The organism is Parasphingorhabdus sp. JC815 (assembly GCF_040717415.1).
Classification (GTDB): domain Bacteria; phylum Pseudomonadota; class Alphaproteobacteria; order Sphingomonadales; family Sphingomonadaceae; genus Parasphingorhabdus.
This window is the reverse complement of sequence record NZ_JBFEFM010000001.1, coordinates 285,943-342,774: the sequence shown is the minus strand read 5'-3', so window position 1 is coordinate 342,774 and position 56,832 is coordinate 285,943. Positions and strand designations below refer to the sequence as shown.

59 protein-coding genes and 1 other RNA gene (2 of these 60 cut by a window edge) are annotated in these 56,832 nt (G+C 51.7%); 22 read left to right on the top strand and 38 right to left on the bottom strand.

The window, feature by feature from the left end:
- Positions 1-505 carry the 5' portion of an alpha/beta hydrolase gene (locus tag AB1K62_RS01660; protein ID WP_367000721.1) on the bottom strand. 389 nt of this gene lie to the left of the window's left edge, so the window shows 505 of its 894 coding nt (coding positions 1-505); it begins with the start codon at positions 503-505; its stop codon lies beyond the left edge, outside the window.
- Complete coding sequence (gene aspS / locus AB1K62_RS01655) at positions 502-2,286, bottom strand: aspartate--tRNA ligase (protein WP_367000719.1); 1,785 nt, start codon at positions 2,284-2,286, stop codon at positions 502-504. The genes AB1K62_RS01660 and aspS overlap by 4 nt, the downstream gene beginning before the upstream one ends.
- Positions 2,287-2,497: 211 nt before the next feature.
- Here aspS and rnd point away from each other — a divergent pair, with 211 nt between their 5' ends.
- Positions 2,498-3,685 carry a ribonuclease D gene (gene rnd, locus AB1K62_RS01650; RefSeq protein WP_367000718.1) on the top strand — a complete coding sequence of 396 codons (1,188 nt, stop codon included), beginning with the start codon at positions 2,498-2,500 and terminating at the stop codon, positions 3,683-3,685.
- A complete protein-coding gene (locus AB1K62_RS01645) occupies positions 3,682-3,987 on the top strand; it encodes an I78 family peptidase inhibitor (RefSeq protein WP_367000717.1) in 306 nt (101 codons plus the stop codon). Before rnd ends, AB1K62_RS01645 begins: the two co-directional genes overlap by 4 nt.
- A 45-nt stretch (positions 3,988-4,032) precedes the next feature.
- Here the strand turns inward: AB1K62_RS01645 and AB1K62_RS01640 are convergent, their stop codons facing one another.
- From AB1K62_RS01640 to AB1K62_RS01625, 4 genes are read right to left on the bottom strand one after another with little or no spacing between them, the layout of a single operon-like run.
- The gene (locus AB1K62_RS01640) at positions 4,033-5,523 is read right to left on the bottom strand and encodes a Ppx/GppA family phosphatase (RefSeq protein ID WP_367000715.1); all 1,491 of its coding nucleotides are present in this window, start codon (positions 5,521-5,523) and stop codon (positions 4,033-4,035) included.
- 26 nt (positions 5,524-5,549) lie between these two features.
- Positions 5,550-7,724, bottom strand: coding sequence for an RNA degradosome polyphosphate kinase (locus AB1K62_RS01635; RefSeq protein ID WP_367000713.1), 2,175 nt, complete (start codon positions 7,722-7,724; stop codon positions 5,550-5,552).
- Positions 7,725-8,375 (bottom strand): DnaA/Hda family protein, encoded by a 651-nt coding sequence (locus tag AB1K62_RS01630; RefSeq protein ID WP_367000712.1) that lies wholly within the window; start codon positions 8,373-8,375, stop codon positions 7,725-7,727.
- 4 nt (positions 8,376-8,379) lie between these two features.
- Complete coding sequence (locus AB1K62_RS01625; protein WP_367000711.1) at positions 8,380-9,681, bottom strand: heavy-metal-associated domain-containing protein; 1,302 nt, start codon at positions 9,679-9,681, stop codon at positions 8,380-8,382.
- Positions 9,682-9,752: 71 nt separating this feature from the next.
- Between AB1K62_RS01625 and purM the strand changes: the two genes are divergently transcribed.
- Positions 9,753-10,871, top strand: a complete 1,119-nt coding sequence (gene purM / locus AB1K62_RS01620) for a phosphoribosylformylglycinamidine cyclo-ligase (RefSeq protein ID WP_367000710.1) — start codon at positions 9,753-9,755, stop codon at positions 10,869-10,871.
- A gap of 6 nt (positions 10,872-10,877) precedes the next feature.
- The gene (purN, locus tag AB1K62_RS01615; protein WP_367002016.1) at positions 10,878-11,843 is read left to right on the top strand and encodes a phosphoribosylglycinamide formyltransferase; all 966 of its coding nucleotides are present in this window, start codon (positions 10,878-10,880) and stop codon (positions 11,841-11,843) included.
- A gap of 17 nt (positions 11,844-11,860) precedes the next feature.
- Here purN and AB1K62_RS01610 read toward each other — a convergent pair whose 3' ends face one another.
- Positions 11,861-12,634, bottom strand: coding sequence for an SDR family oxidoreductase (locus AB1K62_RS01610; RefSeq protein ID WP_367000709.1), 774 nt, complete (start codon positions 12,632-12,634; stop codon positions 11,861-11,863).
- An 80-nt stretch (positions 12,635-12,714) separates the two neighbouring features.
- On the opposite strand from AB1K62_RS01610, the gene AB1K62_RS01605 reads away from it, so the two are divergent.
- A complete protein-coding gene (locus AB1K62_RS01605) occupies positions 12,715-13,185 on the top strand; it encodes a nuclear transport factor 2 family protein (RefSeq protein WP_367000707.1) in 471 nt (156 codons plus the stop codon).
- Between the two features lie 139 nt (positions 13,186-13,324).
- Here AB1K62_RS01605 and ndk read toward each other — a convergent pair whose 3' ends face one another.
- The 3 genes from ndk to AB1K62_RS01590 form a co-directional block, all read right to left on the bottom strand.
- Positions 13,325-13,747 carry a nucleoside-diphosphate kinase gene (gene ndk / locus AB1K62_RS01600; protein WP_367000705.1) on the bottom strand — a complete coding sequence of 141 codons (423 nt, stop codon included), beginning with the start codon at positions 13,745-13,747 and terminating at the stop codon, positions 13,325-13,327.
- Between the two features lie 111 nt (positions 13,748-13,858).
- On the bottom strand, positions 13,859-14,296 hold the full coding sequence (locus AB1K62_RS01595; RefSeq protein ID WP_367000703.1) for a DNA polymerase III subunit chi: 438 nt from the start codon (positions 14,294-14,296) through the stop codon (positions 13,859-13,861).
- A 25-nt stretch (positions 14,297-14,321) separates the two neighbouring features.
- Positions 14,322-15,776 carry a leucyl aminopeptidase gene (locus AB1K62_RS01590; protein WP_367000701.1) on the bottom strand — a complete coding sequence of 485 codons (1,455 nt, stop codon included), beginning with the start codon at positions 15,774-15,776 and terminating at the stop codon, positions 14,322-14,324.
- A 371-nt stretch (positions 15,777-16,147) separates the two neighbouring features.
- Here AB1K62_RS01590 and lptD point away from each other — a divergent pair, with 371 nt between their 5' ends.
- From lptD to rsmA, 4 genes are all read left to right on the top strand, one after another.
- Positions 16,148-18,400 (top strand): LPS assembly protein LptD, encoded by a 2,253-nt coding sequence (lptD, locus tag AB1K62_RS01585; RefSeq protein ID WP_367000700.1) that lies wholly within the window; start codon positions 16,148-16,150, stop codon positions 18,398-18,400.
- A 108-nt stretch (positions 18,401-18,508) separates the two neighbouring features.
- Positions 18,509-19,864, top strand: coding sequence for a peptidylprolyl isomerase (locus tag AB1K62_RS01580; RefSeq protein WP_367000698.1), 1,356 nt, complete (start codon positions 18,509-18,511; stop codon positions 19,862-19,864).
- A gap of 12 nt (positions 19,865-19,876) precedes the next feature.
- Positions 19,877-20,887, top strand: a complete 1,011-nt coding sequence (gene pdxA / locus AB1K62_RS01575) for a 4-hydroxythreonine-4-phosphate dehydrogenase PdxA (protein WP_367000696.1) — start codon at positions 19,877-19,879, stop codon at positions 20,885-20,887.
- A gap of 50 nt (positions 20,888-20,937) precedes the next feature.
- Entirely contained in the window at positions 20,938-21,720 is a 783-nt protein-coding gene (gene rsmA, locus AB1K62_RS01570) for a 16S rRNA (adenine(1518)-N(6)/adenine(1519)-N(6))-dimethyltransferase RsmA (protein ID WP_367000694.1), read from the top strand.
- 376 nt (positions 21,721-22,096) lie between these two features.
- On the opposite strand, the gene AB1K62_RS01565 is transcribed toward rsmA, so the two are convergent.
- Positions 22,097-24,202 carry a malate synthase G gene (locus tag AB1K62_RS01565; RefSeq protein WP_367000692.1) on the bottom strand — a complete coding sequence of 702 codons (2,106 nt, stop codon included), beginning with the start codon at positions 24,200-24,202 and terminating at the stop codon, positions 22,097-22,099.
- A 173-nt stretch (positions 24,203-24,375) separates the two neighbouring features.
- Between AB1K62_RS01565 and AB1K62_RS01560 the strand changes: the two genes are divergently transcribed.
- From AB1K62_RS01560 to AB1K62_RS01540, 5 genes are all read left to right on the top strand, one after another.
- Complete coding sequence (locus AB1K62_RS01560) at positions 24,376-24,798, top strand: hypothetical protein (protein ID WP_367000690.1); 423 nt, start codon at positions 24,376-24,378, stop codon at positions 24,796-24,798.
- A gap of 95 nt (positions 24,799-24,893) precedes the next feature.
- On the top strand, positions 24,894-26,102 hold the full coding sequence (locus AB1K62_RS01555) for a hydrolase (RefSeq protein WP_367002015.1): 1,209 nt from the start codon (positions 24,894-24,896) through the stop codon (positions 26,100-26,102).
- Positions 26,099-27,118, top strand: coding sequence for an arginine N-succinyltransferase (locus AB1K62_RS01550; RefSeq protein ID WP_367000689.1), 1,020 nt, complete (start codon positions 26,099-26,101; stop codon positions 27,116-27,118). The genes AB1K62_RS01555 and AB1K62_RS01550 overlap by 4 nt, the downstream gene beginning before the upstream one ends.
- 12 nt (positions 27,119-27,130) lie before the next feature.
- Positions 27,131-28,387 (top strand): N-succinylarginine dihydrolase, encoded by a 1,257-nt coding sequence (locus AB1K62_RS01545; protein ID WP_367000687.1) that lies wholly within the window; start codon positions 27,131-27,133, stop codon positions 28,385-28,387.
- A 39-nt stretch (positions 28,388-28,426) separates the two neighbouring features.
- Positions 28,427-28,720 carry a hypothetical protein gene (locus AB1K62_RS01540; protein ID WP_367000686.1) on the top strand — a complete coding sequence of 98 codons (294 nt, stop codon included), beginning with the start codon at positions 28,427-28,429 and terminating at the stop codon, positions 28,718-28,720.
- A 136-nt stretch (positions 28,721-28,856) separates the two neighbouring features.
- Here AB1K62_RS01540 and ssrA read toward each other — a convergent pair.
- The 3 genes from ssrA to mscL form a co-directional block, all read right to left on the bottom strand.
- Positions 28,857-29,197: a transfer-messenger RNA gene (ssrA, locus tag AB1K62_RS01535) on the bottom strand.
- Positions 29,198-29,285: 88 nt separating this feature from the next.
- The gene (locus tag AB1K62_RS01530) at positions 29,286-29,543 is read right to left on the bottom strand and encodes a hypothetical protein (RefSeq protein ID WP_367000685.1); all 258 of its coding nucleotides are present in this window, start codon (positions 29,541-29,543) and stop codon (positions 29,286-29,288) included.
- Positions 29,544-29,697: 154 nt separating this feature from the next.
- Positions 29,698-30,117, bottom strand: a complete 420-nt coding sequence (gene mscL, locus AB1K62_RS01525) for a large conductance mechanosensitive channel protein MscL (RefSeq protein WP_367000684.1) — start codon at positions 30,115-30,117, stop codon at positions 29,698-29,700.
- A gap of 167 nt (positions 30,118-30,284) precedes the next feature.
- Here mscL and AB1K62_RS01520 point away from each other — a divergent pair, with 167 nt between their 5' ends.
- The 4 genes from AB1K62_RS01520 to AB1K62_RS01505 all read left to right on the top strand — a co-directional run bounded on the left by AB1K62_RS01520 (position 30,285) and on the right by AB1K62_RS01505 (position 33,002).
- Complete coding sequence (locus AB1K62_RS01520) at positions 30,285-30,875, top strand: LemA family protein (protein WP_367000683.1); 591 nt, start codon at positions 30,285-30,287, stop codon at positions 30,873-30,875.
- A 116-nt stretch (positions 30,876-30,991) separates the two neighbouring features.
- The gene (locus tag AB1K62_RS01515) at positions 30,992-31,804 is read left to right on the top strand and encodes a TPM domain-containing protein (protein ID WP_367000682.1); all 813 of its coding nucleotides are present in this window, start codon (positions 30,992-30,994) and stop codon (positions 31,802-31,804) included.
- Positions 31,804-32,490: a hypothetical protein gene (locus AB1K62_RS01510; RefSeq protein ID WP_367000680.1), complete on the top strand. Its 687-nt coding sequence runs from the start codon at positions 31,804-31,806 to the stop codon at positions 32,488-32,490. Before AB1K62_RS01515 ends, AB1K62_RS01510 begins: the two co-directional genes overlap by 1 nt.
- Before the next feature lie 26 nt (positions 32,491-32,516).
- Positions 32,517-33,002, top strand: coding sequence for an NUDIX hydrolase (locus AB1K62_RS01505; protein ID WP_367002014.1), 486 nt, complete (start codon positions 32,517-32,519; stop codon positions 33,000-33,002).
- A gap of 23 nt (positions 33,003-33,025) precedes the next feature.
- Here the strand turns inward: AB1K62_RS01505 and AB1K62_RS01500 are convergent, their stop codons facing one another.
- Together AB1K62_RS01500 and AB1K62_RS01495 are read right to left on the bottom strand one after the other, a co-directional pair.
- Entirely contained in the window at positions 33,026-33,304 is a 279-nt protein-coding gene (locus AB1K62_RS01500; RefSeq protein WP_367000678.1) for an ETC complex I subunit, read from the bottom strand.
- 35 nt (positions 33,305-33,339) lie between these two features.
- A complete protein-coding gene (locus tag AB1K62_RS01495; RefSeq protein WP_367000676.1) occupies positions 33,340-34,353 on the bottom strand; it encodes a polyprenyl synthetase family protein in 1,014 nt (337 codons plus the stop codon).
- Between the two features lie 128 nt (positions 34,354-34,481).
- Between AB1K62_RS01495 and AB1K62_RS01490 the strand changes: the two genes are divergently transcribed.
- The gene (locus AB1K62_RS01490; RefSeq protein ID WP_367000675.1) at positions 34,482-34,766 is read left to right on the top strand and encodes a chorismate mutase; all 285 of its coding nucleotides are present in this window, start codon (positions 34,482-34,484) and stop codon (positions 34,764-34,766) included.
- Here the strand turns inward: AB1K62_RS01490 and AB1K62_RS01485 are convergent.
- From AB1K62_RS01485 to AB1K62_RS01470, 4 genes are all read right to left on the bottom strand, one after another.
- Positions 34,759-36,081, bottom strand: coding sequence for a HAMP domain-containing sensor histidine kinase (locus AB1K62_RS01485; protein WP_367000673.1), 1,323 nt, complete (start codon positions 36,079-36,081; stop codon positions 34,759-34,761). The two genes, AB1K62_RS01490 and AB1K62_RS01485, sit on opposite strands and share 8 nt — an antisense overlap.
- Positions 36,082-36,176: 95 nt before the next feature.
- On the bottom strand, positions 36,177-36,842 hold the full coding sequence (locus tag AB1K62_RS01480) for a response regulator transcription factor (RefSeq protein ID WP_367000671.1): 666 nt from the start codon (positions 36,840-36,842) through the stop codon (positions 36,177-36,179).
- Between the two features lie 100 nt (positions 36,843-36,942).
- Positions 36,943-37,251 (bottom strand): PepSY domain-containing protein, encoded by a 309-nt coding sequence (locus AB1K62_RS01475; protein ID WP_367000669.1) that lies wholly within the window; start codon positions 37,249-37,251, stop codon positions 36,943-36,945.
- A 62-nt stretch (positions 37,252-37,313) separates the two neighbouring features.
- On the bottom strand, positions 37,314-38,033 hold the full coding sequence (locus AB1K62_RS01470) for an SIMPL domain-containing protein (protein WP_367000668.1): 720 nt from the start codon (positions 38,031-38,033) through the stop codon (positions 37,314-37,316).
- 146 nt (positions 38,034-38,179) lie between these two features.
- On the opposite strand from AB1K62_RS01470, the gene AB1K62_RS01465 reads away from it, so the two are divergent.
- From AB1K62_RS01465 to AB1K62_RS01455, 3 genes are all read left to right on the top strand, one after another.
- Positions 38,180-39,991: an ABC-F family ATP-binding cassette domain-containing protein gene (locus AB1K62_RS01465; RefSeq protein WP_367000666.1), complete on the top strand. Its 1,812-nt coding sequence runs from the start codon at positions 38,180-38,182 to the stop codon at positions 39,989-39,991.
- A 239-nt stretch (positions 39,992-40,230) separates the two neighbouring features.
- A complete protein-coding gene (locus tag AB1K62_RS01460) occupies positions 40,231-40,710 on the top strand; it encodes a helix-turn-helix domain-containing protein (RefSeq protein ID WP_367000664.1) in 480 nt (159 codons plus the stop codon).
- 171 nt (positions 40,711-40,881) lie between these two features.
- A complete protein-coding gene (locus tag AB1K62_RS01455) occupies positions 40,882-41,955 on the top strand; it encodes a sigma-54 dependent transcriptional regulator (protein ID WP_367000662.1) in 1,074 nt (357 codons plus the stop codon).
- A 32-nt stretch (positions 41,956-41,987) separates the two neighbouring features.
- On the opposite strand, the gene AB1K62_RS01450 is transcribed toward AB1K62_RS01455, so the two are convergent.
- From AB1K62_RS01450 to AB1K62_RS01365, 18 genes are all read right to left on the bottom strand, one after another.
- A complete protein-coding gene (locus AB1K62_RS01450) occupies positions 41,988-42,383 on the bottom strand; it encodes a flagellar export chaperone FliS (RefSeq protein ID WP_367000660.1) in 396 nt (131 codons plus the stop codon).
- A gap of 16 nt (positions 42,384-42,399) precedes the next feature.
- A complete protein-coding gene (gene fliD / locus AB1K62_RS01445) occupies positions 42,400-43,752 on the bottom strand; it encodes a flagellar filament capping protein FliD (RefSeq protein ID WP_367000659.1) in 1,353 nt (450 codons plus the stop codon).
- A gap of 70 nt (positions 43,753-43,822) precedes the next feature.
- Positions 43,823-44,965 carry a flagellar type III secretion system protein FlhB gene (locus AB1K62_RS01440; RefSeq protein WP_367000658.1) on the bottom strand — a complete coding sequence of 381 codons (1,143 nt, stop codon included), beginning with the start codon at positions 44,963-44,965 and terminating at the stop codon, positions 43,823-43,825.
- Positions 44,965-45,747: a flagellar biosynthetic protein FliR gene (fliR, locus tag AB1K62_RS01435; RefSeq protein ID WP_367000656.1), complete on the bottom strand. Its 783-nt coding sequence runs from the start codon at positions 45,745-45,747 to the stop codon at positions 44,965-44,967. Before fliR ends, AB1K62_RS01440 begins: the two co-directional genes overlap by 1 nt.
- Positions 45,744-46,019 (bottom strand): flagellar biosynthesis protein FliQ, encoded by a 276-nt coding sequence (gene fliQ / locus AB1K62_RS01430; protein ID WP_367000654.1) that lies wholly within the window; start codon positions 46,017-46,019, stop codon positions 45,744-45,746. The genes fliR and fliQ overlap by 4 nt, the downstream gene beginning before the upstream one ends.
- Positions 46,020-46,022: 3 nt before the next feature.
- Complete coding sequence (fliP, locus tag AB1K62_RS01425) at positions 46,023-46,811, bottom strand: flagellar type III secretion system pore protein FliP (protein ID WP_367000653.1); 789 nt, start codon at positions 46,809-46,811, stop codon at positions 46,023-46,025.
- Positions 46,801-47,055, bottom strand: coding sequence for a flagellar biosynthetic protein FliO (locus AB1K62_RS01420; RefSeq protein ID WP_367000651.1), 255 nt, complete (start codon positions 47,053-47,055; stop codon positions 46,801-46,803). The genes fliP and AB1K62_RS01420 overlap by 11 nt, the downstream gene beginning before the upstream one ends.
- Positions 47,055-47,396: a flagellar motor switch protein FliN gene (gene fliN / locus AB1K62_RS01415; RefSeq protein WP_367000649.1), complete on the bottom strand. Its 342-nt coding sequence runs from the start codon at positions 47,394-47,396 to the stop codon at positions 47,055-47,057. The genes AB1K62_RS01420 and fliN overlap by 1 nt, the downstream gene beginning before the upstream one ends.
- Before the next feature lie 9 nt (positions 47,397-47,405).
- Entirely contained in the window at positions 47,406-48,377 is a 972-nt protein-coding gene (locus AB1K62_RS01410; RefSeq protein ID WP_367000647.1) for a FliM/FliN family flagellar motor switch protein, read from the bottom strand.
- 22 nt (positions 48,378-48,399) lie between these two features.
- Positions 48,400-48,969: a flagellar basal body-associated FliL family protein gene (locus tag AB1K62_RS01405; protein WP_367000645.1), complete on the bottom strand. Its 570-nt coding sequence runs from the start codon at positions 48,967-48,969 to the stop codon at positions 48,400-48,402.
- A 46-nt stretch (positions 48,970-49,015) separates the two neighbouring features.
- Positions 49,016-50,458, bottom strand: a complete 1,443-nt coding sequence (locus AB1K62_RS01400; RefSeq protein ID WP_367000643.1) for a hypothetical protein — start codon at positions 50,456-50,458, stop codon at positions 49,016-49,018.
- Positions 50,448-50,894, bottom strand: a complete 447-nt coding sequence (locus AB1K62_RS01395; protein ID WP_367000641.1) for a hypothetical protein — start codon at positions 50,892-50,894, stop codon at positions 50,448-50,450. The genes AB1K62_RS01400 and AB1K62_RS01395 overlap by 11 nt, the downstream gene beginning before the upstream one ends.
- Entirely contained in the window at positions 50,891-52,249 is a 1,359-nt protein-coding gene (locus AB1K62_RS01390; protein ID WP_367000639.1) for a FliI/YscN family ATPase, read from the bottom strand. The genes AB1K62_RS01395 and AB1K62_RS01390 overlap by 4 nt, the downstream gene beginning before the upstream one ends.
- Positions 52,242-52,931: a hypothetical protein gene (locus tag AB1K62_RS01385; protein ID WP_367000637.1), complete on the bottom strand. Its 690-nt coding sequence runs from the start codon at positions 52,929-52,931 to the stop codon at positions 52,242-52,244. Before AB1K62_RS01385 ends, AB1K62_RS01390 begins: the two co-directional genes overlap by 8 nt.
- Positions 52,924-53,973 (bottom strand): FliG C-terminal domain-containing protein, encoded by a 1,050-nt coding sequence (locus AB1K62_RS01380; protein ID WP_367000635.1) that lies wholly within the window; start codon positions 53,971-53,973, stop codon positions 52,924-52,926. The genes AB1K62_RS01385 and AB1K62_RS01380 overlap by 8 nt, the downstream gene beginning before the upstream one ends.
- Positions 53,966-55,705 carry a flagellar basal-body MS-ring/collar protein FliF gene (gene fliF / locus AB1K62_RS01375; RefSeq protein WP_367000633.1) on the bottom strand — a complete coding sequence of 580 codons (1,740 nt, stop codon included), beginning with the start codon at positions 55,703-55,705 and terminating at the stop codon, positions 53,966-53,968. The genes AB1K62_RS01380 and fliF overlap by 8 nt, the downstream gene beginning before the upstream one ends.
- A gap of 1 nt (position 55,706) precedes the next feature.
- Entirely contained in the window at positions 55,707-56,099 is a 393-nt protein-coding gene (gene fliE / locus AB1K62_RS01370) for a flagellar hook-basal body complex protein FliE (protein ID WP_367000631.1), read from the bottom strand.
- A 14-nt stretch (positions 56,100-56,113) separates the two neighbouring features.
- Positions 56,114-56,832: the 3' portion of a sigma-54 dependent transcriptional regulator gene (locus tag AB1K62_RS01365; protein ID WP_367000629.1), read on the bottom strand. 442 nt of this gene lie beyond the right edge of the window; 719 of the gene's 1,161 nt are visible here — the last part of the coding sequence; its start codon lies off the right edge, out of view; the stop codon is at positions 56,114-56,116.

Genomic DNA, 56,832 nt, shown 5'->3' with positions numbered 1-56,832 from the left:
ATGCAGTGAACATGGCTTGCGGAGAATCCCAATGGTTCCGCCGCCGCGATACAGGGTTTTGTCCGGGATCAATATCTGCGAATCCGGGTGGGTTTTTATAAATTTTCGGATCGGCAATCGTGGGATCTATCAGCACCAGCCGTTCAAACCGTTCCGGCAAAGCGCTGGCAATTTGCACCAGCACATGAGCGCCCATGCTGTGGCCGACACCGATCAGGTTGTTCAGGTCCAACCCGTTTACAAGCGCTGCCAAATCCCGTGCTGCCAGGCTCCAGTCACTCAAGTTATCGGGCTTTGCGCTGCGACCATGGCCGCGCTGGTCCACTGCGACAATATGATATCCGGTCGGCAGCGCAGCGATAGTCTTGTCCCAACAACGCGCATGGAATCCGGTGGCATGAACCATCAATATCGTCTGGTCGCCGGGATTTCCCCACTCAAAATAACAGAGGTCGGTATCGCCCCGCTGAAAGCGTTGTTCTATTGGTTGCCCCGCTTCGTTCATCCTTCTTTCGGTGGCTCCACGACACGGATATGAAGCTCGCGCAATTGCTTGGCGGAGACACCGCTTGGCGCGCTCATCATCAAATCTTCCGCTTTCTGGTTCATCGGGAAAAGCACAACTTCACGGATATTGGGTTCATCCGCCAACAGCATCACAATCCGGTCAACGCCCGGCGCAGAACCACCATGGGGCGGCGCGCCATATTTCAGCGCGTTTATCATGCCGGAAAATTCGCTATCCACAGCAGCCTTGTCATAACCGGCAATTTCAAATGCTTTATACATGATGTCTGGGCGGTGGTTCCGGATCGCGCCCGATGATAGCTCTATGCCGTTACAGACAATATCATATTGCCATGCCAATATGTCCAGCGGGTCTTTATTCTCAAGTGCTTCCATCTCGCCCTGAGGCATCGAGAACGGGTTGTGCGAGAAATCGAGCTTTTTCAATTCCTCGTCATATTCATACATGGGATAATCAACGACCCAACAGAATTTAAATTCATTTTCGTTGATAAGGCCAAGCTGTTCGGCGGCGCGGGTGCGTGCGACACCGGCAAGTTTGGCCGCTTCCGCTTCTTTGCCAGCGGCAAAAAATACACCGTCATCCGGACCACAGCCAAGGTCAGCGAGCAGCTTCGCCGTGCCCTCTTCACCATGGTTTTTGGCAATCGGACCACCAGCAGCGCCTTCTTTCATGTTGATATAGCCAAGCCCCGCATAGCCTTCGCCGCGTGCCCAGTTGTTCATATCGTCAAAGAATTTGCGGCTGTTCTTACCGGCTTCCGGCGCAACAAAAGCGCGCACAGTTCCGCCCGAAGACGTGATTTTGTCAAACAGGCCGAAACCAGAGCCTTTGAAATGATCCGACACATCCTGAATGATGATCGGATTTCTAAGGTCCGGCTTGTCCGAACCATATTTCAACATGGCTTCTTTATAGGGGATACGCGGGAATTCACCGGCGGGCGTGACGCTTTTGCCATTGGCGAATTCCTCGAACACACCGGCCAGAACCGGCTCCAGCGCCCGAAACACATCTTCTTGTGTCACAAAGCTCATCTCAAGGTCGAGCTGGTAAAATTCGCCGGGGGAACGGTCCGCCCGCGCATCTTCATCACGGAAGCAGGGTGCAATCTGGAAATAGCGGTCAAAACCCGCCACCATCAGCATCTGTTTGAACATTTGCGGCGCTTGTGGCAGCGCATAGAATTTACCCGGATGAACACGGCTAGGGACCAGATAGTCACGCGCACCTTCGGGGGAAGAAGCCGTTAGAATCGGTGTCTGAAATTCGGTAAACCCTTGCTCGATCATGCGGTTGCGTAGTGAGGCGATCACTTTTGACCGCAACATCATGTTAGCGTGAACCTTTTCGCGCCTGAGATCGAGGAAACGGTAACGCAGGCGAATATCTTCGGGATATTCCTGCTCGCCAAATACCGGCATGGGCAATTCTTCAGCCGGGCCCTGCATTTCAACAGTTTCTGCAACCAGCTCTACTTCGCCGGTAGGCAAATTCGGATTTATGGTGTCAGAGGAACGCGCAGCAACCTTGCCAGTGACGGTAATAACCGATTCTTTGCGCGCTGCATCCAAAACCTTGAACGCATCGCTACCTTCTTCACTGACAATCTGGGTCAGACCGAAATGGTCACGCAGATCGACAAACATCAGGTTTCCGTGATCGCGAATATTATGAATCCAGCCGGATAAGCGGACTTCTTCGCCAACATTTTCGGTGCGAAGCTGTGAACAATTATGAGAGCGATATGCGTGCATGATGAACCTTTGATATCTGGAATGTTTCAGATCAAGAAACTTATGATGGCGTAACACAGGCACAAGGGGCTTTTGTCAAGGATGAAGCCTATAAACCGACGATCTTATTCCCTGCCTGTTTCCTGATCCAAGGTGGGACACAGACCTGTAATTATAGAATTTGTCTATCGGAAATGTTTGCGAGACTGAACTCAGCTTGTATAGAACCGGCATGAAAATTCATCCCTTGCTGACTGATAATCAGGACATTGCCGATATTTGCGAGCGTTTTTCGACGGCTGAATTTGTCGCGGTGGACACTGAATTTATGCGGGAAAACACCTATTGGCCGATCCTCTGTCTGATTCAAATATCCGATGGCAAAGAAGCCGCTGCAATAGATCCGCTCGCCAAGGGTGTCGACCTGCAACCGTTGCTTGATCTGCTTGTCGATAATGAAAATGTCCTGAAAATCTTTCATGCCGGCGGGCAGGATGTGGAAATCATCCACAATATGACCGGCAAAACCCCTCACCCGATTTTTGACACACAGGTCGCCGCCATGGCTTTGGGGCCAAGCGAGCAAATCGGCTATGCGAACCTGGTGAATAGCTGGCTTGGCATCACACTCGACAAAGGCGCGCGCTTTACGGATTGGTCGCGGCGTCCATTGAACGACCGGCAAATCGAATATGCGATTGGTGATGTCACGCATCTCGCGTCCATTTTTTCGAATATGCTCGAAAAGCTGATCGAAACGGGCCGCGGAATGTGGATCAATGCGGAGATGGAGAAGCTCGCTGATCCGGATAACTATGTAAATGATCCGGAAGAATCCTGGCGACGCGTCAAATTCCAAAGCCGTAATCCAGAAGCATTGGGCCGTTTGAAAGCATTGGCTGCATGGCGTGAAAATGAAGCCCAGACCAAAGACATGCCGCGTGGCCGGATCATGCGGGATGAAACTCTGGCCGACATCGCCGCCCACCCCCCGAAAGATCAGGCCAAATTATCACAGGTGCGCGGCCTGTCATCCAGCTGGAAGAATAATGATATTGGCGAGCGGTTAATGAACGCCCTGGCCAATGCAAAGCCGCTTTCCAAAGACGAGATGCCGGACCGCAGTGGCCGCCGTGCGAAATTCAGCAAAGAGAACGCATTGGTCGTCGATCTGTTGAAATTGCTGTTAAAAATCCGCTCATCGGAAATGAATGTTGCTTCTAGGTTATTGGCCCGCGCCGATGATCTGGAGCGTATCGTTGCCGGGGAAAGAGAAGGAATCGGCCTTTTGGAAGGCTGGCGCTACGAAGAATTTGGACGCGATGCCATCGACCTGATAGAAGGCCGCATGAGTTTCACTGTCAAAGATGGCAAATTGAAAATGACTCATAATACGGATTCCAGAAGCGAGGACACATGAAAAAGACACGGCTTATGTTTGCAGCAATAAGCTGCTCTGCAATAATGGCTTGTTCGACTATGGAGGCACAGGTTGCTGAACGCCCATTACCGTCCGGTGAAAGCTGCCAGTCGGCAAGCCTTGAACAACTGGTTGGAATACGGGCAAACGCCGAAATTGGGGCCAATGCGTTGATACAATCGGGTGCAGAAACCCTGCGCTGGATCCCGCCCCGCAGTGCCGTGACAATGGATTATCGTCATGACCGTCTGAATATCGAATATGATGACGATCTGGTCATCACCCGTATCCACTGCGGATGAGCCGATAAATTCAACAAAATAGTTTAGCCGGGCGATATAAGGGATTTATTCCGTTACGAACCGCGGCTCCAGATCCAACATTCGTGCCAGTTGCACATGCCGTTTTGCGACGGCATCTCCGTAAAGATCGCGTAAATCACTGGCCATGATGATTTCCAGCCGACCGTCGGTCTTGCGAAGCCGCGTTTGTTCCAGCGGGTTGCGCGTGCCACCACTGATCCGCTGCCCCAATCGCATCGCAAGGCCCCAGCAAATTGCGCGCTGTGTCGCCTCATCACTAGCCAGATTTCCGCCACCGGGGAAAATATTATTTCCGCCCCCAAAACTGGTATATAGCGCCTGCCCCAATTGCTCCCGTTCCGCACCGGTGATGCCGACCCAATTGCCATGCAGACCCATAACAAGTCCGCGCTCCGCACGAAAATTGGGGTTGGCACGCCATGCCACATCCCCAAGGTTACATGCAGCTTGCCGAATACGCACCCATTCCGGTGGATCTTCGGCAAAAATTGGTGCGATCCATTCGCCCAGCAACTTGCTATTGGCCGGGAAACGAGCTTGTGCTGCGCCCGATACTTCGGTCGCCAATAATAATGGATCGCGCTTGCTTTCCGCCTTGCTGACATTTTGAAACAAAAAGCCTTCACGTACACCATAAGCCGACACAATCATTGTGCTGCTGTCCAGATAGCGGATGAGATAGGACAAAAGCCAAGCCGCGTCATTCAGGGTCGGTATGCGTGATTTTGAAAGCCCCGGAACCGCTTTCAGCTTGGTTCTGTCCATCCGGGCCAACTGGCTGACCAGTCTGCGTGCGCGCTGAGGCTGCATTTCATAATGGTGGATCACCGGCAGCGGATAACCGCTATCAAACATGTCCAGCCGTGCCAGCGAACGCCAAGACCCGCCCACTAGATAGAATGGCAAGCCTTGGCCGTTTTTATCCCATTCAGTTTGTTTAAGCATTTTGGCGACTTGACGCTTCAGCTTATCCTTGTCTTTCCGGCGTAATTCGGCGACGCGCAGAACCCCGAATGGAAAGCTGTGTCGTTCCAGAATTTTTCCACGTTTGACCCGTGCCAGCTCAAGACTGCCTCCACCAAGATCACCGACAATCCCGTCTGCTTCGGGAATGGCTGATATTACGCCTAATCCGGCAAGTTCCGCTTCTTCCTCTCCGTTCAAGACCCGCGTATCAAAACCGATTTTAGCAGCAGCCTTTAACAATTCCGCCGCATTACTTGCTTCGCGCACCGCAGCAGTGGCGAAACATTTGATCAAATCGACTTCCATCTCGATACAAAGCCGGTGGAACCGTTGCAAAGCCCGTAGCGCTGTACCCATTGAATCTGCTGCAATTGCACCTGTGGTCGCCAGCTCTTTACCAAGCCCGGCCATAACTTTTTCGTTAAATAATATCGCTGGCACACGCGCCGCGCCCTGATATACGACCAGTCGTATCGAATTGGATCCGATATCGACAATCGCTGTCCGGCGGTTCGAGCGCAGAAGTTGTTTATCCTTGGTTATTTGCAATCCCCCAACCGGTACATAGCAGTCGCTCAGCTCTTGTTTTTGCGGCGGCGCAACGATAACCGCGGAACCGTATTATTTTTGCTCAAAGCCTTGCCGCGACCGGATAATGATGGATTAGTCATAAAATAATGATGCAGGTTAAACGGCTTATCTGACGGCGTGACTCTTGTGTACGTACCATCACTATTCAATTCCCAGCTTTGCTCATCGTCAATCAGATTAGCAACCATGACCTGATCAAGAATCTGGTCATGCACAGTCGCGTTGGTGATCGGAATCATATATTCAACTCGTCGATCAAGGTTTCGCGGCATCCAGTCAGCTGAACTGATATAAACCGATGCAGAATTATTAGGTAATTCCTGACCATTTCCAAAGGCCCAGATCCGGCTATGCTCCAGAAAACGGCCAACAACCGACTTTACCCGGATATGCTCCGACATGCCCGGAACGCCGGGGCGCAAACAACAAATCCCGCGAATAACCAGATCAATTTCCACTCCGGCGTTACTCGCGCAATAGAGTTTCTCGATCACCGCAGGGTCAACAAGCGAATTCATCTTTGCCCAGATCATAGCCGGTTTTCCGGCGCGCTCATTAGCGATTTCCCGGTCAATCAAATCCATCAAGTCCTGCCGCATATAACGCGGCGACATGGATATCATTTCCAACTTTTCCGGTTCGACATAGCCGGTGATATAATTGAACAATTGTGCCGCATCGCGGGCGGCTTTTGGATCGGCGGTAAAGAAGCTGAGATCAGTGTATATTTTAGCGGTTACAGGGTGATAATTGCCGGTACCAAAGTGGCAATAGGTCCGATACCCTTCCTGTTCCTTACGAACCACCATTGATATTTTGGCGTGGGTTTTCCATTCGATAAAGCCATATACCACCTGCACTCCGGCGCGTTCCAGAGCGCTGGCCCAATAAAGGTTTTGCTCCTCGTCAAAGCGGGCTTTTAATTCGACAATGGCGGTAACGGATTTACCGGCTTCTGCCGCGTCGATCAGCGCACGGATGACCGCCGACTGTTTGCCTGCACGGTAAAGCGTTTGTTTGATGGCTACTACATCAGGATCAGCCGCCGCCTGCCGCAAAAACTCGATAACCACTTCAAACGATTCATACGGGTGGTGGACAAGAATATCCTTGTCACGGATCGCCGCAAAACAGTCTCCTCCATGCTCGCGAATCCGTTCCGGAAAGCGCGGGCTATAAGGTGTAAATTTAAGATCAGGCCGGTCTTCCTCAACCAGCAGGTCCAGATCACTTATACCGACCAGCCCCTCAACCCGGTTTTCCGTAGCACCTTCGGAAAGCAGGTTTTCGCGCAATAATGTCACTACATTATCAGAAACACCCGGGCCCATTTCGAGTCGAATAACATCACCGCGACGGCGGCGTTTAATCGCGCTACGGAAATAGCGGACAAGATCTTCGGCTTCTTCCTCTACCTCAATATCGCTGTCACGAATGATCCGGAACAGACCCGTGTTCGTCACATCATAACCAGGAAATAGTTGGTCGGAATAGCATTGGATTACAGATTCTACGGCAATGTAAGTTGCTATCTTACCGGGTATCCGGATGAAACGGGGCAATCCGGACGGGATCATGACCAGTTCTCTTATGGATTGACCATCCGATTGCCGAACCAGATCAAATACCAGGCTCAACCCCTTGTTGGGGATGAACGGAAACGGATGCGCCGGATCTAAAGCCTGCGGCGTCAAAACCGGGAATATCTGATCCAGAAAATGTTGCTTGAGCCACGCCTGGCGCTCTCCATCAAGATCGGTCGCAAGCAGAACATGAATATCTTCTTTCGCCAAGGCCGATACAAGATTGCTCCATACTTTCTGCTGTTTTGACATCAGCTCTTCACTGCTATCGCCTATCGCCAGCAATTGCTGTTTCGGGGTTAATCCATCTGCGGATTGCTCCTCAATATTCTGACGGAACTGCCCAACCAGTCCGGCAAAACGAACCATGAAAAATTCGTCAAGATTGCTTCCGGAAATGGAGAGAAAACGAAGCTGCTCAAGCAACGGATGCGAGCTATTTTCCGCTTCTTCAATAACCCGGGTGTTAAACGCTAGCCAGCTTAACTCACGGTTAAAATATCGGTCGGACCGGGTTTCATAGACCATGTCCTCATTTTGGCTGGAAACAGGTGCCTGGGGATCAAGACTTTCCATTTAACTTTTCTCGCCATTTCCGGCTGTATATATTTCAATACCGGGTTTGTGGTTCGCCGCCTGATGCTGTTCTAATGCCGCTTTGGCAATGGCGCGTGTAATGGGGCGCTTCCTCTCTATAGCCAATCTATCCATATTTTGTGACAAAAGCTGAACATTATAATATGTGCGCTCCATTCTTTTGCCGAGATAGGATAGCGCCTCTTGGGAAACCGAAAGCCCGCGCGCTGTAAAATATTTCTGGAACAAACCTGTAATCATCGCCTCATCTGGTGGACCGATTTCGATGAGCAAAGACGCCGCCAAACGGGATTTTAAATCCGGAAGCTCCACTCCCCAACTGGCTACCGGCTTGGACGAGACAAGCAATAAAGGCTTTTTTTCTTGCCTGGCATGGTTCCAGAGATGAAAAAGATCATCATCATGGCTCGCCATGGCATCATCGACAATATACCCACCGCTATCACGCTCAAACTGCTGTGCCATGACCGTTTTCCCCGATGCCGGCTCACCGATCAGGATGGCGGTAAGATTGGGCCAGTCTTGCCAATTTTGCAGATGATCATGCGCCTCAGCATTGGAGTGCGTTATGATATAGCGTTCATCTTGCCCGGCCAAGGCAGTATCCAGAGGGAGGGCAATCTGGCTCACGATTCTATTCGCCGCTCCCCGGATTAGGCAGATCAGTAGATGTCCCGCCCCGAGTGATTCTAAGTGCACCAGCTCCTTGCTGGACTTGCCACCCCTTGGCACGAAGTGCCGATGCCAGCGTCGCCAGATCGCCGTTATAGGAAACCTGCATTACCGACACTCCGCCCAATGCCAAGCTGGCAGTAGAGGCAGAGGATACACCCGGTACAGACCGGACCGATGCTTCACCACGGCTGACCGCGCCGACATCGGGAGTATCAAACTGGACCGCGACGGATATAGCCGTAACTGAAGGAGCAGTTACCGCGTTTTCCTCGCTCGCTGTTACAGAAGAGCCGGAGCCCGCAGTCACACTGTCCGTGCCATAGCCCTCAGCAGCCAATTCAGCCTCTATCTCTTTCTCCAAGGCCTCCAGATCAATTGGATCCTCGATAGTAAGGGACTTGTCAGTTTTCAGAACACCGCGAGACAAGGCATTGGAATATATCTTGTCCAATCGGACAATCGCCTGATCCAGCATCGCCGGAATACCATCGGTCGATTTGGTTTTAAGTGAGAAACTGTCAATAAACCTATTATCCGGACCATAGCGCGCGCTAAAATATGCTGTCACCGGGCCACCGGGATATTCCCGTTCCATGCGAGCAATTGGAATGATAACATCGGCAGCACTAAATTGGTCCAATATTGTACGCCACCAGCGCCGGTCATTACGTTCTGCCTGTCCTGCGGTCAGAACCAGTGACTCACTACCCGAACCATAAGGGCGAACATAATCTATCGCACTATTGCCAGAGCGGAAGCGCGCCCATGCTTTTTGCCATTCGGTTCGATTTTCAAACACTTGTGGCGAGCCACCGCTCCACATGACGGGCAGAACAAGCAATGGCGGTGATCGCAGACGTTGTCCGCTAACTCCCAAGATTTGACCTGCGCGTGCGCGGTCGAACATCACACCCAATGTAGCGATATAGCGTGTTGGCCCAATCTGTTCCTTTTCGACAACAATGGCAGATACAATATTATTCAGCGCACTATCAGACAGCCCGCTTGTTTTACCGCCCTGCTTCCGTGCAAAAAGTACTTTCCATGCCTTGCGTTGTGCCTCTTCCCATCCCTTTTTACGGGCTTCGGCTGCATTTTTACCAGTTGTATCAACCTCCACTCCGGAAACTTCAAAGTCACCTGTGCTTGCAAGCGGCGCAACACCGCGATCGCTGCCTTCAAGCTGGGCATAGACAACGCCAGCCACAGTCAGACCAAATACTGCAAAAACAGCGACGACATGGGCTCTAAAATTGGTCAAAATTTTCATTTCCGCTCTTTTGACGATTATGACGTGGAAATCCAGCCGCGACTTGTCTAATCGCTTCTTTTATGAGTGATAAACAAAATAACGGGCGAAATGAACCGGAATCATACACCTATGCGAAAGCAGGTGTGTCGATTGAAGCAGGCAATGCACTGGTCAAGGCTATTGCACCACTGGCAAAAGCAACGGCACGGCCAGGTGCTAATGCTGAATTGGGTGGCTTTGGCGGCTTTTTCGATTTGAAAGCAGCGGGTTATGACGACCCATTGCTGGTCGCGGCCAATGACGGTGTCGGAACGAAGCTGAAGCTAGCGATCGACTATGACCGGCATGACAGCGTTGGCATTGATCTGGTTGCAATGTGCGTCAATGATCTGATCGTGCAAGGCGCAGAGCCCCTATTCTTCCTCGATTACTTTGCGACGGGCAAACTTGAAAACGGCGTTGCGGAACGAGTCGTAGCTGGCATTGCAGAGGGATGTAAGATTTCGGGCTGCGCCCTGATCGGCGGAGAGACAGCCGAAATGCCCGGCATGTATGCTGATGGCGATTATGATCTGGCCGGTTTTTGTGTCGGCGCCGTAGAGCGCGAGAAAGCGTTAACCGGCCAGCAACTTGCCGATGGCGATGTCTTACTTGGGCTAAGCTCTTCGGGCGTACATTCCAATGGCTATTCACTGGTACGCCGGCTTGCTGACGATAAGGGCTGGAAACTTGATCGACCGGCACTGTTTGATCCAGAAGTGCTGTTGATCGAAGCCTTGATTGCTCCGACTCGTATCTATGTGAAGTCATTACTGCCGCTGATGCAATCGGGACGAATCAAGGCATTGGCGCATATTACCGGTGGTGGATTGCTGGAGAACATACCCCGCGTTCTTCCCGATAACCTGCATGCCCATGTTGATGCCACAAGCTGGGATCAACCGCGGTTGATGGCGTTTTTACAGGCTCAGGGCAATATCGAGCCTGAGGAAATGGCGCGGACGTTTAACTGCGGTATCGGGATGATATTGGCTGTATCCATGGATGAAGTGGAGTCTATCACGGCAGATTTGAAAGCCGCCGGGGAGACCGTGCATCAGGTTGGCGTTATCAAGGCCGGCACGAAGGGCTGCACCGTATCAGGCAGCGCGGGAACCTGGTCGGCCATGGGCGACTGGGCCGCGGTTCATGACGGCTGATTGATGATGGCACAAAAGGCCAGAATCGCTGTCCTAATTTCTGGCCGTGGCTCCAACATGGCTGCGCTGGCTTATGCGGCAAAGGCGGAAAACTGTCCGTTCGAGATCGTTCTGGTCGCCTCTAATGATCCGGGCGCACCCGGCCTGATATTGGCCGAGGCAGAGGGAATTGAAACATTTTCCCATCCGCATAAAGGCTTGACCCGCGAAGACCATGACCAGATCATGCATGACGCCGTCACACGGGCCGGTGCAGATTATGTGGTGCTGGCCGGATATATGAGAATCCTGAGCGACAGATTCGTTCGCCAGTGGCAGGACCGCATGCTTAACATTCATCCCAGTCTGCTACCAAAATACAAGGGACTTGATACCTATCAACGCGCGCTCGACGCAGGCGACAGCCATGCCGGGTGCAGCGTCCATCTGGTCACGCCCGAACTCGATGACGGCCCCGTGCTGGCCCAGACAAAAGTTGCCATATTGCCGGGCGATACGCCTGAAATACTGGCTGACCGCGTGCTGATAGCCGAGCATCAGCTCTATTCCGCTACGCTTGCCCGATATGTCACGCGCGAACAGGACCCCGACTGGATATTGGAACAGGTTCGTATGCGGGCACTGGCTTTGGCAGAAACGTATGAAAGACCCAGTTTCGGCACGCCGGGCTGGCGCGTCGGAAGCGAAAAGACAGGCAAATATTTCGCCTATTTCTCGCATAGGCATCACGGCGAAACAGGATCGGCCCTGCTTGTCAAAACCAGCGGTCTGGATGAACAGTCGGCGCTGCTGGATGCCGATCCCGAATTATATTTCGCTCCAAAATTCTATGGAAAATCAGGCTGGATTGCCATCCGGCTGGATACCGGGCAAACAGACTGGGACCATATCGCAAGCTGGCTTAAAAAAAGCTGGCACATGACCGCGCCAAAACGACTCACCAAAATGAGTGATATTGCAGACCAGTTTTAGGGCCAATCGCGCCAGCGCTATGCCACGACCCCTTCTACTACAGATTTGGCATTATCTACCCGAATAGCCGCGCCATTGATGAATCGCGATTCATCCGAAGCCAGAAACAACACAGTATGGGCAATGTCATCAGGATGCCCCAAAGCACTGGCCGCCGGGCCTTCGCTAGCGGGACGCAAGTCGTTTCTTGCCATCATTTTCGGACCGATTTCTTCGACCATCGGTGTGAGCACGCCTGCTGGATGCACGCTGTTACAGCGGATATTATAACCGTTATTCGCGCAATGCACGGCGATGCTGCGGGTCAGGCTTTCAACCGCTCCTTTAGCCGCTGCATAGGCCGCGACCACCGGTTCGCCCTGAACCGATGCGATGGAGGCCATATTGATGATAGAACCGCCACCGGTATTTTTCATCGCCGGAACCGCATATTTACATCCAAAAAAAGTTCCGTCCGCACTAACCGCCATCACGAATCGCCATTCTTCAGCCGTCTGGGTTTCGATGGTTCCCGGCTCCACAACCCCGGCATTATTGACCAATATGTCCAGTTTTCCGTGCCGTGAAACAACATCAGCAATCAAATCTTCCCAAGCCGATTCATCGCGCACATCTTGTGTCTGGAACTCCGCCGCCGCGCCAATTTCAGACGCGACTCGCATTCCGTTCTCCTCATCCATATCCGTAAGGATGACAGTAGCGCCTTCCCGCGCGAACATTCGGGCATCGGCCTCTCCCAGTCCTTTCGCCGCGCCGGTGATGATCGCGATTTTTCCTTCAAGCCTACCCATTTTATCCCTCTCTTTTTTGCCAACTATCCTCCGATTAGCAGCACATGCTACGCATCGGCCCTAACAATATGATGGAGAGCATGATGGATAGGGTTGATGAATTATTGGCACGCGAGGAAATACGTGACCTATTGCATCGCTATTGCAAGGGAATTGACCGCCGGGACTGGACGCTGGTGCGATCCTGCTTCGCGGATGACCATATCCATAAACATGCCGAATATTCGGGACCGCCGGATGAATTTATCGGCTTTGCCAGCGAAATATTAAAGAAAGTTCCCGCCACCCATCATTCGATTTCCAACGTGCATTTCACCTTTAGCGAAGACGGGAAAAGCGCATCGACCGAAGCCAATTTCGTCGCTTATCATTATATTCAGGAGGGCACGCCCGAATTTACTGCTGTTCCGACACAAGGCAAAGCCACGGACTGGATTGTCGCTGGTCGTTACTGTGATAAATTTGAAAAGCGCGATGGCAAATGGATTATTGTCCGCCGCGAGGCATTTCACGATTGGGAACGCTATGAGGAGGCCAATCCTAAGGATTAGTGCGGGATATTAGCTAGCAGATTGTGCTATACCTATTTGCTCTAAGCCTGTCGAAGGGTGCCTATAGTCTGGATATTGCGCTTATCCAAGACACGCCATTCCCGCCAAAGCAGGAATGACGTGTTTAATTAGGAAAAACTTATCCTACGATTTCGTCTTCATTGAAAAAATAGGCGATTTCAATTTCGGCATTTTCGTCGCTGTCGGAACCGTGAACCGTGTTTGCTTCGATGCTTTCAGCGAATTCTTTACGAATGGTTCCTGGTGCGGCTTCGGCGGGATTGGTCGCTCCCATGATGTCGCGGTTACGTTGCATGGCGTTTTCACCTTCCAGCACCTGAACCACAACCGGGCCGCTGATCATGAATTCAACCAGTTCACCAAAGAAAGGACGCTCTTTATGGACAGCGTAAAAGCCTTCTGCCTGTTCACGCGTCATGTGAATGCGCTTTGAGGCAATAACGCGCAAACCAGCGTCTTCCAGCATTTTGGTGACAGCGCCGGTCAGGTTGCGTTTGGTAGCATCTGGTTTAATGATCGAAAAAGTCCGTGTACCGGCCATGAATTTGCTCCGTAATAGAGAGTTGGAAAAAATGTTGCGCCGCCACTAGCGGGAGTCTTGAACCATAGCAAGTTTTTGTCAGAGGGGTTTTATCTCAAGGCTTATTGTTTGTCAGGGGCCTTGAACCCACCGGCCACCATCCTGTTTCCAATAGCGCGGTGTCACATCCTGTTTCCCGGACAAGGATCGCCATGCTGTTCGGGCGTTATCAATCCGCTCTGCTGTAAAAAGAAAAAACACCCGGTCGAATGCCAGCGCCTCATCGCGCCATTCGCCATCAACCAAAGCGATATATTGTGCGCCATTTGGAGCATTGCATGTCGTGGAAAGCAGGATGGGCTGCACATCGTCTCGCCCTTCTCCGGCCAACTCATGGGCAAGAAAGCTGGTCGGACCGGCATCCCATAACGCGCCGCTGATTGTGTCCAACTGGTCATTAAAACCGGATACCAACAGCATCTTCTGCCCGCTATCGAGGGTTTTTTGCGCCAGAACCGGCACCAGTTTTTCGGCCGGATCGCGGGTCAAATGATAAAAATCGACCTGCACCGGTCAAACTATCCTTGCACTTAGCCTATTTCTCAAAATGATCGGCAACATATTGGTCCAGCAACCGCACACCAAAGCCGGTTGCTCCTTTATCCCAGACCGGACCGGGCTTGTCTGCCCAGGCCATACCGGCAATATCCAGATGCGCCCATTTGACACCGTCCTTGATAAAGCGTTTCAGGAACTGCGCCGCAGTGATCGAACCCGCTCCTTTTCCGCCGACATTTTTCATGTCCGCAATCGGTGAGTTGATCTGCTTGTCATAAGCTGCGCTCAACGGGAAACGCCAGAGCGGGTCGCCTGCCGTTTTACCAGCCGCTAACAGATTGTCGGACAGGTCATCGTCATTGCTGAAACAACCGGCATGTTCATTGCCAAGCGACACAATGATTGCGCCCGTTAAGGTCGCCAGATTCACCACCACTTCCGGTTCGAAAGTTTCCTGCGTCCAATGGAGCGCGTCGCATAGCACCAGACGCCCCTCGGCATCGGTATTGATAACTTCAATTGTCTGGCCGCTCATGCTTTTCACGACATCGCCGGGGCGCTGTGCATTGCCGTCGGGCATATTTTCAACCAGTCCGCAGACACCGACGACATGGACCCTGGCTTTACGCCCCGCGAGTGCCTTCATGGTGCCCGCAACCGCGCCGGCACCGCCCATATCCCATTTCATGTCCTCCATGCCCGCTGGCGGCTTTAGTGAAATACCACCTGTATCAAAAGTCACGCCTTTGCCAACAAGCGCCAACGGTTTTTTCTGTGCGCCATTGGTGCCATCCCAGCGCATTGCCAACAGGCGCGGCGGTCGGACGGAGCCTTGCGAAACGCCCAAAAGCGCTCCCATGCCCAGTTTTTCCATCTCTTCCTGACCAAGCACCGTAAATTCGACGCCCATATCCTCAAGCTCTTTGCAGCGCTCAACAAAGCTCTCGGGGTAAATGACATTAGCCGGTTCCGAGACCAATTCACGGGTCAGCGCGACGCCATCAGCCACGGCAGACAAGTCCTGCCAGACCTCCGCCGATTCCATGCCGGTATCCATCACGGTAATTTCCACAAGTGTCGGCTTGTTTTGTTCCGGCATTGTCGTGCGATATTTATCGATTCTCCAGCTCCGCAGCTTGGCACCGAACAACAACCGCGCGAGCTGATCCTGATCAAGCCCGCTATTATCTATCGCAAGATGTTTGACGCCCGAAGTTAACAGCTTTGCCACCACTGCGCCGCCAGCGGCTTCACAATCGCTACGCTCTCCCTTGCCAATGCCGGTCAGGATAACCTGAACGACCGATTTTGCTTCGGTCACAAATGTCTGGAAGGTCTGGCCGGTTTTGCCCTCAAACCGGGCTGCCTTGGCAGCCGCGCGCACCATATCTGCCTGCTCCAGCGATAGTGTCGCATTATCCAGTTCATCCTTACCAACAGCAAAAGCAATGGCATCTGGTGAAGACGGGCTGGCGGCAAATGTGAATTTCATGGGTAAAGCGTCCTTTTCAATCTGTCAGTCGCATTAATGTCCCGGATATATGGTCATCCGTTCATTGTCGATCAATGAAAGATTGGCTTTATCATTGCAATCATCATTTCTCAGGCATCATTTCTCAGGCATCATTTCTCAGGCATCATTTCTCAGGCATCATTTCTCAGGCATCATTTCTCAGGCATCATTTCATCGGCATCAATTTGGCATCATTTCACAGCAACAGTAAACTAATCAGGTGATTGCCCAAATTCTGGCACAGATAATTTGCAGGAGACGTGATCTGATGCAATAGGGCGATAGTCGATCTGGTTGCACAACAACCAGCACCGGTAATCATAGGGTCAAAGGGTAGGTTATTCTCGTCGATGAAATCTTCAATCGCACTGATAGCAGTAACGCTTCCGCTGGCTCATCCGCTAATCGCTTTTGCACAAACAGACGTGCAGGGAGACATCGGGCCAACTTCAGGACAGCTTTCTGAACAATCCTCTGATGAAATCTCGGAACAATCAGACGAAATTGAGTTTAGCGCCGACAAAGTCGAATATGATTTCGAGACAGATGTTGTAACCGCGTCCGGCGATGTTCTGCTTAACCGCGATGGATACAAGCTGCGTTCCGATAGTGTCATCTGGAACCGCAAAACAGGTATCGTCGAGGCAAAGGGCAATATCCGCTCAACCAGTCCGGATGGTGATACCGCCTATGGTGATAGCATTATTCTTACAGATAGCCTGCGCGACGGCATGGTCGAAAACCTGCTGCTCGTCATGGAGGATGGTAGCCGTCTGGCCGCGCGCAAGGGCGAGCGGTTTGAAGATGGCTCGCTATCGCTGGACAATGCGGCTTATACGGCCTGCGCTGTCACCACAGAAGACGGCTGTCCCAAAAAGCCGAGCTGGGAAATAAAAGCAGTCAAAGTCCGCTATGATCCGGTTAAAAAGCGGGTCCGATATGATGGCGCACGGATAGAGATTTTCGGACTGCCGGTTATCCCCCTTCCCGGCCTCTCCCATCCGATTGGCGACGAGAACCGCAGCGGACTTCTGGTGCCCAACCTGCGGTTTGATTCGACCAACGGCGTAGCTGTATCTGTGCCCTATTATTTCAACATCGCCCCCAATCAGGACGCCACAGTAACCACTCAGGTTTTTAGCGAGGTCGCTCCACTGGTTAGTGGAACTTACCGGTTTCTGGATGAAAAAGGCGCGTTTCAGATTACCGGATATGGTACATATAGCTCGCGCATTCCTACCGGGGCAACGGGACCATTGCCAGATGCGGAAAATGATTTTCGCGGCTATCTTGAAACCAGCGGGCGGTACATTCTCGATGAGAACTGGACAATTTCGCAATCCGCCCGCGTAGCTTCCGACCGAACATTTTTGCGCCGCTATGACATAAGCGATGATGACAGCCTGCGTTCTACAATCAATGTCGAGCGCATAGACGAAAGCAGTTATTTCTCTCTGGCAGGCTGGGCATTTCAAACCTTACGCGCCGGAGATCCGCAAAATCAGGTTCCTGTGGCCTTGCCGGTCGTTGATTACCGTAAACGCTTTGCCGAACCGATATTGGGCGGTCGCACACAGATACAGGTCAACAGCCTCGCAATCGGGCGAACGGGGGGGCAGGATACCCAGCGTGCCTTTGCCTCCGCTCGGTGGGGTTTGCATAAATTAACCAGCATGGGGCAAGAAATCATTCTGACCGGCTTTGCCCGCGGTGATGTCTATAATAGTCAAGATAACGCTCTTAACGAAACTCCGCTTTATAGCGGTGATAGCGGTTGGCAGACACGCGGTATTGTAACAGCAGCAATAGACGTAAAATGGCCCTTTATCGGTGAAGCCTTTGGTGGAACCCAAACCCTGACCCCGCGTTTTCAGGTTGTGGCAACGCCGGCAATATCCAATATTTCGATTCCCAACGAAGACTCGCGTTCGGTTGATCTGGAAGACACTAATCTTTTCGCGTTAAACCGTTTTCCCGGCCATGACCGCTATGAAGATAACGTCCGGGCTACCTATGGCGTGGAATGGAATCTCAACCGGCCCAATCTGCGGATTGACGCTATAATCGGCCAAAGTTACCGACTGGCAAATAATAGCAATATCGTTCCTGAGGGTACTGGTCTTTCGGAACGGTTCTCCGATATTGTCGGACGCACGGAAGTTCGCTTCAGAGACGTAGTAAAATTCACGCACCGTTACCGGCTTGATAAAGACGATCTTGCAATCAGACGCAACGAGATTGACGCCACGATCGGCTCAAAAAACACTTACGCACAAATCGGATATTTGCGACTGGACCGGAATATTGGAGCAGGGATCGAGGATCTTGGCGACCGCGAAGAAGTGCGCGTCGGTGGACGCTACCAGATTAATGATTATTGGTCGGTATTCGGCTCTGCGATTGTGGATCTTACCGGAAAAAAGGAAGACCCCTTGTCATCGGCTGACGGATTTGAACCTGTCCGCCACCGTCTTGGCGTCGCTTATGATGACGGATGCCTGTCGATGGGTGTTACCTGGCGTTATGATTACGAAGACTCTGGCGATGCACAGCGGGGCAGCACTTTCCTGTTCCGGGTGGCGTTGAGCAATTTGGGTGTGTAAGACAAGCTATGACGATATATGATCGCTCATATTGGGTTCAGCCAAATTTTGATATCCGTTAGCCTCAAAATGTTCTTAGAGTTTGAAAAGAAACAAAAAATGAATTTTATGCGTACCAGAAGTTATAGCCGAAATGCAAAATTTGCGCTTGCGGCAACTGCCGCCATATTTGCAGCGACATCATCGTCCAGCCAGACTGTTTCAGACGATTCGGTCCCGCAGGCTGGACTTAATATCCCTGAAAAGCTTACCATTTTCGGCAACAATGATCCCAACGTCCGCCGCGCAACCGCATTGGTCAACGGTGATATTATAACCGGCACGGATGTCGGGCACCGGCTTGCTCTTATCGTGGCAGCCAATGGCGGCACGGTTTCAGAAGAAGAGAAACAGCGCCTGCGAGTACAAGTGCTACGCAACCTGATTGACGAAACGCTCCAGATTCAGGAAGCCGAAGCAAATGAAATCAACATTTCCCAAGCGGAAATCGATCAGACTTTTAATCAGGTCGCCCAACAGAATTTTGGTCAGGATATAAGCGCCTTTGACGAATATCTGCGCTCCAAGGGCTCATCCAGCGAGACTTTAAAACGGCAGATCAAGGGTGAACTGGCTTGGAGCCGTTTGCTCCGTCGCAATATCCAGCCATTCATCAATGTGGGTGAGGAAGAAGTAAATGCCATTATCGAGCGGTTGAACGCGTCCAAGGGCACGACCGAATACCGCATTGGCGAAATTTACATGGCTGCTACGCCCGAAACAGCCTCACAAATTGCTGCGAACATGCGGCAAATATTGGATCAAATCCGCCAGGGTGGTTCTTTTATCGCTTATGCTCGGCAATTCTCCGAAGCATCAACAGCTGTGACCGGCGGTGATCTGGGTTGGGTTCGTCCCGGACAATTACCACAATCCTTGGCAGAAGCTGCGAGCCAGATGCAAGTGGGTCAGGTCGTAGGGCCAGTGGAAGTTCCCGGCGGCTTTTCTATTCTTTACCTTATTGACCAGCGGCAGATTTTAACTGCTGATCCGCGTAACGCAGTTTTAAGCCTGAAACAGCTTTCGATCAGCTTTCCTGAAGGAACTACCGAAAAGCAAGCAACTGCTCGTGCGGCACAATTTGCTACTGCGACACAGAATATCAAAGGGTGCGGCGCTGCCAATGAAGTCGCTGCCACTATCGGGGCTGCTGTTGTTGACAATGATCAGGTGCGTCTGAAAGATTTACCCGGCCCATTGCAAAGCACCATAGCCGACCTTCCTATCGGACAGGCCAGCCAGCCTTTTGGATCAGTGGAAGATGGTGTGCGCGTTTTGATCCTTTGCGGTCGTGACGATCCTCAAACTGCCGCGGCTCCATCATTTGACCAGATCATGTCGCAACTGGAGAATGAGCGCGTTAACAAGCGTGCGCGGACCTATTTGCGTGACCTGCGCCGCGACGCCATTATTGAATATAATTAAGGGGGACGGGGGGTGACAAAACCCTTTGCCTTGTCCTGCGGTGATCCGGCAGGGATCGGGCCTGAAATCATATGCAAAAGCTGGCTTGAGCGAAAAAGCCGGGGCTTGAGGCCGTTTTTCGTTGTCGGAAATGTTGAGGATTTCAAGCAAGCCGATGGCAGCGGGCTTTGTGATGTTCCTATTATCAAAATATCCAACCCCGCCGATGCCATTGGTGCATTTGACACGGCCCTGCCTGTTTTTCATATCCACGACGGGGAGCCTACGGTTCCGGGCAAGCCCAGTCTTGATGGTGCACAATGCGCGCTCTATGCGCTGGAAATCGCCTGCGGTCTTGCCCGTTCGGGCGATGCCGGAGCTATTGTTACAGCGCCCGTATCAAAATCCCAGCTCTATAAGATCGGTTTTCGCTATCCCGGGCAAACCGAATTTGTGTCCGAGCGATGCGGCATAGCCCGCGAAAATGCGGTTATGATGTTGGCCGGGCCTTCGCTGCGGGTTATACCGATGACGACCCATATCGCATTGAAAGATGTGCCATCCCAATTGACGCGTCCCTTGATTATTGCCCGCGCCAAAGCGGCCCATAAAGCATTGATCCGTAATTTCGGTATCGAAAATCCGCGTATCGCGGTTGCTGGACTTAACCCGCATGCTGGCGAAGACGGCAATCTGGGCGATGAAGAGCAGTCGATCATGCGCCCCGCGATAGATGAGTTGTTAGCGGAGGGCTTTAATATTTCCGGCCCCTTCCCAGCAGATACAATGTTCCATGAAGAGGCTCGCTCCCAATATGATGTCGCGCTATGCGCCTATCATGATCAGGCACTGATCCCGCTAAAAACACTGCATTTTTTTGACGGCGTCAATGTGACTTTGGGCCTGCCGATTGTTCGCACATCTCCTGATCATGGCACTGCATTTTCCATAGCAGGCCAAGGGATTGCCGACGCGCGCTCCATGATTGCGGCGATAGAAATGGCCGGTATCGCTGCCTCTAATCGCGAAAAACACGACCTTTGAGCGACAGGTCGCCCCTGCCCCCTCTGCGGGAGGTCATAAAGAAACACGGTTTGAGCGCCAACAAGGCACTGGGACAGAATTTTCTGCTCGATACCCAATTGTTGGCCCGTATCGCGGCGGTTCCGGGGGACTTGCAGAACGCCCGTGTTTTTGAGGTCGGACCGGGCCCGGGCGGATTAACTCAGGCTTTGCTAAGCGCCGGGGCCATAGTGACCGCTGTGGAACGGGATGAGCGGTGCATACCGGCTCTGGCCGAGCTGTCCGCTCATTTTCCGGGCAAACTGGACGTTATCAATGATGACGCCATGAAAATTGATCTGGCGGCATTGTTTGACGCGCCTTTTCATATTGTTTCCAACCTGCCTTATAATGTCGGGTCTGCCCTGCTGATCAAATGGCTTTCCAGCCCGACGTGGCCGCCGGAATGGCAATCATTGACGCTAATGTTCCAGCGCGAAGTAGCCGACCGGATCGTCGCCAAGGAAGGCTCCAGTGCCTATGGGCGGCTATCAATATTGTCGCAGTGGCGCTGTGATGTCAAAATCGCCATGGCGGTTCATCGCTCTGCCTTTACGCCGCCGCCAAAGGTTATGTCGGCCATCGTCCACCTGACCCCCAAGGCGCAGCCGGAGGGTGTTGATCCGGAGATTCTCGCCAAGCTGACCCAAAGCGCCTTTAGCCAGCGACGCAAAATGCTGCGTCAAAGCCTGAAAGGACTGCCCGGCGGGCTTGATGCCTTGTCCCATGCCGGAATTGACAGTGCGCGCCGACCCGAAACCGTGAGCGTTGACGAGTTTGTCGAACTCGCGCGGTTTTTGTCGGCGCGGGCCTAAAACCGTTCAAACAAAAGACCGTTAGTGGTGAGCCTGTCGAACCACGTTTCTCAATCAGGCGCGGCATCAAGGCCATAAGCACCATTGACCTTCGGTCGGCCTTCGGCTCGACAAGCTAAAAGCTGACAGAGAGTTTCTTCGTCCCAATGGGACAAATATCTATGCTCCACAGCCTAAGTTCACTAAGTTCACACTAAGGAACCGCTTGCCTCCCCCATTTCCAACACAAATGCGCGGCAATATCGCGTGCTTGACATTTCCGGCCACGCGACAGGCGCAAATCCTATTCAGTCTGAGAAAGACGGCTGAAAGCTATCATAAGGCGCTGCTTGTAGGACAGCGTTTTTGACAGCTTTCAGATTATCCGCTCAGGCGCTTAATCCGCCTTTTTCAATTTGCGCCGATAGGCGTGCAGCAACGGTTCGGTATAGCCGCTGGGCTGTGTCGTGCCTTTGAACACCAGATCGCGTGCAGCCTGAAATGCCAGACTGTTCTCCGGATCACTTGCCATCGGGCGGTAAAGCGGATCATCCGCATTTTGCCCGTCCACTTTGGCGGCCATGCGCAGCAACGCAGCATCAACCTGCTCGGCAGAACAGACGCCATGCAGCATCCAGTTTGCCATATGCTGTGAAGAAATACGCAGCGTTGCGCGATCCTCCATCAACCCGACATCATTGATATCCGGCACTTTGGAACAACCAATGCCTTGGTCGATCCAGCGCACGACATAGCCCAATATGCCTTGGGCATTATTGTCCAGCTCGCGCTCGATTTCGTCCGCCGACCAATTGTGCCCCTTTGCCAAAGGAATGGTGAGCAATTTATCAAGCGAGGGAATCCCCTGCTCCGCTACTTCTTTTTGGCGCGCAAAAACGTCCAGCCGGTGATAATGGATGGCATGCAACGTCGCTGCTGTCGGGCTGGGCACCCATGCGGTATTGGCGCCGGTCTCGGGATGGCCGATTTTCTGTTTCATCATATCCGCCATCATATCAGGCGTGGCCCACATGCCCTTGCCGATCTGTGCCTTGCCAGACATGCCGCAAGCCAGACCAATGGCGACATTGCGATCTTCATAGGAAGTAATCCAGTCGCTCGATTTCATATCCGCCTTGGCTACCATCGCCCCGGCTTGCATACTCGTGTGAATTTCATCGCCGGTACGATCAAGGAAGCCGGTGTTGATAAACACAATCCGGTCCTTCACCGCATGGATGCAGGCAGCCAGATTAGCAGAAGTCCGGCGCTCTTCGTCCATCACGCCAACCTTGATCGTATTGCGTGCCAGCCGCAGCAAATCTTCGACTGCGTCAAACAGGTCATTGGTAAACGCACATTCTTCCGGTCCGTGCATTTTTGGTTTCACGATATAAATTGATCCTGCCTTGCTGTTGCGAAGCTCTCCAAGTCCTTTTAGGTCGTGCATAGCAATCAGGCTGGTAAATACGCCGTCGAGCAACCCCTCTGGCGCTTCCGACCCGTCAGCCAGCAAAACCGCCGGATTGGTCATCAAATGGCCAACATTGCGGACAAACATCAGGCTGCGTCCCGGCAAGGTAAAATCATTGCCGTCCATATCAACATAGTTGCGATCCGGATTGGCGCGGCGCTCTGCCTCTTTGCCACCTTTCATGAATTTGGCTGCCAGATCGCCGCGCATCAGGCCAAGCCAGTTGGTGTACGCCAGAACCTTGTCCTCGGCATCGACCGCCGCGACGGAATCTTCCATATCAATAATGGTGGTGAGCGCAGCTTCCAAAAGCACATCGGCAATATGGGCAGGATCATCTTTGCCAATCGGATGACCGGCATCAATCACGACCTCTACATGCAGGCCATTATGTTTCAGCAGCAAGGATTCACCGCGCTGTCCGACAAGCTGATCCGGATCTGCCAATTCCGGAACACCGCCGGTATAATCTGTCCATGACCCGGATTTCAACGGAAAGGCTTCGTCCAGAAACGCTTTTGCTGCCTTGATAACCGCTGCGCCGCGCACCGGATCATAGCCCCCCGGTTTGGCCGGAGCGGCATCGAGCGCATCAGTCCCGTAAAACGCATCATAAAGGCTGCCCCAGCGCGCATTGGCGGCATTCAGCACGAAACGGTCATTGAGCGAGGGCACAACCAGTTGCGGCCCTGCCATGGTGGCGATTTCCGGATCAACATTTTCGGTGGTCACCGCAAAAGGAGCCGGTTCATCCACCAGATAGCCGATCTCTTGCAAAAATGCCTGATAGGCTGCCTGATCTACAGGTTTGTCTTTGTGGGCGATATGCCATTCATCAATCGCGCTTTGTAGCACTTCCCGTTTGGCGAGTAGCTCAGCATTGCGCGGGGCAAAACGGTCCAAAATACCCGCAAAGCCGGACCAGAAATCATTCTGGTCTACACCCGTGCCGGGCAAAACGCGGTCGTTGACAAAATCAAACAGTTTCCGGGCTATCTGGATACCATTGTGATTGACATATTCGGACATTGATACTTCCTCTTTTCCATAACAGATCCATTAAACCCAGGCAGAAAGGCTTGGGAATGGTGCGAAATTTCCGGGGAGGAATCGATTGTCCATATGGCTGGTGGGGCCATTTTTGTAAATGCCTGAAATCTAGTCCTTGAATATCCATTCGCAATAAGACAGTCTTATTGCTTATGGTTGAGGAAGATAAACAGGCGCTGCTGGAAACCAGCCTTGAGCGCGCTGCAGACAGACTGGGCGATATTACAGATCCGGTGATGAACCGTTATTATGCCGTGCATCCCGGCGCGCGTAAATCTTTTCAGGAACATGGTCTGGGCAATACGGTAAAGCTTGAGGCCGAAATGGTGGAAAGCGTCGTATATTGTCTGATGACATGGCTCGACAGGCCAGAAGAAATCCGCATCATGTTTGGCAGCACTGTCCCGCATCATGAAGAAGCATTGGCCGTGAATTCGGACTGGTTCAGTGGATTGGTCGATGCTGCGGTTCATGTGATTGTCGAAACCATTCCTGACACGCATCAGGATGAACATGCGCTTTGGCAAGAGATCCATAAAGGCCTTAGCGACCTGATCGCAGATGCCCGCTACTAAGGCTCGCTTGAGCTAAAATTGCACAATTGAGTGTCCGCTTTGAACTGGTCGAGCGGAAACAGGTGGCGGCAGGTGGTTACAAATGCTATCAATTTATGATGCCTGCTCCATTATCTGAAACACCCCTGCTCGACAAAGCGAATGACTTGCCACTGCTCAAGCGCACAAAATATTGGGCAGAGGTTAATAGCGGAACGACTAATCTCGACGGCCTGAAAACTATTGCGGGCCATCTGGCCGATGCCTTTTCAGCCTTGCCCGGAAACATCGAACTGGTTGATCCGGACCCGGTGGATGCGGTGCGGCCTGACGGATCGCTCGATCAGGTGCAGCGCGGCCAGCATCTCCTTGGGATCATCCGTCCCGAAGCGCCGGTCCGCATATTGCTTACCGGACATATGGACACTGTTTTCGCGGCCAATCACCATTTCCAAAACCTTGAATGGATTGACGACGGCGTCCTGAACGGTCCCGGCGTGGCCGATATGAAGGGCGGATTATCCGTCATGCTCGGCGCGTTGCAATTGCTGGAACAAAGCGAATATGCCAGCCATATCGGCTATGACATCATGATCAACAGCGATGAAGAAGTTGGCTCCGCTTCGTCTGCTGCCTTGATTGAACGCTGTGCCCGCAACAAAGTCGCGGCGCTGACCTATGAGCCTGCCCTGCCCGATGGCACATTGGCGGGAGAACGTGGTGGCAGCGGGAATTATTCGATTATTTTTACCGGCAAAAGCGCGCACGCTGGCCGCAACCCTGATGAGGGTCGCAATGCGCTGGTCGCCGCCGCCGATATGGCTTTACAACTCAAAGCCTTGCACCGCGAGGGACTAAGCGTAAACCCTGCCAGAATTGACGGTGGCGGCCCCAATAATGCTGTGCCCGACCATGCGATATTGCGCGTCAACTTCCGGCCCAAGTCGCTTGTTGATCAGAAAGAAGCACAAAATGCGCTTGATAATCTGATCTCCGTCATTGCTAGCGGTCATGATGTATCGGTGCGATGTCATGGCGGCTTTGGTCGCCCGCCCAAGCCGGTCGACGCGCAGGCACAAAAGCTTTTTCATCTGGTCAGAAGCTGCGGGGCGGATCTGGGGCTTGAGATTAACTGGCGGGCTACCGGCGGTGTCTGTGATGGTAATAATATCGCCGCGTGCGGTGTCCCGGTTGTTGACACAATGGGTGTGCGCGGTGGAGCTATTCACAGCGACAAGGAGTTTCTGATCACCGACAGCCTGGTCGAGCGCACAAAGCTGTCGGCGCTGACGATAATGCGAATTGCTGCAAAAGGGGGACTATGACGGATTTCAGGGTAAGGGCTGCACGGATTGACGATCTTCAATATCTTTATGAAATGGCAAAACTGACCGGCGGCGGATTTACCAATCTGCCAGCGGACAAGGACAGCCTGACCGCCAAGCTAGAACGCTCGGCACGCGCATTTGACCGGACGACCGAAGAACATGGTAACGACCTGTTCGTCATGGTGCTGGAAAATGTCAAAACCGGCGCAGTGCGCGGGACATCGCAACTCTTCACAATGGTCGGGCAAAGCTGGCCATTTTATTCCTATCGGCTGAGCACCCTGTCACAAACCAGCAAAGAGCTGGACCGGACTTTCCGTGCTGAAATGCTGACACTGGTCACCGATCTGGAGGGAGCGAGCGAGGTCGGCGGATTATTTCTGCATCCCGGCGAACGCGCTGGCGGACTAGGCATGCTATTGGCGCGAAGCCGCTATATGTTCATTCGCCAGCACCGCTCGCGCTTTGGCGACCGGCTGTTCGCAGAATTACGCGGCGTGATTGATGAAGCAGGTGGCTCGCCTTTCTGGGATGGTCTGGCGGGGCGGTTTTTTGGCATGGGTTTTCAGGAAGCGGATTATTTCAACGCTATCCATGGCAATCAGTTTATTGCAGACCTTATGCCCAAACATCCCATTTATACCGCGATGCTGAGCGAAAGCGCACGCGCCGCCATCGGTATTCCCCACCCCAGTGGCCGAGCGGCGATGCGGATGCTGGAGAATGAGAATTTCTCCTATGACGGCTATGTCGATATTTTTGACGGTGGCCCGACGATGATCGCAAAAACCGATAAAGTCACCAGCGTAAAAAACACCAGGTCGGACCGGATAACAGCAATCACAACCCCCGATAACGGCTTAAAATCCATCATATCCTTTGGCCAGCTCAATGATTTTCAGGCAACTTATGCGTTTGTGGGTGAAGCCGACGGCGGCGTGACAATTGACAGGGATGCCGCCGATAAAATGGGGCTCTGTGTCGGTGACACGATCTGGCATATTCCAAGGTAATATAGGATGAGCATGGTACAGGAAATTAATTTTGACGGGATAATCGGTCCCAGCCACAATTATGCGGGGCTTAGCTTTGGCAATATAGCATCATCGACTCATGCGGGGCAGCTTTCCTATCCCCGGCAAGCGGCGCTGCAAGGCCTTGCCAAAATGCGCCATAATATCAATCTTGGGCTGGCACAGGGTTTTTTCATGCCGCTCGACCGCCCCAATAGCGGTTGGTTAAATGCGCTAGGCACCGGGATAGACGATGCCGAGGCGCATATCCGGGCTGCGGCCTATTCCGCATCATCCATGTGGGCAGCCAATGCCGCAACCATATCCCCTGCGCCCGACAGCATGGACGGCAAATGCCATATTACCCCGGCGAACCTGCTAAGCATGCCGCACCGCAGCCATGAATGGCCCGATACAATGGCGCAATTAAAGCTGGCTTTTGCCAATCCGGACCATTTTACCGTTCATGCGCCTGTCCCGCCGCCATTTGGCGACGAGGGAGCGGCCAACCACATGCGGTTATGCACCGGCCATGATGGCACGGGGGTAGAGATATTCGTTTACGGCAAAGCCGGTGGTCCCTTCCCCGCCCGTCAGCATGTCGAAGCCAGTAAAGCAGTGGTGAGAAAACATGGACTGCCGGAGGACCGCGTGATCTTTGCTGAACAATCGCAGCAGGCCATTGCCGCAGGTGCGTTCCACAATGATGTCGTCGCAGTAGCCAATGAGCGGGTTTTATTCGCGCATGAACAAGCCTTTGCCCATCGCGAGACATTTTATGCCGAGGTAAAACAGAAGTTCCCGCAAGTAGAGATTATCACCGTGCCTGCTGATAAAGTCTCTTTGGCCGATGCAATCAAATCCTATTTGTTCAACGCGCAGTTGATCACACTTCCTGATAACGGCGGGATGGCGCTCATATTGCCCACCGAAGCGAAAGAAACCGCCGCTGTATGGTCTTATCTAGAGCAACTGGTTTCGGGCAATGGCGCGATCAGGAAGCTATATCCTGTCGATGTGCGCCAATCCATGGCCAATGGCGGCGGACCCGCCTGTCTGCGGTTGCGTGTTGTTACCGACCCGAAACTGGTAGACCCGCGCTTCATTGCAACGAACAAAAAACTCGATATTATTAGCGGAATAATAGAAAAACACTGGCCAGAAACAATAAGCCCGGACCAACTTGTCGACGATGGACTACGAAAAACTGTGCAAAATGCGCGGAGGAAATTGTTGGAAGCCTGCTCCCTGCTGGAACTGCAAGCCTGAATCAGGACAACCAACTGTCGAATTAACTTACAGTTAACTATGTTGGATGTTCAAAAACCCATGTTTTCCGGGCTTGGCACAGACCTTGCTACTTATATTGCCATGTGGCGCAAAATCAAAAGACTGTTCATTATTAAAACCAAATTTGAGGTATTTTTGATCGTCTATGCTCTTGCAACCGGAGCGGTTGCCCGCGGTCAGGTCTATCTGGAACAATATCCCGGAATTGGTGGAAAGCTCTTGTTTCTCGCGTGCACAGGAGCTGTGTTCATGGCCGGAGCGAAGATGATCGAAGCCATTGATTATCACCGGGCTTATGGACGAGATTATTAAATAGCGAACGCCCGGAATCAGCGAACGCCCGGAATGAAAACCCGTATAATGGAAGATGGGGTTTCTGTTGCTCGGCACCACCCCAAAAAAGACCTAATGTGGTGAGCTTCTGTTGCTCGGTGCTCACCAAACCGCCGGTATCCCTTCTGTTGCCCGGTGGGTCCAACCGCGCTTTAACTTCTTAAGTTACAACCGTGAGGTCGTTGGCTTAAGCCGCTACTGCGAGTGCTTCGTTATCGTTTGCACTTATAGTTTTTGAGCAATCACGGCGTACTCAGGCCGGGTAAAAATAATGCTTTTCAACACACGTCGATCCTGGTTCGGCCCCGTCAATACAGATGCAAAAACATCTGAAATGGTGGAGCCGCCGGGTACTGCCCCCGGGTCCGTTGTGCCTATTGCACATCACAATTTATCACCATAGTCCGACAAAGCGGACAGCCTCTATATAGGCGTTAGTTTGTGAATTAAAAGTGTCTAGTTGGTTGCCGGACATAAAAATGGCCGACAGATGCTCTGCCGGCCATAGCTATTCTAGTTCGTCCTAAAGGACAGGATACCTAGCTTATTGAGCCAGTGCACCTTCTTGTTCATCAGCTTTTTCTTCAAGAGCGTCCGCTTTGTCTTCTAGTGCTTCTGCTTTTTCTTCCATAGCTTCTTCACCAGCTTCTGTCGTAGCGTTGTCAGCTGCTTCTTCAGCGGCATCTGCTTGCATTTCAGCTTCTTCAGCCGCTGCCTCTGTTGCATTTTCAGGACCAGCACTGTCACAGGCACCTAACATCAAAGTGGCCGCACTCATCGTTGCAATTGCTATCTTACGCATAAATCTTCCTTTATTCCCTTTTTCGGAGGCAAAAAAACCTCGCTCTAATTAACGTGTGATTTATAAGCTGGTTCCAAACAAAAGCCAAATAAAATCAAACAGTGAAATTATAGCAAGCAAAGGGATTGAACTACCCTCTCCAAGCTACTGATATTTAACGTTTATCTTTCAAAAGATCGCGAATTTCGACCAGCAAATCAATTTCTTTTGGCCCCGCTGCGGCTTCCTTCTTTGTAATTATCTTGTTTGCGTAGCGCACAATCAGAAAAATAATGAAAGCCAGAATGACGAAGTTGATAACTACCGTCAGAAACTGTCCCCAGCCCAACATGGGAACACCCGCTTCCTTCAATGCTGCATAATCGGTGGAACCGGCCAATTCTGCGGGAGGAGGGCCGAGCAGGATGAACTGGGTAGAAAAGTCTGGAGCCCCCATGATGGCGCTCACTACAGGCATGATGACATCCTCGGTAAGCGAAGTCGTGATCGTCGCAAAGGCAGCGCCGATAATGACTGCAACAGCAAGGTCCAGCACATTGCCTTTCAGAATGAAGCTTTTGAATTCGGCAAACATTTGCTTATTCTCCTGTTTTGGTGATTTCGAATAAATGCCTGATAGCCAGTGACTTGTCGAGAGATGTCATTGCAATTGGGTTGTTTCGGTACTATTTTTACATTTACATTATGTTCGTCCGAACATGCGTGATATTACGTTCCTATCGAACGCGGGAGAAAATCAACATGGGTAGCAAATTAGCTAAATTTCTGATGGTGCCGGTTTTGGCATTGGCGCTAAGCGCATGTGGCATAAACAGTGTGCCAACAGCCGAAGAACAGGCCAAGGCCAAATGGGCCGATGTCGAAAGCACGTATCAGCGCCGCGCCGACCTGATCCCCAATCTGGTTGAAACGGTGAAAGGCTTTGCTGCACAAGAGCAGGACACATTGACTGCCGTAGTGGAAGCACGGGCAAAGGCGTCATCTATTCAGGTGAGCGCCAATGATCTTGGCGATGCGTCTAAAATACAGGAGTTTGCCGCTGCACAGGGAGCATTATCGCAAAATCTGGGCCGCTTGCTCGCCACTGTTGAAGCCTATCCTGATCTCAAGTCCAATCAGAATTTTCTTGCCTTGCAAAGCCAGCTTGAAGGGACAGAAAACCGGATCAACGTAGCACGGCGCGATTATAATGAAGCTGTCCGCCAATATAATACAACGATACGGACCTTCCCCGATATTATCGGAGCAAAAATCATTCACGGCGCAGAGCCAATGGAGCCGTTCACAGCGACAACCGAAGGTGCCGATGAAGCCCCGACTGTTGCATTTTAAGGGATAATCGCTGGCACTAGCAGTTAATCTCCTTGCTGCTGATATTGGAGATAGCAAGTATATCCAGTGCATATCCGGCGGTTGGCTAATCACATTCGGGCGGTAGGAAACAGGAAATGACACATATCATGAAGACGATCCGCACCCTTTGTTTATTGATAGCCTGTTTTTTGGCTATGCCAGCCGCCGCACAGAATTTCCCCGAATTGACGGGCCGCGTTGTGGATCAGGCTAATTTGTTAAGCCCAGCGCAAGAAGCCGCACTTACCACCAGGCTTGAAGCACTGGAAACCAATTCAAGTCGCCAGCTGGTTGTCGCTACGATAGCCGACCTGGAAGGCTATGACATCGCCGACTATGGCTATCAGCTTGGCCGGAAATGGGGAATCGGACAAGATGGCGTCGGAGAAGGTGAAACAGAGAAGGACAATGGAACGATCTTGCTGGTCGCGCCTAATGACCGCAAAGTCCGTATAGAAGTCGGCTATGGCCTTGAAGGGATTATGACCGATGCCCTGTCGAGCATGATCATACAAAATGACATCCTGCCCCGCTTTCGGGATGGTGATATGCCAGCCGGGATAATGGCGGGCGTGGACAGAATTTCAACCCAGCTAACCCTTCCCGAAGACGAAGCGATGGCTTTTGCTTCCCGGGCCGCGGCCCAGCAACGCGAACGATCCGGTAAAGGCGAATCAGAATTGGCCATATTCTGGCTGATCGTGATGATAGGCCTTTTCCTTATGTCGATGGGCGGAAGACGCAGCGGCAGACGCTATCGCGGCGGAGCGGGGCCGGTTGTTATCTGGGGCAGTGGATTGGGCGGTGGCTCTGGCGGCTTTGGCGGAAGCTCCGGCGGCGGCTTCGGTGGCGGCTTCGGTGGGGGCGGCGGCGGTTTTGGCGGCGGAGGCGCATCAGGAGGATGGTAATGAAAAAAGTAAACCAGCTTTCCGAAGCGGACCATCAGCTTGTCACAAAAGCCGTGGGCGAAGCGGAAAAGCACACTGATGGCGAGATTGTCACCATCATTACCGACCTTTCCGACAAATATTATGATGCCGGCTTGCAATGGGCCATTGGCATTACATTTCTATTCCTGTCTTCACTGGCAATTTTCCCGGCCTTCTATCAATCCATAGTAGTGGGTTTATTCGGTGGCTGGGAACAGGATTTTACCACAGCAGGCGAACAAATGGCCGTCCTGTTCATTGCCAGTGTTACTTTGTTTCTGGCTATGAGCTTCCTGTTTACATGGACGCCGCTGCGGCTTTGGGTAACGCCCAAAAGCACCAAACAGCGCCGCGTCCGGAAACGGGCGATTGATTTCTTCAAGGTCGGGGCAGAACGCCGGACAATGGGTCTGACGGGTATTCTCATCTATGTATCGTTGAAAGAGCATCGTGCCGAAATTGTTGCGGATCAGGCAATTGCCGAAAAAGTCTCTCCCGAAATATGGGGCGAAGCCATGGTTGCCCTGATCGACGAAGTGCGGGCGGGTCGGCCCGGTGAAGGCATGGCTGCGGCAGTGCGCCATGTCGGCAAAGTGCTCGCAGAACATTTTCCTAAAACCGACCAGAATCCCAACGAACTACCCGACAGGTTGATCGAGCTGTGACGGACACTGATACTAAGGTCGAAACCATGTGGGAAGGCCGCTTCATTACGGCCAAACGTCATGGGCGATGGGAATATGTCGCGCGCAGTCGCGGTATTCGAGCGGCGGTTATCCTCGCCATTGACGATGGCCATGTCTTGCTGGTCGAGCAATATCGCGTGCCGCTGGGCAAAAACTGTATCGAACTTCCGGCCGGGCTTGTTGGTGATCATAATAATGATGAGGATGCCTCAGCCGCCGCGATCCGTGAACTGGAAGAAGAAACCGGCTATCGCGCCGAAACAATGGAAGATTGCGGTCAATATTATTCCTCTCCCGGCATGGTGTCGGAAAATTTTACGCTGTTCAAAGCGCATGGTTTGACCAAGGTCAGTGACGGCGGCGGCGTGGACGGCGAAAATATCACTGTTCACCGCGTAGCGATTAACGAACTTAACGACTTTATCGAGCGCAAACGCAAAGATGGCAATGCCATTGACGTGCGCTTGTTGCTGTTCTCAAATCCGGTTTAACCGGCAGTAGCGCGATTGCGCTATTAACGAAAATTATCGGCGTAGGCCTGTAACTTCAAGGTCCGGCTTGGCGTAGGCATAACGGAATAGGCGATCCCGTATTTATCGGCATAAGCAACCGCCGCGGTAACATCCGGAAATCTTAGCTGTACCTGACGCCGCGTATCACCAGATCCCGCCCAGCCGGTTAGAGGGTCCGGCTTGCGTGCTTCAGCCGGTTCAAATTCCAGTACCCATTTATCCGTCAAAGCCGTTCCCGACTGCATCGCATTCATGGGTCTTTGATAAATCCTAGCAACCATCGCTTCTTCCTTCGTTGATGCCGTCGTATTTGGTGTCAATAAGCGCGAGAGATAGCAAACTCAACTGCTTCGGTCATCGCAGATTTTGCCTTGCCCGCGGGAAAAGAACCTAGCGCATCTATCGCTCGCTGACCATAATGGCGCGCGCGTGAGACTGTATCTTCGATAGCGCCTGTCTGATGCAATAAATTTGTTGCAAAACCGAGGTCATCGTCGGACAGTTTATGGCCAATGATCGCATCTTTCCAGAATTTGCGATCCTCTTCACTGCCCCGCGCATAGGCCAGAATTACCGGCAAAGTTACCTTCCCTTCACGAAAATCATCGCCGGGATCTTTGCCCATGGTTTCCTTGTCGGATGAATAATCTATCGCATCATCGACCAGTTGGAAAGCAATACCCAGATTGCGTCCATAAGAATCGAGTGCCAGCTCCGTTTCTTCGTCGCGTTCGGCGACAACACCGGAAATCCGGCTTGCCGCAGCAAATAGAGCCGCTGTCTTGGAACCAATAATGTCGAGATAACGATCTTCGCTGGTATCAATCTTGCGCTGGGCCGTCAGCTGGTTCACCTCACCCTCGGCAATGATAGCCGAGGCGCTGGACAGGATTTTGAGAACTTTTAACGAGCCGTCTTCGACCATCAGCTCAAAAGACCGGCTGAACAAAAAGTCGCCTACCAACACAGTAGCCGGATTGCCGAACACCAGATTGGCTGTAGTTTTGCCACGCCGGAGATCGGAGCCATCGACAACATCATCATGGAGCAAGGTTGCTGTATGAATAAATTCAACCGCAGCAGCCAGTTTGAAATGGCGGTTTCCTTCATATCCGATCAATTTGGCCGCCGCCAACGTCAGCATGGGCCGCATTCTTTTGCCCCCGCCAGCGATCAAATGTCCCGCAAGTTTCGGTATTAAAGGGATTTCAGACTGCATCCGGTCAAGGATCACACTGTTCACATGATTCATATCGCTGGCGACGAGCGCCATTAACGGTTCTAGTGACGGGGCGGATTCGCGCCCTAAATGATGGACTGTTGCAGACATATTGAATGCGATGTGGCAATGGAATAGCGATAAGGCAAGCGAAATCACTGCATCTACAAGTGAAGTTTGCAAAAGTTGCGTGCAAGTTTATCAAGCGGCTAATTTTAACATCAATCAGGCGGCAATATATGGACGACAAGCTCAAACAATATCGTGAAAGTATCAACAACATCGACGCCGCACTGGTGTTCATGCTTGCTGAACGGTTCAAGGTCACTCAGGCCGTTGGCGAATATAAGGCCAAAAACAACCTTCCTACCGCTGATCCCTCGCGTGAACAGGAACAGATTGCCCGCTTGCGCCAATTGGCTAGCGATGCCAATCTTGACCCCGAATTTTCAGAGAAATTCTTGCGGTTTATCATTGATGAAGTCATCCGCCACCACGAACGAATCCGTGAAGAATCTAGCTGACAATCTGTGCGGGCGGCTTGGGTAAACTCAAGCGCACCATCAATCCGCCCAAATCTTCGCTTTCTTCAAGCGAGACCTTGCCCTGATATATTTCCGCAACATCGCGGACAATGGCAAGGCCAAGACCCGTTCCCGGTTTTCCGGTATCCAGACGCGCTCCGCGATTGAATAAGCGCTCACGGGCCTCTGCCGGAATACCGAGTCCGTCGTCTTCAATCAGTAATTCGACGAATTCGTCACCTGATTCAACCGTGACAAAAACACTGCCGCCCCCATATTTGGCGGCATTTTCGACAAGATTTCCGATCATTTCGTCAAGATCCTGACGCTCGACCGAAACCACCGCGTCCTTGTCACCGTCAATATCAATACGGACATGCTTGTAAAGCCGGCCAACGGCACGCTCGACCGCCTGTAAACTGGGCCAAACGCGTGAACGGCTATGGACATGGCCACGGCGGCCAACCGCGCGGGCACGGGCCAGATGATGATCGACCTGACGGCGCATAATGCCCGACTCGCGGATTACCGTATCCGCCAGATCAGCTGATTTTGCCGTGGCACTGTTCATGATGACTGTCAGCGGTGTTTTTAGCGCATGAGCCAGATTTCCCGCGTGTCGCCGCGCTTCCTCCGCCTGATTTTCGTTATGATCAAGCAGCTCGTTCAGTTCATCCACCATCGGGGTCACTTCGTTGGGCATAGGCTCGCTAACGCGCTTTTTCTGACCATTACGCATTTCGCTTATCGCTTTACGAATTTTCCGCAGAGGCCAAAGACCATAAAGCGTTTGAAGCGCGGCCATGCCAATCAATCCCAGGGCCAACAACAAAAAGCTGTTAATCAAAATCGCCCGGATCTCGTTTACCTGTGCGTTTAATCCCTCACGGTTCTGGGCAACTTTGAAAGACCATTTTACCGTTGAATCCGGCAGAATCACCGTGCGCTCCACTATTCGCAAAGGTTCTTCGGGAAATTGATTACTATCATATAAATGGATGCTCATATCATCATGCGGCACCCCGTGCTCCAATGTCCGGTCCCACAGCGAACGCGATGTAAAATCATCATGTCCTTTTCCGCTGATCTGCCAATATAAACCACTGTTGGGTTCCAGAAAGCGTTGATCGCCCAGTGGCCGATTAAAAAACACCTCACCCATAGGATCAATTTCCGCCGACGCGATCATCGCCGTTAGCGCATATTCCAACTGGTTATCAAAATTGCGCGTGACAGCATTAACGAGCACGCGGTCAAGCGCTACGCCACCGCCCAGTAGCAGTACAATGATCCATGCAGCAGCAATGCCGATCATCCGGCGGCTAAGCGACCCTGTAGTTTGTGTAGCTATCGGGGGTTTGGGCCGGGTGTCTGCTTCATCGTCTGGAAGGTCTATATTATCCGTCTCATTCAGTTGTCTGGATCCTCAAGACTATAACCCAGCCCCCTGACCGTGGAAATAACTTCCGCGCCCAGTTTTTTACGAATGCGTGTGACAAAAACTTCAATCGTATTGGAATCGCGATCAAAATCCTGATCATAAATATGTTCGATCAATTCCGTTCTGGAGACGACTTTGCCTTTATGGTGCATCAAATAGGACAAAAGCTTATATTCCTGAGCGGTCAGCTTTACCGGACTACCGTTTAGCGTCACCTTGCCCGAACGCGTATCCAGCCGCACATCACCCGCCGTCAGTTCCGACGAGGCATTTCCCGACGCCCGGCGGATTAATGCGCGCAGGCGGGCGATCAGCTCTTCGGTCTGAAACGGTTTGGCAAGATAATCATCAGCGCCGGCATCAAGCCCCGCCACCTTATCCGACCAGCTATCACGCGCAGTCAGGACGAGAACGGGGAAATTCCTCTCTTCCTTGCGCCAGCGATCCAAGACAGTCAGGCCGTCTATTTCAGGCAGACCAAGATCAAGGATAACAGCATCATATTCTTCGGTTGAGCCCATGAAATGGCCATCTTCCCCATCAGTAGACAGGTCAATCGCATAGCCATTGCTTTCCAGCGTCGATTTTAGCTGTTGGCCCAATGTGGGTTCATCTTCGACTATAAGCACGCGCATAAAGTTACTCCGGATAACCTGTTTTCATGAGGATAATGCTATATCATCAACATTATATCCCACAATGATATAAAGAGAAAAAGGATAAGCTAGGGTGACCCTAACGGCGCTGGCGCAAAATGGCCCCGGTCCGGCCATCAACATCAACGAATATGACGCGGCCATTGCGAATAAACTTCAACCGGTAAACCTTTGCCGAGGGATCATATTCAGGCCCAAGATATTGGCTATCGGGCATTCTTGGCAGGACCATGTTTTCAATCGAACGTAAGGACTTACCCTTGCCCGCCATCATCTGGGCACGGGCAGCCTTCTGTTCGTTGTTTCGCTGAACAGCATGCGCGGGATATACTGTTACCGCCAGAGCGGCAGACGCGACAACCACAGAAAGAACGATTTTTTTCAACATGATCAATCTTTTAGCCCCGCGCCTTTTAACAATAGCTGAACAGCTGTTTCAGCTTAACATGGTTAACGCGTCATTTCATAGGTAATATTCAAATTAACCCTCGTTCCGACCTGCCCTGGCGCTACCGGAACCGAAGACTCTTCCATCGCCATCATCCTGTTAGCGGGCATCGGGCGCGGCGAGTTGTTACGGATGCTTTCTGCAATAGACAGCACACGCACGCCTTTATATCCCGCAGCTTTGGCATAGCTTTCCGCCTGCTGCCGGCCATTGGCAAGCGCCCGTTGCCGTGCCATTTTTTTAACCGCACTGTCATCATCAATGGAAAAATGTGGCCCGTTAAGATTGGTCGCGCCGCCTTCACTGACCAGCGCATCCAATATCGTACCAAGCCTGTCTATATCGTGAACCGTTGCTTGCACCTGATTGGAAACGCGGTAACCGACAAAACGGTTTGTTTCCGTCTTACGGTCATATTGATAATGGGCATGCAGGTTGATGCCTGTGGTCTGAATATCCTTGTCTGCGATGCCAAGCTCCTTCAACTTGTCGATCACCCTTTTGGCTTGCCGGGAATTATCGCGCAGCGCCTGCGTCGCAGTTGGTGCTTTGGTTTCCACGCCGGTAGAAAATGACGCGGTATCGGGGCGACTGTCAATCTGTTCTGATACGCTTAGTTCTATAACGGGGTTTTGCGCCGTGATCTGGACATTGGCAGCAATTGCCGCCGGGCCAGTCCCGATCATTGCGGTCGCCAGACTGATCATTGCAAGATATTTCATAATATTCCTTCCGATAATTCCAAAAGTAAGCTGTCATGTTTCGGTTATATCTATCAACCTTTTAAGCACCCTATCGGTTCCGCAAAATATGATTATTAAAAACGCAACTTGAGCAAACCAACCATTAGCACTATCGCGTATGAACAATGGCACAACCACCTATTTTTTCTTATGAACGCCTGTCCCTCCACCAAGGTGAAGGGTGGCTGTTCCAGGATCTTGACCTGCATGTCGGACCGCGCGACCGTTTGGCTCTGATTGGCCGTAACGGGGCCGGAAAAACAACATTACTGCGCCTGATTGCTGACCAGATTGAACCGGACAAGGGCAAACGGATGATCCAGCCCGGGGTAAATATCGTAATGCTGGAACAGGAACCGGATTTTACTCCGTATGAAACGCTGCTGGATTTTGCCATTTCCGGAAATCCTGGACCAGCTGAGTTTGAGGTACAATCCATTGCAGACCAGCTTTCGACGGATCTGTCTATTCGTGCTGATAAAGCGAGCGGCGGTGAAAAACGCCGTGCGGCTATTTGCCGTGCGCTGGCTTTGGAGCCTGATCTGTTGCTACTGGATGAGCCGACCAACCACCTTGACCTTGGCGCGATTGATTGGCTGGAGGATTGGCTGCGGCGGTATAAAGGCGCATTTATCACAATTTCCCATGACCGGACATTTCTTACGCGGCTGACCAAACAGACCATCTGGCTGGACCGCGGTGCACTCCGGCGTCAGGAAATCGGTTTTGGCGGCTATGACGCGTGGATGGAAAAAGTCCATGCAGACGAGGCGCAGACTGCAAGCAAAATTGACGCGAAGCTGAAACTGGAGGCCCGCTGGCTGGAACGCGGCGTTACCGCCCGTCGCAAACGCAATCAGGGACGCCTGCAAAAACTATACGAAATGCGGGCCGCGCGAGCAGCCATGATCGGTCCTGCTGGCACAGCCAATTTAAAAGCGCAAAGCGATGATGTCCGCACCAAATCGGTTATCACGGCAGAGAATATCTCGAAATCATTTGGCGAAGGTGACACCAGCCGCACGATCATCCGCGATTTTTCCCTACGCATACAGCGCGGCGACCGTATCGGTATTGTCGGCGCTAATGGTGCTGGCAAGACAACATTGCTGAAAATGCTGACCGGCAAGCTGGAGCCGGATAGCGGATCGGTCACTCTGGCAAAAACGCTAAATGCTGTGTTCATTGACCAGCAACGCAGTCTTTTGGAAGACAGTAAAACCGTCCGTGATATCATCGCCGATGGCAGTGATTGGGTGGATGTTCGCGGCGAGAAAAAACATGTCCAAGGCTATCTCAAAGACTTTTTGTTCGCGCCCAGCTTGATTGATGCCAAGGTCGGCACCTTATCAGGCGGCGAGCAATCACGGCTTCTGCTTGCGCGGGAATTTGCGCGCATGTCAAATTTGCTGGTGCTGGATGAACCGACCAACGATCTTGATCTTGAAACGCTCGACCTGCTTCAGGAAGTCATTTCCGATTATGACGGCACTGTGCTGCTGGTCAGCCATGACCGTGATTTTTTGGATCGCACGGTAACGGTTACGCTGGGCCTGGACGGCAGTGGCAAGGTCGATATTATCGCGGGCGGCTATGCTGAATGGGAAGCCAAAAGAAAAGCAGATAAAAATCAGACCAAAACTAAAGGCGGAGATAGGCAGGCTTCATCAAAACCAGCCGCCAAATCGACTACTCCGGCTAAAAAGCTCAGCTATAAAGACCAACGCGACTTTGACATGCTACCGGACCGGATTGATGCAATTGATAAGCGGATGGCAGAAATTGCCGAAGCATTGGCTGACGCTGATTTATATACCAAAGATTTCGCAAGGTTTGAGAAGCTGACTGAGGAAAACTCAGCCCTGATTGATGAAAAGGACGAAGCGGAAATGCGCTGGCTTGAGCTGGCAGAGCAAATCGAACAGCTACAAAAGTAGAGCGTTAGATCAACAAGCCGCCTCGGCTGCCCCTTAACTGCTTGGCCGAAAGTGTCAAATTTAGCTATTGTCGCCACATCAATATATATCATCAGATAGTAGTTCTAATGCATTGTAAAAAAACCATTTAATTGCCAAATCGCTGCTCTCCGCAGGAGTAGATTGCACATTACAACCCTATAGCTATTCACAAATTATTAAGCTATTTCTAACCGCATGGTCGGGGGGCAGCGAATAATATGGACGAAGTCCGCTATGAAATTGCCGCAATAAAGTCGGTATTAGAGCAGGCTACGGAAAAAATGGAAGCTCTGAACGGGCTGTTCGGGTCTAGCGATAGTGAAGAGCCCCCTGCTCCCCTGGTTTCAATCAACAATATTGATACGACCGAGCTTGTTCGCCGCGCTGAGAAACTGTTGAAGTGGAGCCAGTTCAAGACAAATATGTTGAATTTCGGCTCCGGATTATTCGCTGATTCCTGTTGGAACATGTGTCTCGATACCTATATTTGCGACCTTAAGGGCAAAGAGATTACCGTGTCATCCATCGCCCATGGTTCTGGCATTCCGATGACCACGGCGATGCGCTATATAAATGTCATGGTCGAAGAAGGATTATTGGTCAAATCACCCAATCCTTCGGACAACCGAATGATATTCCTCTCTACTTCTGCGGCTTGCAAAGATAAAATCTCAACCTTGTTACGCCATTTAGACTGATTGGCCGAGCCGGAATTAACCCCCTCGCGAAACAACTCGGCAATGTTAACTTCACCTTAACCATCGTTGTTCATTACGGTTTCTACCAGGTGACGGTTGAGAGATTGCGGGATCTCTCAACCACCCAAATACCGGCGTTGCCGGATTCATAATTGTTGTCTGGGTAGTTAAATGAGTCACGCAAATATCGAAACGCTCCTCGCGTCAAAGCTGATCGGCAATAGTCCAAAGATGCAGCAGCTACGGATGCTGGTGAAGTTCGCCGGACGCTGTAACAGCTCTATTATGATTACCGGCCCTTCCGGTAGCGGCAAAGAAGTTGTGGCCGATGCGATCCACACTATTTCCGAACGCGCAGCGGCTCCTAATATTACGGTCAACTGCGGTGCTTTGCCTGAACAATTGATTGAATCAGAACTTTTTGGTCACGAAAAGGGCAGCTTTACCGGCGCGTTTAACAAGCATATTGGCCTGTTCGAGCAATCTGATAACGGCACTATTTTTCTGGATGAAATTGGTGATATGCCGCTGAATATGCAGGTCAAATTGCTGCGGGTACTGGAAACGCGGATTGTGAACCGCGTTGGAGGTAGCCAGAATGTTCCGATCAATGTTCGGGTAATCGCAGCGACCCATAAAAATCTTGGTTCAGCCATTCAGCAAGGGTCATTTCGTGAAGACCTTTTCTATCGGCTTTGTGTTGTCCCCATCGAAGTTCCTGCACTGAACGAGCGGGCAGAAGATATTCCCGCGTTGATCGAGCATTTTTTAAAGATTCAATCCAATGGTAATCCTGCGCCAATTTTTACCGCAGAGGCTCTAAAGGCTCTTCAAAACTATGAATGGCCCGGCAATGTGCGTGAATTACGCAATGTGGTCGAGCGCGCCACGGTATTTTTCTCGGGCCAGCAGGTCCATGCACATGATATTACGGCACTGGTACAATCAGAGATTGTTCCTGCTATTGATGACGAGCGAGCAGAAGCTGTGCATCCGGCTTCTCAACAGGTAGCTTTAACGAATAATGTCGGGCATGTTTCGGCTAATAATGTCATTGACCTGAACGCCTATCTGAAAAATGAAGAGCGGCGCATCATATTGGACGCTTTGCAGGCCTCTCACGGCGTGATTTCAAAAGCGGCCCGTTCGATCAACATCAAACGCACAACCTTTATCGACAAAATGCGGAAACACAGCATTGATAAAGAATGGGAAGAAACTGTCGCATTGGCCTCCGGCTTCTAATCCGATATTCGGCCCAGCCGGCACCGCCGCTATTATTTAACCGGTGCGATGGCTAGCCAGGCCTTCTCTATTTCATGCAGCATCTCTCTGGCAGATTCAGCCCGTTCGATAAATGATGTCCCGACCTCTGCTTGTATCCGGCGGCCAGCTTCTGCGTAGATACTATGCAGGGTTTGCGCCAGATCGCCCGCTGCTTCAAAATCCAGTGACTCGTCCAGTCCATTAAGAATGCCCAGTGCCTTAGCCCGATATTCAAACAGTTTTCCGTGATTATCGCGCCGTGCATTCTCGATCATAAGGTCCAGACTGTCACGCAATTCAGCGAATAAAAGAGCCACCAGATCGTGGGGGGTTGCAGACAGAACGCGGCTGTTTTTTGCAACGGATTTATAGCTTGATGCACGCCGGATATTGGTTTGGAATGTCATATATATTACTCTCTGGTCAGTCTTTATCAAAGGAAGCGAACTGTTGTTCGACATAAGATTGGGTTGCACGCAGAACGGACAGTTGCCGCTCCAATCCTGCAAAAGTGGTCTGTAATTGTTCACGCAGACGTTCACCGTCTTCATTTATTTTCTCTCGCCGTTCCGCAATGGATTCGCGGATTGTCGCAAGCCGCTTCTGCGCCAAAGCCAAAGCACCGTTTTCATCCTGTAAACGGGAAGAGATCTTATCAAGGGCGCCGCTCAACCCGATGTTGGTATCGGTCTTGACCGCTGGCTCGAGCATCAATTTGATCGCGCCGGGATCTAGCGCTATCGCAGCGTCAAGCCGGGCGCTGTCAATTGTCAACGTGCCATCATTTTCCGTGCGAACGCCAATATCTGCCAATGTCCGGAAATCACCGACATCCGTTAGCGGTGTCGAGCTTAACTGGCTGAGTTGGCGAATGACTTCACGCGCGCCCCTGTCTCCGGCCAGCGGCCCCCCGCTTTCACCTGCTAAACCGGGAGCTGTCGCACTATTCAAGGAACTGCGTAATTCGTTATAGGCGGTGACAAATTCCTTTACCAGATCACGAATATCAAGCGGTTCGGAATCCCCGCTAATGGTAAAAACTGTGCCGGGCTCTGCTGCCAATAAAGATATTTGCACACCGGGAATTGCGCCCAGAACGGTGTTACTGCTGTTGGTCAACTCAATACCATCGACCCGAATAATGCTATCCGCTGCGACGCCGATATTCGTCAGATTCATCGCTGGTGATGGGCCGCTCTGCGTGATCGTAAAGCCATTATCGACGCCCTCTTGCGCCTCAAACACAATCCGCGCGCCAGCCTTATCAGTGATAATCGACGCTGTAACGCCGCTATTGCTGGCATTAATCGCGTCTTTCAATCCGGTCAGGCTGTTATTTGCCGCGTCGATAACAACATCAAAACTGCCCCCGTTATTGGTGATAGTCAGCGTGCGCTCTCCAACCGGATCAGAGGCGCTGGCGAACAGGTCCGACATTTCTCGCTGCGCCGCTGCCACTTGCACAACCTCTATTGATGCGGGCAAACCTTCGGGACGCGCGCCTTCTACTACCACCGCATTGGCAAGCCCTGTTTGGCTGGATATCAGTTCACCGACAAACCCCTGCCCGTTCAGGGTTTCTTTTACCGCGTCGGAAAATGTGGTCATAGCCGAGGCCGTTGCAGCCATAGCCGATATTCGCGTGCTGTTTAACTGGCTTTGCTGTTCAAGCCGGCCCAATTTTGCGCTCGTTGACGCTGCGACCAGATCAGAAACCATCTGGGCCGAATTTAATCCGGAACCGGCACCGATGCTATTTATGACATTACTATACATTATTCTCTCGCCTTCGGGATCATTTACGGCATGTTCGATATTGGATTAAGGTGCGGTTTTTCATTTTTCATCAGGCCAAACGGCTCCCGTCTGCACTATATCGCATATCTTCGGGCAATTTGATTTTCGGCTTGTGGAGCGGACTGACCATTTTGCTATCAAGCTGGATCAGGAAGCTGAGTATCGCGGCAACCACAGCATACAGGCGGTCATCAATCACCTCGCCCACTTCCGAAGTATAATATACAGAGCGGGTAAGTTCAGGATATTCCATGACCGGCGTGCCGACTTCTGCCGCCATTTCGCGCATTGCCAGTGCGATCGTATCACAGCCTTTACCAAGCAGAACGGGCGCATAATCCTGTTCCCGGTCATAACGCAGCGCGACAGCAAAGTGGGTCGGGTTGACCAAAAGAACCGTGGCTTCGGCGACTGCCTTGCGGGTGGAATCGCTTAGCATTTCGCTGCGCCGTTGACGCTGGACAGCACGGGTATCAGGCGAACCTTCGGTTTGCTTATACTCGTCCTTGACCTCTTGCTTGGTCATTTTCAAGCGCTTGCCACGCTGGAATATCTGAATCGGCACGTCGATCATCGCGATCAAAGCAAGGCTGACTGTTATGCCCACCAGCAATTTCAAAAACAGCGATGTATAGCTGGCCACAGCCGTATTCAAATCCTGAGCGCCCATTTGTGCAAGGTCGCCAAGATGCATGAACAAAATCGTTCCGCCAACAACGCCGAGCAACAGGACTTTCATGATCGACTTGCCAAGCTCCATGAGGCCATTGGTGCCGAATATCTTGCCCAGTCCTTTTATCGGATCGAGCTTTGAAGGCTTGGGCTTCATCGCTGACCACCGGAAACCAAAGGAACCTAGCAGAGCCGGTGTAGCAATCGCAGCAATGAACAATATGGCAAACAGGCTCATAAAGGCCGGAATTAAGATACTAACCAGTGAAGAGCTGCGGTTGCCGATTTCAAACAATTCCACATCGCGGCGATCAAATATGAGCGCGTTGGTCATCATGTCGGCCAAGGCCTGATATAATGTGCCGCCAAAGATCACGATGGCCACTGTTCCGGCAAAAGTTACCATCGCTCCGCCAAGGTCGCGCGATTGAAGGACGTCACCTTTTTTTGCGCTATCTTTCAGCTTCTTAGGGGTTGGTGCTTCGGTCTTTTCACCGCCGCCGGGGGATTCCTGTGCCATTAACGTCCTCCCGCGATTATTGTTGCCTGGTCAAGCCCCATGCCAAGGGCTTCGATAATCGTATCCGCCATGATCGGGGCGGTAATCGCCAGCGCTATCAGGCCAGCCGTAATGGTGACCGGAATACCTACAGCGAACAGGTTCAAAGCCGGAGCCGTACGAGCTAGAAAGCCCATGATAAGCTGGATAAGGATGAGCGCACCGCCAACCGGCAAAGCGATCAACAAACCCATGGAGAACAGGGTTCCGCCAAATTGCACGATCCCCATCAACAATTCCGGACCAAGAAACGCATAGCCGGGTGGCAAAGCGGAATAGCTTTTCACAATGGTCGCGAGCAGCAGCAAATGACCGTCTATCGCAAGCAGAAGCAAAGTCGCCAATATAGTCAAAAACTGGCCGATAACCGGTGTTGATTGTCCCGTTTGCGGATCGGACATGCTCGCAAAGCCAAGACCCATGGCGTTGCTGATCGTTGCACCGGCAATCAGGACACTGGAATAACCAAGTTGAAGCGCAAAACCGATAGCAAGACCGACCAATACTTCCCCCATGACAAAAATTATATTGCCCAGGCTGATCGCTGAATCGCCAGGCAGATCAAAACTTGCGCTATTGGTGGCGACCAATCCGATCATGAACGCCAATATGATGCGGATTTGTACAGGCACATTGGCTGCACCAAAAACCGGTGTCACGACCATCGCAGCGCCGGGCCGGATCATTGCCATCATCCACATCCAGATCTGGCCCTCAACATCTGCAAATCCGGGTGCAATCATAAAAGAAGGTCCGGGATGCGGGCAAAAATCTCTCTGGTAAAATCGACGATCAGCACAAGGATGGAACCGCCAAATAACGCAGCCACAACAGCAACAACGATAAGTTTGGGCACAAAGGTCAATGTTTGTTCGTTTATCGAAGTCGCAGCCTGCACCATGCCAAGCAAAAGCCCAACGAGCAGCGCAGGGATCAACAGGGGCGCGGCGGCCAAAGCCGTGATCCACAATGCCTGCTGTGCAATACCTACAAAGAAATCAGCGTTATCGGTCATAATCTATATCGCAAACGAGGCTGCCAGAGACCCCATAGTCAAGGCCCATCCATCAACCAACACAAACAGTAACAGCTTGAAAGGCATGGATATTATGACAGGGGACAACATCATCATACCCAGCGCCATCAATACAGCCGCGACCACCAGATCGATTATCAGGAATGGCAGAAATATAAGGAATCCGATCTGGAACGCGGTTTTCAATTCGCTGGTGACAAAAGCCGGCAGCATGATCGAAAACGGAATATCCTTGCTGGATTCAAAACCCTCTTCATTGGCCAGATCCATGAACAGCCGCAGATCGGATTGGCGTGTCTGCTTTGCCATAAAGCTGTGCATGATTGTGCCGGATTTATCGATTGCTTCAGTCAGGGTGATTTCATCAGATGAATAAGGCGCCACTGCTTGTTCGTTAATTTTCTCGATACTTGGAGCCATCACGAACAGCGAAAGGAATAGCGACAGTCCGATCAGAACCTGATTTGGCGGAGTTTGCTGCAATCCCAATGCATGGCGCAAAATTGACAGAACAATGATAATCCGGGTGAAGCTGGTCATCATCAGAACGATTGACGGCAATATCGTCAATAGCCCCATCAGAATAAGGATCTGCAATGTAAGGCTTAATGGCTGACCATCGCCTGAGACATCGCCTAAGGCCCGTTCCAGTGCTGCTGATGCGCCCGGAGCTGCATTTGTCGCAGCGGCCTGGGCAAATGCCGGGTCCGCAATGAATGTGCAAACGACAATCGCAGCGATCAGCCAGATATATTTGAAACTAGTCTGCATATTTCGCGTCAATTTTTGTAACCCCGCCGCGCGTGACCGAGAGGAGAATTTTACGACCTTCAAAATCGACAACCGCCAGTTTATTGTTCACGCCAATGGGGAGAACCTCTACGATATTGAGGCTGCCGGATTTCTGGCGCATCATCGTTTGCGGTTGATATTTGCGGTAAAGCCACAAAGATCCGTATATCAACAAGCCGATCAGCGGCAGCATGATGGCGAGTTTTAGGATGTAAAAGGTCATTAATTGCGCCTTTCAACCCGCGCCCGCGTCATTCCGTTCGACACGATTTCTGCAATTCGCACTCCGAATTTATTCTTGACCGGAACAACCTCTCCGCGCGCAACCAGAGTGCCGTTGACATTAATATCAATGAGTTGGTCAACCTGACGATCCAGTTCGATGACTGACCCTTCGCGCAGGTCCATAATTTCGGAAACGGTCATCGACACGCTGCCGACCTCAACCGACAGGCGAACCTTTATATCCGCAAGAAAAGCATAATGGTCCTGCGTCTGACCAATGTTCATACCAACTGTTTCAGCGGCTTCGGGAGCCTGGCTATCCTGTGTCATATCGTTCATTTTATCGTCCTATAGAAACTGTTTGATTTTAAAGGCGACGCCGCCATTTTGTTCACCGATACTCCCGTGCGCGAACACACGGTCGCCAACGATCAGCGGCACATTATCGGTGGGCGCTACCGGTAAAATGTCACCCACTGCCAATTGGGAGAGCTGCGACAAATCCATTGTCGGACGCGCCAGGACCGAACGGACCGGCAGAAAAACATGGTCGAAAGACTCCTTGAGCGCCTTTTGCCAAGCAGGATCAGCGGTGTGGGTTTCACGGTTTACCGGACGGTGAAGTTGCGGTTCTGCAACGCTCAGACCATCAATCGGCTGAACAAAATCAATCGCCTTTACGGCATGGCCCGAAAGCGCAACCCGTGCCGAACTGACGAGTATATTCGGGTCATCAAGATCCATTTCGAGATCATCTATGTCGTGGATGTATCTGGTGTAATGAACCGTTGTTTCATACACAGCCGACCAGCCTTCGCTTAGGCTATCAGCCAAGAGCTTGGCTAACCTGTCAATCATACCAATTTCAGAACGGGTCAGCTTGCCTTGCGCGCAAGTTTCTCCATCAAATTGTCCGCCAAAGAAACAATCGACACAACCCGTCAGGAACAATCGGGAAACCCGGACCCAAATTGACGGACCGGACATGGCGGAATGAAATTCCAGATAGACCGCATCATCAGTCTGTGCCGCGCACCAGTCTGCCAATGGCACAGTGTCGCTGCTCGCCATTTCAACGGCCAGTTCGGTACCGGTAATATTGACCAAATGCGCTTTTAAACGGCCCAATATCCTTTTTTCTACCTTGCGATAAACGCTCAACAACAGATCGTCGGGACCACCTTTTTTCAGTAAGCTATGCTCTGCAGGCCCCTGATTTCTTTTGGTCTGAGTATTCGACTGTTGATTGCTATGCGGCTTGCTTTCCGGCTTGGTCCGTGCCGAGGCTGGAGCCATTGTATCTGTAGGAAAACTTGTCATTTTCTTGCCGTTTCTGTGGTTTCTACTGGATAACCATACTAGTGAAATATACGTCTTCGATGCCGCCAAACCCTGCTTTTTCCTTCAAGGTGGCGTTGATTACATCGCGCAATTCTTTTTTAAGCCTGACCTTCCCTTCCGAGGTATCCAGATCAGACGGGTCCTGTTGACCCAATTCCATCAGTACCGCCGACCGGATAGCAATTTCATGGTCGGTCACATTCTGGATAACCCGCTCGTCATAATAAGTGGAAATGGCGAGCGACAATTGTGTGTAATTTTCCGATCCTAAAAGATTGGAGGTAAATGGCTCTTCAATCTGATGATAAGAGATTTTGAACCGGTTTTTCGCTTCACTCGGCAAAGCAATTTTGGCTTCCTGCTCGCTAATCTGCGTACCGTCTTTCAGGATAATCTTAGGCTTGTTCGGGTCTTCCGGAACCTGCGCCGGGCCACCCATGCTACCTGCGACATAAAACCCGGCTGCAGCACCGCCACCGCCCAGCACCGCTACTGCCGCAATCGCGATGAGAAGGCCCTTCATTTTGCCTTTTTTCTTTTTGGGTTGTGCTTCGGATTCTGTGGCTGACATTGTGACCTCTAAAAAAATTTAATAATCTGAATTACTTGCTGTGCACTCAGGCATATCTGCTATTATCGGTGCTTCTCAGCGGTTCGGTATCGCTCTCGATGGAGCTAGCTGTTCTGCCATGACCCGACGGGGTAGAGCCTTCCTTGCGCTCGCCCGTATTTTCCTGCTGATTAAAATTCATGCCGCTATTATCGGAAGCCGCGAACATATTTTCCCGAACATCCACACGCAGGGTCAAATCCGACCGGCCACTGGCTTTCAGAAGATCTTGAATCGCTTGACTATGTTGCATGATCACTTCACGTGCAGCGTCACTTTCTGTCTCAATCCGCATGACCTCAGCCGATCCGCGGGAAAGGAAGGACAGTTCCAGACGCCCCATATTTCTGGGATTAATCTCAAACTTTTTATGATCACCGTTTACGGTAAGCTCTAACATTTCAGCGGCAAAACGTTCGGCAAATTGCGGTGCGTTCCAGTCAAAGCTCACGGTCTTTGCGGCGCTGTTGTTACCGGCTGTAACCGCATTTGGCGAAGAAGCCTGAACCGCGGCAGGCAATTCAACATTTTTATCCTGATGACCTGCAACGGGCAGATTATCCATATCGAGGAAAAATGATCCGCCTTCGGTTTTCATCGGTTTGGCCGCAATAGCCGCTTCACGTGCATTTGTTACAGCAGGCCGCTGTTCTTTGGAAGCCACGGCCTTGCCTCTTGCTGTTTGCTGGAGGTTAAGCAACTCTTGCACTTTCTGTCCGGCGCCGGAGGGCTCCAAATTGACACTTTGCGTCCCGAGAGCAGCCAGAGGCGCTTTACCGGAACCATTGGCTCTGGATTTGTCGTCTGATTGAGCCTCATTATATGGCTTTGCTGCGACAGAAGCTTTATCCCCATCTTGCGTAATATTTTTGGCAATCGAAGCGGTGGATAATGCCGATAGCTTCTTCTCGTCAGCAGATGATGACTTGTCGTCGGTCGGGAAAGACGGTTTCGGATCAATCTGTGCATCCACATTGGCCTCGGTAGAAGTGCGGTTTGACAAACCGGTCATTGCGTCTGCTTTTGGCGATGAGACATTGGCTCGCGCGTCATTACCCGATTGTTCGCCTAACACAGGCTTTGCCTGAGAGAAGCGTTCAGACCCTGAAGTCGAAGCGGAAGATTGAGATAGATCAGATGGTAGCTGCGTCTTGCCGTCACTGGCTGTGACAGGGACATTCATTCCGATGGTTTTGGCAGTATCCTTGTTGTTCACTGGCACGACCGGCAGACCGGTCAACTGGCTCAAGAACTGCTCAATATTATCTTCAGCGCCACTTTCTTTATCGGCATCGGCAACATTTTCTATAGTCGCACGTGACCGGTTCTCACCCGAGAGAAGAAGGGAGCTGAACTCCATATTGGCGCTACGTGTTTCCATGTCCACAGGCTTTGCAGAAAGCATGCCAATTATGGAACGGGAAGCCTCTGACATGATTTTAGTAATCATTGCAGCGATCCTTTTTCTTATTATTACCTATGTTATACAATAAGTTATGCTGAACATCCGTTTTGAATATTTCTGCTTTACGGGCTTTTCTCAGGTTGGACTGGAATAGCTTCTCGGTGCTTTCAAAAGTCGTCCGGGCGGCAAGATTTTGCCGCTCTGCATGGGCAAAATCTTGCCGTGCCGTTTCAATCGAGGCTTCGATTGACTGTTCAGCGACGACCAAACGTCCTGCAAGCTCCATTCGCGCGGCCAACATATCAGCATCCACCGCCACAACATCTGATAAGGTTTCGGTATGCAGCTTCCTTATTCTACGCACATTATGTTCAAGTGCCGCGCAATGATTGCCGGCTTTTGTCAGTGCCATTTCCTTCAGCTTCTTTTGCGTATCCCGGACCTTCAATATGCGTTGAAGCCCCTTCACTTTCCGGGTCATGGCTGAAACAGGCCGGATAGATCGCTTAAACTCTGTCCAAAATTAACAAGATCGCGTGGTTTTTGTTTGAGATAATCGACCATGATGGGCCAGTGCGAGAGCGCCTCATCAATATTAGGGTCGCTTCCTGACTGATAGGCCCCCATCAGAACCAGATCACGGTTCTCCTCATAGACCGACCATAGCCGCCGAAAATGGGTTTGGGCTGCATGATGATCCTCATCAATAATATCAACAGCAACGCGGCTGATAGACTTTCCGACATCAATAGCAGGGAAAATGCCCTGCTCCGCCAATGAGCGGGATAATATGATATGGCCGTCAGCAATGGCGCGGGCATTATCAACCACCGGATCATCGAGATCATCACCATCGGCCAGAACCGTATATATGGCTGTGATTGAACCGCCCGTTTCGCTGTCATTCCCTGCCCGTTCAATAAGACGCGGTATCATCGACAGTGCCGAGGGTGGATAGCCTTTCATCGTTGGCGGCTCACCTGCTGCCAGGCCGATTTCCCGCTGTGCATGGGCAACGCGGGTTAGACTGTCTATGACCAGCACCACCGATTTGCCCTGGGCGCGAAAATGCTCTGCAATCGCCGTGGCACGATGCGCTGCTTTCAAACGCGATGATGGCGAGTGATCGGCTGGCACAGCAACGGTTATTGTAGGAACGGCATCTTTCTTGGCATTACGGCGATTAACAAAATCATTCACTTCCCGTCCGCGCTCACCGATCAGGCCAACAACCACAACATCGGCAACAACACCGTCCAATATCTGGTTAATCAGCATGGATTTGCCCACACCGGAACCGGCAATAATCGCGACGCGCTGTCCCTGACCAAAGGTCAATAATCCGTTGATGGCCCTGATGCCCATATCAATCGGTTTGGTCACGCTGGCGCGGCGCATGACATTGCCTTTCAGCCCCGATAATGGGACTGTCTCTGTCGTTAAAATCGGGCCTTTACCGTCTATCGCTTCGCCCATAGGACCGATAATCCGACCAAATAGCGCGTCACCGACTGCGGCCTCGCTCGATTTAGCATAAGGAAATACCGGGCTTCCGCTTCTTAGCGGCGCATCCTGCACCATCGGAATCATCAGCGTATGAGCGCCTTTGAAACCGACTACCTCGGCGTTGATTTCACGCCCGTCGGTCGCAATTACCCGGCCAGAATATCCTAGTGGATAAGGAAACCCCGTTACCTCCAACATACTGTTATCATGTGCAGAAAGTTTGCCGACATGGCGCGGTTCATTACTGATATGATCAATACGCGCCAAAAGCCCGCGCAAGGCTTTGCCGCCATTCACATTTCCGGCAGATTGATTTGCCGCTTCATTCATGCCCGGCATCCGATTGTTCGCCGCTGAATTCATTTATCAACGCACTCAATTCATCCAGCACGGTTTCAGAGCCTTTTTCGATCCAGCCCCCTGAATGGTTGAGTTTCAGATTACCGCGCAACATTGCCGGGTCCGCCCGCAAAGGCAGCTTGCACTGATCCTGATCGATTAACTTCAAGTCATCGGGATGTAGTGACAGGCTTGCGCCCTTCTGGTCCTGATCAATTTTATCGGCCAATTGGGTAGCCCATGCCTGCAATAATTGCGGGTCGGGCACGGCCAATTCCGAGCAGCGGCGAAAGAGGGATTCAATCGCCTTCAAAATCAAAGGAAAGCTGCCTACAGAATAAAGGTCATTCAAATGGTGGATTGCCTCCCCCAATATTGTAGCCGCCTGCCCTTCAGTAGATTGTTCCGCCACCAGCGCCGCTTGCCCGTCTTCCCATCCTTTACGATAAGCGACTTCAAAAATATCCGGCTCGACATTTTCGACCGGCGTAACCGGCTCATTAGCTACCGGCTCGTCAAAAGTTTGAAACTGGTGAGTTGCACCTTCATCAGCGGGTAATGTGCTCGACCATGCAGAAAATTCTTTCTGCTCGACCGGAGAACGCCATAGCGGAACAACATCAGCTTGCGAAATATTGCGACGAAGATTTTGTTCGATGTGAAGATCAGACATAATCTGCACCGCCAGCCGACATGCTGATTTCGCCATTGTCGATCATCATTTTGGCAATCTCGATAACTGCTTTTTGTGCAGCTATAACTTCTTCCATAGGCTGCGGGGGGGCATCCTCCATGTCATCCTGTATGGTTTCGGCGGCGCGTTGTGACATGGATTCAAATATTTTTGTTTTCATTTCAGCCGATGCGCCACGCAATGCAGGCACCAATATAGCGGCATCCACCTTGCGAACGACGGTTCCGATATCTTTTTTCGACAAAAGCAGAAGATCGGTAAAAACAAACATTTCATCTTCAATCTGACGCCCGATTTGCCGGTTGCGTTTCGTTACGCTTTTCAGAATCATTTGCCCCATTTGCTTGGGTAGATTGTTGACGATTGAAGCGCTATCCATCACGCCGCCAATTTCCATAGGTGGAACAATCTCTTCTGCCGTTGGTCCATTGTCCTCAAGCAAACTATGGATTTGGGCCAGCGCATGGGCACTAACAGGTCCCAAAGTCGCAACTCTGTAGATCAGTTCTTGCTGCAGTTGCGGTGAAACCAGTTGTAGCATTTGAGCAGCAGCCTCCGGGGTCATAAAAGAAATAAGAACAGCGGCAATCTGCGGCGGCTCGTTCTCCACCAGTGCAGCAATATCCTTGGCAGGAACCCATTTAAGCAAGCTCGCGATGTTGCTTGGCCGCTTGGGAGCAAAACGGTTCATCATATTTTCCGCGCGCGGCGTGCCCAGGGCTTGCCGGAATACCCGTCCGACTTTCTCATCGGATTTATAGGCCAGCGTGCTTTGTGTTTTGACCAACTCCAGAAACCGGTTCAACGATCCTTCAATCTGGACAGAATCGACATCGGCAACGCTAAACATAGCTTCACCCAAACGCTCTGCCTCCTCCGGTTCAAGGCGTTCCAATATTCTGGCTGCTTCATCATCATCAAATAACAGCATCAATATTGCTGCGGTCTGCCGTCCGGAAATCAGCTCCAGTTGATTACCACCTTCTTCGCTATTACGGTCTTTTAGTGCTGCCTCAGCCATTGGCATTCTCCAGCTCGTCAGCTTCTTTCAATAATTCTTTCACAACCAACGCGGCGTGATCGGGATTTTGTTTGACAAAACTCTGGGTCAACAGCGCGCGCTCCTGATAGCTGGGCGCAGCCTGAATCATGTCGATGGTTACGGGTTGCGACGATGCCATTGCATTTTTCTGCCCGGCTTCATTGCCCGAAGCATCGCTTAACAATTCGTCATTTTGTGATTTCAGGTCGCCCCCAATCACAGAGTCATTGATTGCCATTTCTGATTTACGGTTTTTCTCTGAGTTCAGCCATTTTTTCAAAATTGGCCGAGCGATGAAAAAAATGATCAGCAAGGCAACAACCAGAGCCGTGACATTGCGACTGACAATTCCGAACCAAGGCGTTTCATACCAAGGAACTTCGGCTTCTTTTTCTGTAACCGGCCGGAATTGGCTCGCGGATACCGCAATCTGGTCTCCGCGCGCTGCATTGAAACCAACGGTCCCTTTGATCAGCTTTTCAATTTCCTGAATTTCTTTTGGCGACTTGGCATTTTTAAGTGCCTTATCATCAATCGCAACCGCCACCGAAAGCCGGGATACCTGACCGGTAGCCTGATTGATGACAGCAATTTCGCGAGCCAGCTCAAAATTACGTTTATATTCTTCGCTGGTTTTCAGCGCTTCTGCTTGCTCCGCACCTTGTTCCTGCGCGCCATCAGCCTGATCTTCAAATTCCGGCTCGGCAGGTGGACGATTGGCCAGAGCTCCTGGTATACCACCAGCTTGCGCCCCCCCGCCCGGCTCTTCTGTGCGGCTGCCTTGCTCTGAACGCAGCACGGAACCATCGGCAGGATAGGTTTCACTGGTCGCCTGCTTCTCGTCAAAGTTTACATCGGCAGTGACCTCGGCAACGAAGTTTCCGGGGCCGACAAGCGGTGTCAACAGACTGGCCAGCGACTGACGATAACGGTCTTCTATGGCCGATTTGATTTTTAACTGTGCATCATTGTCGCGTGATCCTTCACCATCACGGCGCGAAAGCAATCGACCATTTTGATCGACCACCGAAATATTACTGGCTGACAAGCCCGGCACAGAACTGGCAACCAGATTCAAAATTGCCTGGGTTTGCTGCTCATCCAGTGCAGCAGAACCCGCCAAGTGCAATATCACCGACGCCGCCGGTTCATTTCGTTCACGCAGGAATATGCTAGGCTGTTCAACGGCCAGATGCACTCTTGCCGACAAGACATTGTCCAGCGCTTCTATGGACCGGGCCAGATCCATTTCCCTTGCAGTGCGTAATTTTTCCGATTCTACCGCGCGGCTAGCACCCATCGGCATGCTCGACATAATGGTATCGCCGCTGGGCGCGGTGCGGGGCAGGCCCTGACCAGCCAGCTCAATCTTGGCACTATGATAATCTTCGTTGCTGACCATCAATGTTCCGGTCGTATCATCAACCTGATAGGCAATATTCGCACTTTGCAAAGCCTGCATCACAGCTGCTTTGTCATTGTCGGGAAGCCCGCGGAACAGATCCCGCTGGGCCGGTTCGCGCAAAACCAGCCATGCAGATAAAGCCGCAACAACGACGGCAGAAAGAATGATGAGCGGCATTGCCCGCGCTATTGCGGGCTGTTTTACAAACGACTGGATCGAACCCATAACGCCGCTTGCACCGGAACCATTCATGCCATTTGCTGTAAGCGGCATAATGTTCTGATTGGTGGAAGTTCCCTCGGCCATATTATACCGACATGTTCATGATGTCCTTGTAGGCGGACAAAAGTTTGTTCCTGACCTGCAAGGTGGATTCAAAACCGATCGACGCTTTATGCTTAGACAGCATGACAGCAGCAACATCACTGGTTTCGCCCATCTGATAGGCGGTAATGTCAGCTTTTGCCGTGGCCTGAAGCTGGTTCACGTCATGGAGTGCCTCGGTCATCTGCGCGGCAAAACCACCCGGACCGGATGGCTTTTCCGTTTGCTGTGTTTGACCAATAGATGTTTGGCCGTTTGATGTCTTATCGGGACCAGTCAGATTTGCTGTCTTGCTGGCTATATCCTGCAACGCATTATTTTGGTTCAGTATCGCATTGCGCGCTGCCATCAGGCTGTTCATATTAACGGAAGACATAATCTATCTCCTGCTCACGCCGCCAACGCACGCATATCGGCCATCCGATATCGTAGCGTCCGTTCTGATATGCCAAGTTCTTTGGCAGCTTCACGGCGATTACCATTGGTTTGCTCAAGGGTTCTGGTGATCGCGTCATATTCGACGCTTTTTGAAATGGATTGCAGGTCGCGGCCACGTACGAACCGCGCAGAGGTTTCGGGCACCGCATCCTGCTTTGGCCCCGAAGACAGGCTCTTGCCGGAAAACATCAGATCTTTGGCTTCGATACGATCACCATCACACATGACCAGTGCCCGCTGCAATACATTGGCAAGCTCACGAACATTGCCAGGCCAGTGATGGGCCTTCAGGCGTTCGATACAACATTGCGACAAGGCAACGAATTTCTCCTGCCCTTTTTGTAAATCCATCATCATAAAAGCAGAGATCGCGACAATATCGGCAGGACGCGACGCCAGCGGTGCCAGCTCAACCGGCATGACATTCAAACGCCAGTAAAGATCCTCGCGGAATGTCCCGGCTTTGACTTCTTCAGCAAAATCACGGTTGGCAGCGCATATGATGCGAACGTCAATCTTTTCATGGCGAGTCGCACCCACCGGCAAGATTTCGCCTTCTTGCAACACACGCAAAAGTTTTGACTGGCTTTCAAGCGGCATTTCGGTGATCTCGTCGAGAAAGATCGTGCCGCCGTCCGCTTCTTTGAAAAGACCGACAGCATTGGCATAGG

Bases quoted from the DNA above. Each gene is read 5' to 3' on its own strand.
- mscL (WP_367000684.1), bottom strand. From the start codon at position 30,117: ATGTTTGCCGAATTCAAAAGCTTCATTCTGAAAGGCAATGTGCTGGAC.
- AB1K62_RS01405 (WP_367000645.1), bottom strand. From the start codon at position 48,969: ATGTCAGCCACAGAATCCGAAGCACAACCCAAAAAGAAAAAAGGCAAA.
- fliE (WP_367000631.1), bottom strand. From the start codon at position 56,099: ATGTCTTCCGTTAATATGAACAGCCTGATGGCAGCGCGCAATGCGATA.
- AB1K62_RS01440 (WP_367000658.1), bottom strand. From the start codon at position 44,965: ATGGCACAGGAATCCCCCGGCGGCGGTGAAAAGACCGAAGCACCAACC.
- AB1K62_RS01580 (WP_367000698.1), top strand. From the start codon at position 18,509: ATGCGTACCAGAAGTTATAGCCGAAATGCAAAATTTGCGCTTGCGGCA.
- AB1K62_RS01465 (WP_367000666.1), top strand. From the start codon at position 38,180: ATGGCACAACCACCTATTTTTTCTTATGAACGCCTGTCCCTCCACCAA.
- AB1K62_RS01605 (WP_367000707.1), top strand. From the start codon at position 12,715: ATGATGGATAGGGTTGATGAATTATTGGCACGCGAGGAAATACGTGAC.
- fliP (WP_367000653.1), bottom strand. From the start codon at position 46,811: ATGCAGACTAGTTTCAAATATATCTGGCTGATCGCTGCGATTGTCGTT.
- AB1K62_RS01545 (WP_367000687.1), top strand. From the start codon at position 27,131: ATGGTACAGGAAATTAATTTTGACGGGATAATCGGTCCCAGCCACAAT.
- AB1K62_RS01485 (WP_367000673.1), bottom strand. From the start codon at position 36,081: ATGATCGGCATTGCTGCTGCATGGATCATTGTACTGCTACTGGGCGGT.
- AB1K62_RS01610 (WP_367000709.1), bottom strand. From the start codon at position 12,634: ATGGGTAGGCTTGAAGGAAAAATCGCGATCATCACCGGCGCGGCGAAA.
- AB1K62_RS01480 (WP_367000671.1), bottom strand. From the start codon at position 36,842: ATGCGCGTGCTTATAGTCGAAGATGAACCCACATTGGGCCAACAGCTA.
- fliF (WP_367000633.1), bottom strand. From the start codon at position 55,705: ATGGCCGAGGGAACTTCCACCAATCAGAACATTATGCCGCTTACAGCA.
- lptD (WP_367000700.1), top strand. From the start codon at position 16,148: ATGAAATCTTCAATCGCACTGATAGCAGTAACGCTTCCGCTGGCTCAT.
- AB1K62_RS01420 (WP_367000651.1), bottom strand. From the start codon at position 47,055: ATGACCTTTTACATCCTAAAACTCGCCATCATGCTGCCGCTGATCGGC.
- fliD (WP_367000659.1), bottom strand. From the start codon at position 43,752: ATGTATAGTAATGTCATAAATAGCATCGGTGCCGGTTCCGGATTAAAT.
- AB1K62_RS01460 (WP_367000664.1), top strand. From the start codon at position 40,231: ATGGACGAAGTCCGCTATGAAATTGCCGCAATAAAGTCGGTATTAGAG.
- AB1K62_RS01490 (WP_367000675.1), top strand. From the start codon at position 34,482: ATGGACGACAAGCTCAAACAATATCGTGAAAGTATCAACAACATCGAC.
- AB1K62_RS01400 (WP_367000643.1), bottom strand. From the start codon at position 50,458: ATGATTACTAAAATCATGTCAGAGGCTTCCCGTTCCATAATTGGCATG.
- ndk (WP_367000705.1), bottom strand. From the start codon at position 13,747: ATGGCCGGTACACGGACTTTTTCGATCATTAAACCAGATGCTACCAAA.
- AB1K62_RS01455 (WP_367000662.1), top strand. From the start codon at position 40,882: ATGAGTCACGCAAATATCGAAACGCTCCTCGCGTCAAAGCTGATCGGC.
- AB1K62_RS01470 (WP_367000668.1), bottom strand. From the start codon at position 38,033: ATGAAATATCTTGCAATGATCAGTCTGGCGACCGCAATGATCGGGACT.
- AB1K62_RS01475 (WP_367000669.1), bottom strand. From the start codon at position 37,251: ATGTTGAAAAAAATCGTTCTTTCTGTGGTTGTCGCGTCTGCCGCTCTG.
- AB1K62_RS01510 (WP_367000680.1), top strand. From the start codon at position 31,804: ATGAAAAAAGTAAACCAGCTTTCCGAAGCGGACCATCAGCTTGTCACA.
- AB1K62_RS01450 (WP_367000660.1), bottom strand. From the start codon at position 42,383: ATGACATTCCAAACCAATATCCGGCGTGCATCAAGCTATAAATCCGTT.
- AB1K62_RS01410 (WP_367000647.1), bottom strand. From the start codon at position 48,377: ATGACAAGTTTTCCTACAGATACAATGGCTCCAGCCTCGGCACGGACC.
- AB1K62_RS01515 (WP_367000682.1), top strand. From the start codon at position 30,992: ATGACACATATCATGAAGACGATCCGCACCCTTTGTTTATTGATAGCC.
- fliQ (WP_367000654.1), bottom strand. From the start codon at position 46,019: ATGACCGATAACGCTGATTTCTTTGTAGGTATTGCACAGCAGGCATTG.
- AB1K62_RS01635 (WP_367000713.1), bottom strand. From the start codon at position 7,724: ATGGAAAGTCTTGATCCCCAGGCACCTGTTTCCAGCCAAAATGAGGAC.
- rnd (WP_367000718.1), top strand. From the start codon at position 2,498: ATGAAAATTCATCCCTTGCTGACTGATAATCAGGACATTGCCGATATT.
- AB1K62_RS01390 (WP_367000639.1), bottom strand. From the start codon at position 52,249: ATGAATGAAGCGGCAAATCAATCTGCCGGAAATGTGAATGGCGGCAAA.
- AB1K62_RS01530 (WP_367000685.1), bottom strand. From the start codon at position 29,543: ATGCGTAAGATAGCAATTGCAACGATGAGTGCGGCCACTTTGATGTTA.
- AB1K62_RS01380 (WP_367000635.1), bottom strand. From the start codon at position 53,973: ATGGCTGAGGCAGCACTAAAAGACCGTAATAGCGAAGAAGGTGGTAAT.
- AB1K62_RS01540 (WP_367000686.1), top strand. From the start codon at position 28,427: ATGTTGGATGTTCAAAAACCCATGTTTTCCGGGCTTGGCACAGACCTT.
- fliN (WP_367000649.1), bottom strand. From the start codon at position 47,396: ATGAACGATATGACACAGGATAGCCAGGCTCCCGAAGCCGCTGAAACA.
- AB1K62_RS01590 (WP_367000701.1), bottom strand. From the start codon at position 15,776: ATGAAATTCACATTTGCCGCCAGCCCGTCTTCACCAGATGCCATTGCT.
- AB1K62_RS01495 (WP_367000676.1), bottom strand. From the start codon at position 34,353: ATGTCTGCAACAGTCCATCATTTAGGGCGCGAATCCGCCCCGTCACTA.
- AB1K62_RS01385 (WP_367000637.1), bottom strand. From the start codon at position 52,931: ATGTCTGATCTTCACATCGAACAAAATCTTCGTCGCAATATTTCGCAA.
- AB1K62_RS01560 (WP_367000690.1), top strand. From the start codon at position 24,376: ATGGTTGAGGAAGATAAACAGGCGCTGCTGGAAACCAGCCTTGAGCGC.
- AB1K62_RS01500 (WP_367000678.1), bottom strand. From the start codon at position 33,304: ATGGTTGCTAGGATTTATCAAAGACCCATGAATGCGATGCAGTCGGGA.
- purM (WP_367000710.1), top strand. From the start codon at position 9,753: ATGAGTGATAAACAAAATAACGGGCGAAATGAACCGGAATCATACACC.
- AB1K62_RS01505 (WP_367002014.1), top strand. From the start codon at position 32,517: ATGTGGGAAGGCCGCTTCATTACGGCCAAACGTCATGGGCGATGGGAA.
- AB1K62_RS01550 (WP_367000689.1), top strand. From the start codon at position 26,099: ATGACGGATTTCAGGGTAAGGGCTGCACGGATTGACGATCTTCAATAT.
- AB1K62_RS01555 (WP_367002015.1), top strand. From the start codon at position 24,894: ATGATGCCTGCTCCATTATCTGAAACACCCCTGCTCGACAAAGCGAAT.
- aspS (WP_367000719.1), bottom strand. From the start codon at position 2,286: ATGCACGCATATCGCTCTCATAATTGTTCACAGCTTCGCACCGAAAAT.
- purN (WP_367002016.1), top strand. From the start codon at position 10,878: ATGGCACAAAAGGCCAGAATCGCTGTCCTAATTTCTGGCCGTGGCTCC.
- AB1K62_RS01395 (WP_367000641.1), bottom strand. From the start codon at position 50,894: ATGACCCGGAAAGTGAAGGGGCTTCAACGCATATTGAAGGTCCGGGAT.
- fliR (WP_367000656.1), bottom strand. From the start codon at position 45,747: ATGATTGCACCCGGATTTGCAGATGTTGAGGGCCAGATCTGGATGTGG.
- AB1K62_RS01565 (WP_367000692.1), bottom strand. From the start codon at position 24,202: ATGTCCGAATATGTCAATCACAATGGTATCCAGATAGCCCGGAAACTG.
- AB1K62_RS01645 (WP_367000717.1), top strand. From the start codon at position 3,682: ATGAAAAAGACACGGCTTATGTTTGCAGCAATAAGCTGCTCTGCAATA.
- AB1K62_RS01520 (WP_367000683.1), top strand. From the start codon at position 30,285: ATGGGTAGCAAATTAGCTAAATTTCTGATGGTGCCGGTTTTGGCATTG.